The organism is Pseudoxanthomonas putridarboris (genome assembly GCF_038321125.1).
GTDB lineage: Bacteria > Pseudomonadota > Gammaproteobacteria > Xanthomonadales > Xanthomonadaceae > Pseudoxanthomonas_A > Pseudoxanthomonas_A putridarboris.
In genome coordinates, this window is the sequence record NZ_JBBWWT010000004.1 from 283,409 (window position 1) to 338,284 (window position 54,876).

The following is a 54,876-nucleotide window of genomic DNA, read 5'->3' on the forward strand; positions in this document are numbered from 1 at the left end:
TCCCCACCCACCATTCGGTTTTGACGTATTCTCTGGCATTCCATACCAATCAACCAGCGAAAACTGCCATGGAAGCATTCTCAAAGGTATCCCCCCGAAGCGTTCGCTACATAAAGCTTGGGGTCGGTGGGGAGTGGGAGAAACCGTGCATCGAACAGGGAACTCTTCGCTTCGGCACAGACAGCGGCAATCCGGAGACTATTCGATGGGCAGAAGGCGGTAAGTGGGATGAATTGGCAGCGTCCTGGCGCGCTGCGAAGTCACAGGGGACAGCCACTCGCTTCACAAACGAGACCCGACTCTATTTCGAGGCTGGACCCGAAGATCTCTGGGTAACGTTCGTCGGAGAGCGCTTTTACTGGGGCTTCCTCGAAGCAGGTAGTCCAGAGCCAGTTGAAGAAGACATGAGCTCGGTGCGCAGAATCAGGGATGGCTGGCTCTGCGTCGACCGTAATGGGAAACCCCTACTCAAGTCCAACCTCCCCGGGAGCATCACCAATCTAGCGGCTTACCGAGGCACCTCGTGCTCGGTGAAGGCCGCTGAGCACGTTGTCCGCCGCATAAACGCGGAACTGAGCAAGGAAGTCCAACGGGCCGAGCTTGGCCGAGCGGAGCTAATCGAAGCAATCATCCCGCTCATCCAACGACTCGGACCGAAAGATTTCGAAGTCCTCGTGGAGCTGGTTTTCGGCGCTAGCGGCTGGCGCCGCATCGACGCTACAGGCGGAACCAGGAAGCTCCTTGATCTAGATCTGGAGCTTCCGTCTACCGGAGAACGCGCGTTTGTCCAGGTCAAAGCCAGAACGACCCAAGCGGAGTTCAACAATTACGCTCAGGAAGGCAAGGACGGGGTCTTCAGTCGAATGTTCTACGTGTTTCATACCGGCTCAATCACCTCAGACGACGAAACGATCACCCTGATTGATGCCTCGAAGCTCGCTCGAATGACTCTCGATGCCGGACTGACCGACTGGGTCATCCGCAAGGCGGAGTAGCGGAGCACCGAGGACCCAGCGCTGGGCGCAACGACCTATTGCGCCCAACTGACACACTCTTAGCTCTAACTAGGGAGTGCGAGCCCGGCCACCCGCGGGCGCTAGTTACCCTGGAAACTTGGGGAACTTTTCACTGGGGTGCTTGGCTTTCCACTCCTTGTAGGCAGCGGTTCCCTCCCAAGCCGTAAAGGACCTCGGCGGACGACCGCGCCCACTCCAAGTCTCGTGGGTGTGGGGCAACCAATACTTCGGGGCTACCTCTTTGGTCCCTGCCTCCTTCTTGGCTTTTGCTGGGCTACTCGCACCCACGGCCGTCACGATCTCGGCCTTCTGCTTGGCACTGAAGTGCTGACCGTATTGGCCGAGCAAGTTCATGACCTCGGCGAAGGCATCGGTCGCTTGCTGTTGGCGGAGCTGAGCCTCCTGCTCTTCGAGCTTCCGGAGTTCTTCCTCCAGCTTGGCCTTGGCGGTGGCGATGGAATCCAGGGTCGGCTTACTCATGCGTTGCATTGACCTCTTTCAGAAGACGGACCTGATGGCCGGCAGCTCACGAGTTTAATTGAACCGGCCGCAAAGCGGCCTACCCAAGGCTTGGCTAGAATCAGCCCTAACGGGCCGGAGCGCCCAGCCGACTTGGGGTATCCCTTGCCAACCGTCTTCTTTTCCTACTCCCATGCCGACGAAGACCTGCGCGACCAGCTCGAGAAGCAGTTGGCCATGCTCAAGCGCCAGGGGGTGATTGAGACTTGGCACGATCGCCGTATCGGCGCGGGTCAGGAGCTCGGGCAGGTCATCGATGACCACATCAACACCGATGACATCATTCTGCTTTTGGTAAGCCCAGACTTCATCGCGTCGGATTACTGTTACGACATCGAGATGAAGCGGGCCATGGAGCGTCACGACGCTGGCGAAGCCATCGTGATTCCCGTCATCCTGCGGGCCTGCGATTGGCACCATGCGCCCTTCGGCAAGCTGCTCGGCACCCCCAAGGACGGAAAGCCTGTCACCCAGTGGCCGGACCGGGATGAGGCCCTCCTGCATGTCGCCAGAGCGGTCCGGAACGCCGCCGGACGTCTTTCAGGAAGCAAGGCTCCAGCCGCCATCGGACCTCCTCCCTCACAGGCAGCCATCACCGCAGGTGATGTCACCCCGTCGAGGCCCGGTCCCCGTTCGAGCAACCTGCGGTTGTCCAAGACCTTCACCCAACGGGACAAGGACCAATTCAAGGCCGACACGTTCGAATACATCGCGCGCTACTTTGAGAACTCCCTAGCGGAGCTCGAGGCTCGGAACCCTGGCTATCAGGGCACGTTCCGACGCGTGGATGCCAACCGTTTCTTTGCAACGATCTACAAGGACGGCAAAGACGTTGCGCGGGCGACGGTCTACCTGGGCGGCATGCTCAGCGGGATCAACTACCTCCAGGGCGAGACCACCAGCAGCAACTCATCCAATGAGTCCCTCTCAGTCGACGCCGACGACCAAATGCTCTTCCTGACCAGCATGGGCATGTCATCGTTCGGGCGCGAGCGGGAGCAGAAGTTGACCCAGGAGGGGGCGGCGGAGATCCTGTGGGGCTTGGTAATAGACCCACTTCAACAACGCCACAGCTGGTAGATGTAGCTTGCTCTCGACAAGCGAATCTACCGACAATAGGTAGCATTGGGCACCAACTCATTCTCGATCCCGGGCTGCGAGCATCGAAGCTGCCATATCGGGCAGGTCCCGAATTCTTATGACTCGGCAACGGGTTGCTGAGTCACCACCTTGCTCAACCCATACGCCATACACATACTCGTGATCTCAGACATCGACTTGCGGAACTCTTTGGCAATAAATATGGCTTGATCGTAAAAATCCTTGTCAATTCGAACCATCTTTTGCACCTTTTCTGCACCATCAAAACCTTCCAATAGCGCCGTGAGCTCCCCGAACACTCTGGCGGAAGATTCTTTATCCAGTCGCTTGTTCAAGTCGTGAACGCCTGACCGGAGCAGATTTCGATAGATCACAGAGGGCTTTTGTCCTCTCTCGGCAGCCAAGTTCTCCAAGGCCACCCACAAGCCAGACCTCGCATAGACACCCACGGTCCTGGCACGCTCCTTCGTCACAATCTTCTGCTTACTAGAACCAGACCTCACGAAGCTTTGCCGCCGCAGCTCTTCCTCAAAGTGGACAAAGACCCTAACTAGATTTACCTCCGATAGGCTTACTTCTCTGCCCGAAACGCCTTCAGCGGAAAAAAACGCTTTTCCGGGCCGGCTTTCTTTAACACGGATAGTTTTGGCAAGATGCGCCAAACGGTCTGCCCGAGCTCGCAGCTCGTCAGCTAGCGCATTCATGTTTAGGAATGTAGTCGACATAAAGCACTACCTCGGAGTTGGCGGGTGAGTTCATTGTATCAATATTGTATCACAAGTCAAGCTTTTTTGAATCAATAGCTTATGGAGCGCCACATGGAAGTAGCAATAAGGGAAGCCGTCGCCAAAGTGCTGACCGATCCCACTGCCCCAGATTGGATTGCCAAGATCGACCTGAACCCGGCGCTAGTTGGTGAGCATGTCTTGAAACAGCTCGAAGAAGTCACCAAAGCTCAGATACGAGAGGAAGCGGAGACTCATATAGCCCGAGGCTTGCTTCATCTAAAAAACGCTTTCGCCACCGATACGGAGATGCCCGACTCGCCCACGGACTTCGTGCCATTGCCGGCATGTAGGCCCGTTCATACCGCCCGTTTGACCGTTTTGGCGGTCAATGCTCTTCTAGGCCATGCTCCTGTGTCGTATGGTTCTGAGAATGATGGTCATCTCTTCGTCAATCTGGTGGCTATGCGCGGCGAAGGGCGTATAGCTGAAAAGTCCACGAAGAGTATGCGTGGACACACGGACGCTGTGAGTTTCCCATTTCCAGGCCAGCGCGATACCGCGTATCAAAGAATTGCACCCTCGCCCGATGTCGTTTGCCTTGTGGGCATGCGCAATCCCCAGAGCGTGCCCACGATGATTATAAATCTGGATGAGGCACTTGAACTTCTTAATGCGACAGACATCAGCGAGCTAGAGAAGCTCCAGTTCATTATCAAGTGCCAAGGAACATTTCGCGAAGGCACGGCGCGAGAGTTGGGCAAGGAGCACCAGATCGACGGCGTCAATGTTCTTGCTAACAGAGGCGGCGGAGTTTACTGGACCCGCTTTAGCCACAGCGGGGTAGCCCCATCCTTTTCGGCTCCCGATGCAGCTGAAAACGCTATCGCAAAGTTTGAGAAAGCCTGTTCGAAAGTGGCACAGCCGGTCATTATCGATGGCGGTGATGTTCTGATTATCGACAATAGGCGTATGCTGCATGGACGTTCTGAGGTTGGTAAGGAAGTGGGGGGCAGGGCTCGCTGGTTGTTGCGTAGCTATGGCCTGTCAGCAACCCACATACCAAATGATTCGTTTCACGATGGCAGTCTGTTCAAGTTGTGGCCTTGACACGATGTCAAAACTAATGAACAAACAGAACATCTGTCACATATCGCTATGTGGCTGGTCGTAGACGGCTAACCTGGCTCGCCCCCAAGAGGTCGTTCTTACCATGCAATGGTGTCGCAAGACAGCTTCTTTTTATCGCTAGCCTCTGCCCTGTAGGCTAGCTGCCATAGCGTTAAAGCCGCTACAATGGCGGGACACAAGACAGGACACATTCCTGGTTTGCGTCCTGTAGGAGAATCAAGGGCTTAGGATCGGGTTGACTCGATCCCCCTCTCTCCGCCAGATTCATGAATGCGTCGCAACGCGCATCAGTCCTATGGTGGCCCCGTCGGCCCCTCGCGACGCTAGGTTGAAAACCCCGCCAGGGCCGGAAGGCAGCAACGGTATCGACTGATGCGGGTGCCGAGGCCAGCCGGTGGGGCCACCGCCTTTCTGAGGCTATCCGGATTCCGTTTGGCTCTAGAAGCGGCCATTCACTATCGTCTGCCGTTGCGACGGCCTTGTTCATACCGAGTCGGCACTATCGCGGGACGCGCCGTTGCGGCGGCCTTGTTTTCACCGGGTCATGAATGAAATGTGGGAGCGACGTGAGTCGCGACGTCGGTGTTTCCGGTCGCGACTCATGTCGCTCCCACGGATGGAGTCGCGCGGCATCCGGGCATCGGCTGTTACTTGCCGGGCACGATCCCCAGCGCATCCGGTTCGCGGCCGGTCACCCAGTAGTCGACCACCTGCCAGCGATCGGTGTCGACCACCGCAATGCGGTCGCCGCCGCTGATCGCCACGTAGGCGCGTGGACGGTCCGCGGCCACGGCCACCCCGATCGGCAGCGCCGCATGGCCCAGCATCGTGGCCTGGTACTCCATGCCCTCGCGCGGCAACGACACGGTGGCCACCGGCAACTTGGTACGTGCGTCGAACACCGCCAGCGTGGCGTCGCGCGCATTGGTGACGAACGCACGCCGACCGTCCGCGTCGAACACCACCCGTATCGGGAACCCCTTGCTGCTCATGCGCCGCCGCACCGCCAGCGTCTTCGGGTCGTGCACGGTCACCGTGCCGTCCTCGCGGTTGGTCACCCAGATTTCGGCGCCGTCCGGACGCACGGCCACGCCTTCGGCGCCCTTCCCCGCCGGCCGTTCGTGCGTCTTCGCCCCGGTGGCCAGGTCGATGCGGCTGAGCGTGCCGGCGGCGATCTTGGTGACGTAGGCGAAACGCTCGTCCGGCGACAGCGCCACCATGTGGCCGGTGCCGCCGCCCACCTCGATGGCCTTTTCCACCTGCGCGGCCACGATGTCCACGACAAGCAGACTGGCCGACGCCTCGGTGGTCGCCACCACGCGGCGGCCGTCGGACAGGAAACGCAGGCCGTGCGGCGCGCTGTGCTGACCAAGGTCGATGTGCCGCGTGGGCTTGCCGTCGACCAGGTCGAGGACCGACAACGTGTTGCCGGATTGCATGCCACCGTAGTTGGCGACCACCGCGACGCGTCCATCCGGCGACACGGCGATCTCGTGCGGCGCCTCGCCGGTGCGGAATTCGCCGATGCGCCGGCCGTCCTTCAGCGACAGGCGCCAGACGGTATCGGCGGACTTGTTGCCCACCAGCAGCTCGGCCGCCTGCGCCGGAAGTCCCGTCCAGACCATCGACAACAGTAAGCCGCAAGCCAGCAGAACGGAGACACGACGCATCGGTTTCAGGACTCCTGGTATTGCGGGTGCAGCCAGTCCGCCCCGCCTTCACGGTAATGCTCGCGCTTCCAGATCGGTACGCGCCGCTTCGCTTCGTCGATGATATAGCGGCACGCGTCGAGCGCGGCGCCGCGATGGACGGCGCTGACGCCCACCCAGACCGCCAGGTCGCCGACGGCCAGCATGCCCACGCGGTGCACGCAGCATGCCGCCAGCAGGTCGAAGCGCTCGGAGGCTTCGATGACGATGCGTTCGCCTTCGCGCTCGGCCAGGGGTGCATACGCTTCGTAGTCCAGGCCGACCACTGCGCGGCCTGCCTGGTGGTCGCGCACCCAGCCCTCGAAGCTGGCATAGGCGCCCGCGCGCGGGTCCAGCAGTTGCGCACGCAACGCGCCGATGTCGAACGGGGCTTCGGCCAGGCGGAAATGCAGCATGTCAGCCTCCGCTCACCGGGGGAATGAACGCGATCTCGCTGCCGTCGCGCACCGCGTCGCGCCAGCGTGCGAATTCGCCATCCACCGCGACACGCAGATGCTCGACGGGCCAGGCAATACCGTGCCGCGCCTGCGCCTCGGCGTACACGCCCGCAAGATCGCTTGCGGCGGTCTGCGCGACTTCGCTCGGCATGCCGGCGGCCTCGCGGAGGCTGGCGAAATAGAGCAGCGTCACCGTGGCCATCACGTCGTCCCGAAGTCGTGCTTGCCGCCGCGCTTGCCCTTCAGCCTGGCCGGGCCGATGACGATGCGGTGCGACAGGGCCTTGCACATGTCGTAGACGGTCAACGCGGCGATGGTGGCGCCGGTGAGCGCTTCCATTTCCACGCCGGTGCGGTGGGTCGTGCGCACGCGGCACTCGATGGCCAAGGTGGCGTCGCCGTCCCAGTCGATGGAGATCCGGCAACCGTCGATCGGCAGCGGATGGCAGAACGGGATCAGCTCGTGCGTGCGCTTGACCGCCATCGTGCCGGCGATGACCGCCGTATCGACGATGCCGCCCTTGGCGCTGCGCAGGCCATCGCGGCGGAGCTGCCGCGCGACCTCGGCGGGGAATTTCACCCGGCAGCCGGCCACCGCCTCGCGCGGCGTCGCCACCTTGCCGGAAACATCCACCATGGCCGGGCGGCCGGCGGCATCGATATGGGTCAGTGTCTTGCGGGGCACGCTGGAGATTCCGTATGGGAGGCGGTCAGCCGCCGACAAGATACATCTCGACGTGCTTGCGCTGGCCGACCGCCGGCAGGCCGCGCAGTTCGCTGTAGCGGTCGGCACGACGCGACCACAACCCGGACACATGGTCCGCCAGCGCGTCCTCGCCCCGGGCCAGCACGGCGCGCAGGTCCGTGCCTTCGTCCGCGAACAGGCAGGTATACAGCCGCCCGTCCGCCGACACGCGGGCGCGATGGCAGTCGCCGCAGAACGGCTCGCTGACCGAACTGACGAAGCCGATCTCGCCGGCGCCGTCCTCGAACGCATAACGCGATGCCACCTCGCCGCGGTAGCCGGCTCCCAGCGCGCGCAACGGCCAGCGCGCGGCGATGCGGTCGCGCAACTCGGCCGAACTCACCGTCTGTTCGCGTCGCCAGCCGTTGCAGGTGCCCACGTCCATGTATTCGATGAAGCGCAGCACGTGGCCGGTGCCGCGGAAACGCTCGACCAGCGGCAGCACCTGGTCTTCGTTGACGCCGCGCTGGACCACGGTGTTGAACTTGATCCGCTCGAACCCGGCGGCGACCGCCGCCTCGATGCCCGCCAGCACGTCGCCGATGCGTCCACGACCGCCGGACATGGCGGAGAACACGTCCGCATCCAGCGCATCCAGGCTGATGGTGATGCGGCGCAGGCCGGCATCGCGCAGGGCCCGCGCCTGCGCGGCCAGCAGCGAGCCGTTGGTGGTCAGCGCCAGGTCTTCCAGCTGCGGGATCGCCGCCAGGCGCGCCACCAGTTCCGGCAGGCGCTTGCGCAACAGCGGCTCACCGCCGGTCAGGCGCAGCTTGCGCACGCCCAGGTGCACGAACGCGCGCGCCAGCGTCTCGATCTCGTCGAACGACATCCGCGCGTTCGAATCCATGCCGTGGCCGTCCGGGATGCGGTCGGCCGGCATGCAGTAGCCGCAGCGGAAATTGCAGGCGTCGATCACCGACAGCCGCAGGTCGTGCAGCGGCCGGCCATGCGCATCCCGTGGCGACGGCATGACAGCGCTCATGCGGTTTCCACCGCCTGCCGCCGCGGTTCGGCCAGCGGCAGGGCATCGCCGGGATGGGCCACGCGATGGCCGCGCGCGCGTAACGCATCGCCATCGGCCGCGCTGGCGTAGTGGTAGAGCACACAGCGCGACAGCAATGCCGATGGATATTCGCGCTCCAGGTCGTCGATGCCGCTGTGCGAGGGATTGCCGTGCAGCGCGCAATCGTGCGCGATCAGTTCATCGCCATCGGCGTAGCGCGCCAGCATCTCGGGGATCGGCCGCGTATCGCCGGTCCACACCACGCTGCCCGGCAGGCGCAGCCCGAATGCGGTATCCGGCCAATGATGGCGCACCGGGAACACTTCCAGCCGCACGCCGTCGTGCCAGAACGCACCGGCCACCGGCACCAGCTGGAACGCATCCCAGAAGTTCGTCCCGCCCTCGGCCAGCACGTTGGGGTATTCGCCCACGCGCTGGTGCAGCAGCGGCACCAGCGGCGCCGGCACGTACAGGCGCACGCGGCCCCGTCGCGCGTCGTCGAAGTAAGTGCCCACGAACAGGCGCTCGAAACCCGCCACATGGTCCAGGTGCGCGTGGGTGACGAACAGCGTATCCGGCAAGGCGTGGTAGTGGGACTGGAAGGCGGTCAGTCCCTCGCCGCCGCAGTCGATGGTCAGCCAGGGCCGGCCGTCGCGATCCAGCGTGGCCATCGCGGAACCGAGCTCGACCGCGCTGGCGCTGCCCACCCCGTGGAAGCGCAGTTGCCAGCCCATGTCAGTAGCCCCGCGACCAGGTGTGGTCGTAGGCCTTGCGCAATACGGCGAAATGGCGCTCCACCTCGTCCGTGCCGCGCTCGCCGCGCAGCTTCAGCAGGGAGCGCTTCAGGCGCGCCAGGTTCTCCTCGCGCCAAGCGGTGGCGGGAATGCGCAGGTTGCCGCGGTCGAAATCGATCAGCCAGCCATGGCCCTTGTCGTCGAACAGGATGTTGTGCGCGTTGAGGTCGGCATGGTCCAGGCCGGCGCGATGGAAGCGCGCGACCAGCCGGCCGGCGGATTCCCAGGGGGCGTGCGGGCCCTGCGACTGGGCCAGGTCGGCCAGCGGGCGCACGTCCAGCAACCGTTCCATCAGGATGGCGGCGCGGTAGAACATGCCATCGCGCAGGTAACTGGCCGCCACCGGCCTGGGCACCGGCAGGCCGCGCGCCAGCAACGCGCGCGTCAGGCGGAATTCGGCGAAACTGCGGGTGCGGTTCGGCCCGTGCCACAGGTAGCGGTCGCGGCTGAAGCGCGCCGCCAGCCCACCCCGGCGGTACACGCGCAACACGCACTGGCTGGAGGGCGCATCGATGAACCAGGCGCCGCCACGACCGCCGCTGTCCACCGGCCGTGCGCGATCGCCCCACTTTTCCGGCAGGAACCAGTCGGGATCCGCTTGCCGCAGGTGTTTGCGGTCGAACAGAATCGCACCGTATCCGCTGCCATCGCGGAACGGCGTCAGGGATTCCGAGGCGTCAAATCCGACCATCCAGCGAGTCTAACAATAGTTCTTCCATGATTCCCCAATCGCTCTGCCTGCTCCGACTCTCCGCCCTGGGCGACGTGACCCATGTCGTGCCCCTGGTCCGCACCCTGCAGCGCCACTGGCCGCAAACGCGCCTGCACTGGGTCGTCGACAAGGCCGGCCACAAGCTGCTGGAGGGATTGGAGGGCGTGGCCTTCCATACCTACGACAAGAAGTCCGGCATCGCCGGCATGCGCGCGCTGCGTGCGCAATTGCCGGCCGGAGGCTTCGATGCCCTACTGCAGATGCAGGTCGCGTTCCGCGCCAACCTGCTGTCGGCCTTCATCCCCGCGCGGCGGCGCATCGGCTACGACCGCAGCCGCTCCAAGGACCTGCATGGGCTCTTCGTCAACGAACGCATCCCCGACCGCCCCGGCATCCATGTGCTGGATGCGATGGGCAGCTTCTGCGAACCGCTGGGCCTGAAGCAGGACCAGGTGGCCTGGAATCTGCCCGTGCCGGCCGAAGCCCACGAATGGGCGCTGGCGCAATGGCCGGCGGACGACCAGCGCACGCTGGTCATCTCGCCCTGTTCCAGCCATGAGCGGCGCAACTGGTACGCCGACCGCTACGCCGCCGTGGCCGACCATGCCGCCGCACGCGGCTGGCGGGTGGTGCTGTGCGGCGGCCGCAGCGAGCTGGAGCGTCGCACCGCCGACGCGATCCTGGCCGCCATGCAGGCGCCGGCCCTGGACCTGGTGGGCAAGGACACGCTGAAGCAACTGCCCGCCCTGCTCGCCCGCGCCGACCTGGTGATGACGCCCGACTCCGGCCCCATGCACATCGCCAACGCGATGGGCGCGAAGGTGCTGGGCCTGCACGCGGCCAGCAATCCCGCGCGCAGCGGACCGTATTCCGACCGTCGATACTGCGTGGACCGTTACGACGACGCCGCACGCAAGTACAAGGGCAAGCCCGCTTCCGAGCTGAAGTGGGGCAGCAAGATCGAGCACGACGGCGTGATGGAACTGATCGCCGTCGAGGACGCGATCGCCGCCTTCGAGCGCTACCGTCAGGATCGTCCCGGCGCATGAAGGCACGCGCCGGCGGCCTGATGCTGTGGCTGTTCCTGGCCTCCGGTTTCGCCGGCCTGGTGTACCAGTCGCTGTGGTCGCACTACCTGGGCCTGGTGCTGGGCCATGCGGCGTACGCGCAGAGCCTGGTGCTGGCGATCTTCATGGGCGGCATGGCGCTGGGCGCGTGGGCGGCCAGCCGCGGCATGGCGCGATGGCGCCGGCTGCTGTGGATGTACGCCGTGGCCGAAGGATTGATCGGCCTGTTCGGGCTGGGCTTCCATCGCGTGTTCGAAGGCTATGCGCGGGCCTCGCAGCTCCACGTGCTGCCATGGCTGGGCGAAAGCCCGTGGGCGCATGCGTATCCCTGGCTCTCGTGCATCCTGTTGCTGTTGCCGGCATGCGTACTGCTGGGCGCGACCTTCCCCCTGCTCAGCGCCGGCTACCTGCGCGCGGCGCCAGACGATGCCGGGCGCGCGCTCGGCGGCCTGTACTTCAGCAACAGCCTGGGCGCCGCGCTGGGCGCGCTGGCGGCCACTTTCGCCCTGCTGCCCGCGCTGGGCATGCCCGGCACGCTGAAGGTCGCCGGCGCGCTGAACCTGGCGGTCGCGGCGGGCGCGTGGTGGCTCTCGCGGCGGCTCGGGGAATCCCCATCGAGCAGCGCGGACGAACGCGTCGCGCCGACGGAGACGTCCACCGCCACAGCCGCGAACGCCGGCGGCGGGATGGCGCCGTTCGCCCTGACCATGGTGGCGCTGCTGTCCAGCGCCTGCTCCTTCGTCTACGAAATCGGCTGGATCCGCCTGCTCAACCAGGCGCTCGGCACGACGCTGCACGCCTTCGAACTGATGCTGGCCGCCTTCCTGCTGGGCCTGGCCCTGGGCGGATGGTGGGTGCGCCGGCGCGCGGCGCGGCTGGCCGATCCGCTGCGCACGGCCGGGCTGGCGCAGGTGGCGATGGGCGTGGCGGCGCTGCTGTCGGTGGTGGCGTTCGCGCAGTCGTTCCGCTGGGTCGGCGCGCTGATGGGCGCGCTGGCCCGCAATGACGGCGGCTATGCGCTGTTCGCGCTGGGCAGCGCGGGCATCGCACTGCTGGTGATGCTGCCCGCGACGTTCTTCGCCGGCATGACCCTGCCGCTGTTCACGCTGGCGTGGCTGCGCGCCGGTCGCGGCGAAGCGGGCATCGGCCGGCTCTATGCCGCCAATACGGTGGGCGCCATCGTCGGCGTGATGCTGATGTTGCACCTGCTGATCCCGGCCATCGGCGTGCGCTGGGGCCTGATGCTCGCCGCCCTGGGCGACGTGCTGCTGGGTTTCTGGTTGCTGGCGCGCAGCGAACGCGAGGCATCCCCGCGCCATGTGGCCGTCGCCGCGACGGCGGCGGCCGCGGCGCTGCTGCTCGGCGTGCTGGTCGGCCGTCCGGATCCGCGCGAGCAGGCCGGCGGCGTGTTCCGCACGGGCACGGCACGGCTGGACGAAAGCAACGAAGTGGTCTTCCTGCGCGACGGCAAGACCGCGACCGTCAGCGTGGTGCGCTCGGCGCACCATCGTTCCGCCGCACTGGCCACCAACGGCAAGTCCGACGCGGCGATGACGCTGGACATGCTGACGCCGCCCACCGGCGACGAGTTGACGATGGTCGCCCTGGGCGCGCTGCCGCTGGCCGTGCATCCATCACCGCGCACGGTGGGCGTGATCGGCTGGGGCTCGGGCCTGACCACGCACACGCTGCTGGGCAGTCCGGTGGTGGAGCGGGTGGAGACCGTGGAGATCGAGCCCGCCATCCATGCCGCCGCCCGCCGCTTCGGCGCGCGCGTGGCGCGGGCCTACGACGACCCGCGCTCCAGCGTGCACTTCGACGATGCCCGCCGCTTCTTCGCCGGCAGCCAGCGCCGCTACGACGTGATCGTGTCCGAACCGTCCAACCCGTGGGTCAGCGGCGTGGCCAACCTGTTCACCCGCGAGTTCTACGCCTTCCTGCGCGGGCGCCTGGCCGAGGACGGCGTGCTGGTGCAGTGGATGCAGACCTACGAGATCGACGACGCCCTGCTGGCCAGCATGCTGGCCGCATTGCAGTCGGAGTTCCCCGAGGTGGACCTGTACCTGTCGCACGACGTGGACCTGATCGTCGTCGCGCATGCGGGCCGGCGCCACGATCCGGATGCCCGGCGCTGGGATCATCCCGCGCTGCGCGAAGAACTGGCGCGGGTGGGGCTGCACGGCGCCGACGCGCTGGCGCTGCGCCACATCGGCGACGGCCGGGTGGCGGCGCTGTTCACCCGGGCGATGGCCGCGCCCGCGCACAGCGACTACACCCAGCACGTGGCGCTGCGCGCGCCGGCCACCCGCTTCCGCCGCGATTTCTCGCAGACTCTGCAGCAGTTGGCCGACAACGGCCTGCCGGTGCTCGACCTGTTGACGGGACGGTCGCCCGTGCCAGCGGACGCGGTCGTCAAGGCGCTGCCGGAACACCGCTTCACGCTGGGCCATCGCCACGCCGGCCTGGCGGCCGCGCTGCTGCGCGGGGAATACGTCCACCCTATCGAGCGCGCGACGCTGCCCGTGGCACTGGGCATGGCGGTGGAGACGCTGCGCGGCCTGTCGGCAGACGCGCCGCAGGACGAAGCGCTGTGGATGGAAGCCGCCGCGCAGGTCGCCGAGGCCACGCTGGGTTGGCTGCCCGCCGCGGACCTGCAGGGCGTGTGGATCGCACCGGCCTGGTGGCAGGGAGACGAGGCGCCACCCGCGCTGGAGCAGGTCATGGCCCTCTACCGGGCGGCGGCGCGCCGTGACCCCGCCGCCATGCGGCAGGCCGGCGAAGCGGTGCTGCGGTCGCCGGCGGGCATCACGCCCCGCGTGCGCGAACATGCGCTGGTGATCGCGCAGCTCGGCGCCATCGGCATGCGCGATTTCGCCGCGGTGGAGCGGCTGCACCGCGACCATGGCGACCAGGTCGCGCAACAGGAACGTTTCCGCATGGCACGCCACCTGATCCGTGTGTGGGCGATGGGCGAAGGACGTTTCGGGCCCGCCGCGGTGGCGCCAGGGGACGACCGGCGTCAGGGCGCCGCGCCGGTCCCGTAATCCTGGTACGACTTCTCCTCGACGTAGCTCGAGCCGAGCGCGAGGTTGATCTCCTTCTTGATCCGCGCGCGGGCGTCGTTCTCGAAGTAGACGCTGCGGGCGAGGCGCACGAACTCGTCGTCGAACTGCTGCGCCTTCTCCTTGATGCGGATGTCGTCCTCGATCACCCACAGGCGCTCGTTGACCGCCTTCAACTGGGCGCGCAACGTGGCGATGTCGTGGCCCGCGGCCGGATGCGCCAGCCACGTCTTCTCCAGCGCCGACAGTTCGTTGCGCACGTTGGCCAGCTTGGCCTCATCGGTCATGCGCTCGGACTTGATCTGCAGGATGGCGATCTTGTCGAGCAGTTCGCCGAAGGAAACGGGGACGAGGATTTCGGACATGGGAAGCTTCCTGCGCAAAGAAGCGCATTGTAGGCGCAGGGTGCGCCCTGGCGCACCGCAGGCGCACCCGATTCGTCATCGTCCCGTGAACGCGGACGGTCGGGGCATACCCACGGCAGTTCGCTTCGAGGATGGTCGTCGGGAGACTGCCGATGGCGATGGTGCGCCAGGGCGCACCCTACGCACATCCATGTGCCTCGCCCCTCCGGGGTGGCTTCGCCGTGCAGGACGGCAATCCTGCCATCCTGTCGAACCTGGTGTTCTCTCAAGCTCCTCCCTCTCCGCCAGATACGCAAAAGCCCTTTTGCGGCACGCGGCGCGGGAACGTCCCTGGGGGGATTCACTCGGCACATCCATGTGCCTCGCCCCTCCGGGGCGGCTTCGCCGTGCAGGACGGCAATCCTGCCGTCCTGTCGAACCTGGTGTTCTCTCAAGCTCCCCCCTCTCCGCCAGATACGCAAAAGCCCCCTTGCGGGGGCCCTTGCGTATCTGGCGGAGAGGGGGGGATTCGAACCCCCGAGGCGCTATAAACGCCTGCCTGATTTCGAGTCAGGTACATTCAACCGCTCTGCCACCTCTCCGTGCGGTCCCCGGTGCGGCCGGGGGCGTGAATGATACGGGTCGGGCCGCATCGGGACAAGCCGACGATGCCGGTTCCGTGCAATCCGACGGCTTTTCCGCGCCCCCATGAACCTGCCCCGCCCGCGCGCGCGCCATGGTGCTTGTCGCATGTCCTGTCCACCCGGATCATTGCGTATGAACAGTTAGGCAAAATGCCATCCCGACCTCACAAGGCACCATGATCGAATTCGGCCACATCACCCACGTCGGCCTCAGGCGCGAGCTGAACGAGGATACCTACTACGGCGACAGCGAACTGGGGCTATGGCTGGTGGCCGATGGGATGGGCGGGCATGCCTGCGGCGAAGTGGCCAGTGCGCTGGCGCGCGAAACCATCGTGCGCGAGATCCGCGACGGCACGCCGCTGGCCCAGGCCATCCGGATAGCCGACGAAGAAATCATCCGCACCTCGCGCCGGCGCAACGACACCCTGCCCATGGGCACCACCGTGGTGGCCGCGCGCATCCAGGGCAACCGCTTCGAGGTGGCCTGGGTCGGCGACAGCCGCGCCTACCTGTGGCGAGAGGGCAACCTGGCCCAGCTCAGCCAGGACCACAGCTATGTGCAGGAACTGATCGCCCAAGGCGCGCTGACCGCCGAGCAGGCGCGCTCGCATCCGCACCGCAACGTGGTCACCCAGGCGCTGGGCGTCACCGACCCCAACCACCTGAACGTGGAAACCATGACCGGCGAGCTGAAGCCCGGCATGCAACTGCTGTTGTGCAGCGACGGCCTGACCGAGGAAGTGGACGACGGCAGCATCGCCAACACCCTGCGCCACGACGACTGCAGCGCGCAGGAATGCGTGGATACCCTGGTCGCCGCCGCGCTGGACGGCGGCGGCTCGGACAACGTCACCGCGATCCTGGTCCGCTGCCACTGACCACTCCCTCGTTGTAGGAGCGGCTTTAGCCGCGACCGTGAAACAGGAAGCCATCGGCCACGGATTGACGCGGATAAGCACGGATGAAGCTTTTTTTGCTCCATCTCATCCGCGTGATCCGTGCAGATCCGTGGCCAATGCTCGTTCTGTTCTTGCGGTCGCGGCTAAAGCCGCTCCTACAGGGGGAAAAGATCGAACGATCAGGCGCCTTCCAGCACTGGCGGGTCCCACAGGCAGCGCCCGCCGGCCTTCTTGCGAAGTTTCTCCAGGCGCGCCTCGTGCGCGGCCATCTCGTCCACGGTCGGGCGCACGCGGGGGCGTTCGCCCGACGCCGGGACGGCGAACACCGGCATCGCCACGGATTGGGACGGCGTTCCCGGCTCGTCCCCGCCGAATCCGATCTCACGCTGGCCGGCGGTCAGGTTGAGGTACACGTCGCACAGCAACTGGGCGTCGAGCAGTGCGCCGTGCAACTGGCGGTGCGTGTTGTCCACGCCCAGGCGCTTGCACAGCGCGTCCAGCGAGTTGCGCTGCCCCGGGAAGCGCTGGCGCGCCAGCAGCAGGGAATCCTCCACGGTCACGCGGTCGGCCAGGCGGCCGTAGTGCTCGCCCAGCCGCGAAAGTTCGTAGTCCAGGAAGCCGACGTCGAACGCGGCGTTGTGGATCACCAGTTCGGCGCCCTCGATGAAGGCCAGGAACTCGTCGGCGATGTCGGCGAACAGCGGCTTGTCGGCCAGGAACTCCAGGCTCAGGCCGGTGACTTCGGCCGCGCCCTGCTCGAACTCGCGCTGCGGGTTGATGTACTGGTGGTAGGTGCGGCCGGTGGGCCGGCGCTCCAGCAATTCGACGCAGCCGATTTCCACGACGCGGTTGCCCTTCTTCCATTCCAGGCCGGTGGTTTCGGTATCGAGGATGATCTGGCGCATCAGGACTGGGCTTCCACGGAACGGATGGGATAACGGAACAACTTCACCTCGCGCTCGACGCCGGGCAGTTGGGTCATTCTCTCAAAGGCGAATCTCAGCTTCTGCAGCAGGCTGATCGAGGCGGCGTTGTCGGGATTGACGATGGCGAACACCTGGTCCAGACCCAGTCGGTCGCGGGCATCCTTCAGCACGCCGCGAGCGGCTTCCAGCGCATAGCCCTGGCCGCAGAATTCGGGAAGCAGGGCATAGCCCAGGTCCGGGCCTTCCAGTCCCTCGCGGCGCACCAGTCCGCAGTTGCCCGCAAGCGCACCGGTGGCCTTCACCTGCACGGCGTACATCGCGTAGCCCTGTTCGGCATAGCCGCGCAGCGCGCCGTTGCGCAGGTACCCGCGCGCCTCTTCCAGCGTGCGGACGCCGCGATCGGCGATGTGGCGGATGAAGCCGGGATCGTTCAGCAGCCGCAGCATCATCGCCGCGTCCTGGTCGGAGGCATCCGACATGGCGAGCAGGCGCAGGCGTCCGGTTTCCACCACCGTCTGGCCGGGCGCCAGCGCGATGCTCACGCGACGGCCCCGTTGCGGAACCGGATCGCCTCGTTGCGCGCCAGCACATCGACGCGCTCGTTGTCGGGATCGCCGGCATGGCCCTTGACCCATTTCCACTCGATCCTGTGCCGGGCGGCGGCCGCATGCAGCCGTTCCCACAGGTCGCGGTTCTTCACCGGGTCGCCGCCGGCGGTCTTCCAGCCGCGCCGCACCCAGTTGGGCATCCATTCGGTGATGCCCTGGCGGACATACTGCGAATCGATGTGCAGGGTGACCTGGCAGGGCTCGGTCAATGCCTCCAGCGCCGCGATGGCGCCCATCAGCTCCATCCGGTTGTTGGTGGTCTGGGCTTCGCCGCCGGTCAGTTCGCGCTCCTTGGCCTGGTAGCGGAGCAGCGCGGCCCAGCCGCCCGGGCCGGGATTGCCCAAGCAGGAGCCATCGGTGTGGATGCTGATGTGCTTCATGGAGTCCTTGAGGGGTGGATCAGGCTGGCGCCGCGGCGCGCCAGGTACGCGCGGTAGCCGGTGCCGGGGGGATCAGGCCGGCCACCCGTTTCTCGGCCTGCAGCACGCACACGGCGCGCAGTTGCGGCGGCCAGCGGCTGGCCTGCGGCCGCGCGGTCCGCCACACCGGTCCCAGGTAGCGGGCATCCCCCAGCGGCTGCAATCCCACTTCGCGCAGGCGCAGGCGCCAGCCGGTCGCGTCCAGGGGTTGCAGGCCCGCCCGGCGCCAGCGCAGGCGGTAGGGACTGAACGGGTTCACGGTGAACAGCCAGAGGCGTCCACCGGGCTCCAGCACGCGGGCGCATTCTTCCAGCAGGTCGTCGCCCTGCCCCGCATCCAGCAGGTGCTGCACCACGATGCTGCCGATGGCCTCGGTGGGAAGGGGCAGCGGCAGACCGCAGCGGACGCTGCCGGTGAGCGATGGCGCGGCGCCCGTCGCGTGCAGGCGCAACCCGCGGGGCAGCGGGGTCATGGGCGTCGATTCGCCCGCGGCGGCGGACAGCCACAACCAGGGTTGCGGGGCGCGGCTGGCCAGGGCCTGCGCGATGAGGGCCTGTTCAGCCTCCAGCAGGGGCGCGCCCCGTTTGGTCCCGAACCACGGCAGGGCATCGGGTTGACGGGTGAACGCGAAGGCAGGCATGTTCGGGATTGTAGAGGACGCCACCCCCGCGCGTCCGTCCCCGCAGCCCGTGGAGCCCGCCGTCGATGCGCCTGCTTGCCCTGCCCGCCTTCGAGGACAACTACATCTGGGCACTGGTGGACGACGATGGCGACGCGCTGGTCATCGACCCGGGCGATGCGGCGCCCGTGCTGGCGGCCACCGGCAACGGCCTGTGGCCGGCGGCGGTCCTGGTCACCCACCACCATGCCGATCACGCCGGCGGCGTGGCCGCGCTGCGCGAGCGCTGGCCGACCCTGCCGGTGTTCGCCCCCGACGATCCGCGCATCCCCGACGCCAGCCAGCGCGTCGGCGAAGGCGACCGCATCGAGCTGAAGAACTGGCGGTTGTCGGTGATGGCGGTGCCCGGCCATACCTCCAGCCACATCGCCTTCCATGGCGGCGGCGGCGATGGACCACCGCACCTGTTCTGCGGCGATACCTTGTTCAGCCTGGGCTGTGGGCGGATGTTCGAAGGTACGCCGCCGCAGATGCTGGCCTCGCTCGACCGTCTGGCCGCCCTGCCGGCCCATACCGCGGTCTGCTGCGGCCACGAGTACACCCTGTCCAATGCGGCCTTCGCCCTGGCCGTGGACCCCGACAACCCGGCCCTGCGCCAACGCACCGAGGAAGCCCGCGCCATGCGCCATGCCGGACGCCCCACGCTGCCCAGCACGCTGGGCCAGGAAACCGCCACCAACCCCTTCCTGCGCGTGGACACGCCATCCGTACGGGCGGCGGTGGCGCGCCGCCTGGGCCGCGCGCCCGCCGACCGGGTGGAAGTCTTCGCCGAACTGCGGCGCTGGAAGAACGACTTCCGCGCATGAGGTCCCGTCGCGCCCTGCGCTGGACCGGCCTGGCGGCCGGGCTGCTGGCGACGCTGATGGTCGCGGCCGCCGACGATCCCGCCCCCATGGCCGCTCCGGAAGCCGGGGCCCTACCCGCGGCACCGGCGGCGATCCCCGCGGTGCCCCCCATCGACCCGGCCAGCCTGCCCCCCACCCAGCAGCGCAGCGGCCTGGAAATCTACCAGCGCTTCCGCGACGGGCTGGCCGATCCGACCTGCGACAGCGCCGCCACCAACGGGCGCTGGAAGCAACACTTCAGCCACGCGCCCGGCCAATTGGTCAAACCCAACGACGATCTGTTGCCGCTGTTCGGCTACGTGGTCGACGCCCTGCGGGAAGCGCACCTGCCGACCGAGTACGCGCTGATCCCCTTCGTCGAAAGCGGCTACAAGCCCGGCGCGCGCAACGCCGGTGGCCCGGCCGGGCTGTGGCAGTTCATCGGCACCACGGCGCGCAACCACGGCGTACCGATGCGCGAAGGCTACGACGGCCGCCTGTCGCCGGTGGATTCCACCCAGGCCGCGGTGCGCTATCTGAAGACCCTGCACGGCATGTTCGGCGGCGATTGGCGGCTGGCGGTGATGGGCTACAACGCCGGCGAATACCGGGTCCTGCAGTCCATGCGCCGCGCCGGCATGAACGCCGGCAACGCGCGCCCGGCCGAACTGCCCGGCCTGTCCGGCATCACCTACGCCTATGTCGAGAAACTGCACGCGCTGGCTTGCATCTTCCAGCAGGCCGACGATCGCATGGAATGGCTGCGCCGCCTCGATCGACCGGTGCCGCGACTGGCGCCGCACACCCTCCCCGCCGATGCCACGCTGGAGCAGTGGGCCGCCCGCAACGGACACAGCGCGCTCCTGTTGAAACGCCTCAATCCGGCGCTGGCCGGCACTTTCAGCCGTGGCCCGCGTCCCCTGCGGCTGCTGGCGCCCACCGAGGCCATTGACGAGGTGTTGCCCCCCATTGCGGCGGCCGATGCCGGTCCGGAGCGGAACGCGGCCGGGACCAGGGCACAGGATTCTTCCGGGTCCGGCGAAAGCGCCCGCTCGCATACCGTCCGCAGCGGCGAATCGGCCTGGACCATCGCCCGCCGCTATGGACTCAAGCCGCAGCAACTCCTGGTGCGCAATGGCCTGAAGGCCGATGCGGTGCTGAAACCCGGCATGGTGCTGCAACTGGACGAAGCGGCGCCCTGAGCCCGGCGGGAACGGCGCCGGCCGTACACGCCACTCCTTCGCCGCCATCCACGAAAAAGCCCGCCTTGCGGCGGGCTTTGCTTCACGTCGTCGAAGGGTCTACAGGCGCTCTTCGAACACATTCACCTTGAAGCGCTTGCGCATGGCGTCGACGTACGCCTGCGACGCGATGCCACCGCTCATCTGCGCGAGCTGCTGCTGCATCATCACGCGTTCCTCGGCGGGCATCGCCGTCATGTCGCCCTCGGTCACCTTGTTGACCGCGAACACGATGTAGTTGCCGTCGCCCAGCGACACCTTGCCGGCAATGGCCTTGCCTTCGGCCGGGCGCTGCGCGGCGAAGATCGCCTCGTTCGCTTCGGCCGTCGGCATCGGGATGCCGCGACGCATGCCGGGCAGATCGTTGAAGCGCAGGTTCTCCGCGGCGGCGATCGCCGACAGCGCCTCGCCCTTGTCCAGGCGCGCGACCACCGCATCGGCGGCGGCCTCGGCGGCCTTCTCGCGGCGGTCTGCGCGGATGGCGACGACGACGGCGTCGCGCACTTTTTCCAGCGGCTGCGCCTGCTCGGGCGCGTGCTGGGTCACGCGGATGACGACGCTGTGGTTCGGCGCGATCTCGATGGGATCGCTGATCGTGCCGTCCTGCACCAGCGTTTCCGAGAACGCGGCCCGCAGCACGGCCGGGTTGGCGGCGATGCCGAGCGGCGCGTTGCGCGGGAACGGTCCCACCGTCTGCAACGGCAGGCCGACCGCCTGCGCCGCCGGCGCCAGTTCCGTCGGGTTCTTCAGCGTCTCGTTGACCACGCGGCCGGCCAGGTCGTTGTAGGCACGCTCGCGTTCGTTGCCGGCCTGCTCCGCGGCCAGTTCGCCGCGCACTTCCTCGAAGCTGCGGCCCGTGCCGGGCCTGATCTCGCGCAGCTGCAACACGTGGTAACCGAAATCGCTCTTCACCGGCCCGCTGATCTCGCCGGCCTGCATCGCGAAGGCCGCGTCCTCGAACGGCTTCACCATCGAGCCGTCTTTCGCGAAAGGCGGCAGTTCGCCGCCCTCGTCCCTGGAGCCGGGATCTTCCGAATTGGCGCGGGCCAGCGCCGCGAAGTCGGCGCCTGCCCTGGCCTGCTGCGCCAGCGCGGCCGCCTTTTCCTCGGCGGCTTTCAGGGTGGCCGCATCCGCGCCGGCGTCGGCCGCGATCAGGATGTGCGCCACCACGCGCTGCTCGGGCGAAACGAAGCGCGATTTCTCGTCTTCGTAGCGCTTGCGCAGCGCGGCTTCATCGACCGGGGCATCGGTCGGCAGCGTGTTGCCGTTGATCTCGATGTACTCCAGCGCAACGCTCTCGTCCTGCTTGAAGTCGTCCTTGTGCCCGTCGTACCACGCCTTGATGTCGGCATCGTCGACCGGCGCGCTGTCTTCCGGCGGCGCCGGCAACAGCGCGAGGCCGACGTCGCGGGTCTCGCCCAGCAACTTCCACATGCGTTCCTGCTCGCCGTCGGTGAAGAAGTCGGAATCGCCGATGGCCTGCGGGATCAGCAGCATGCGCAGGCGGTCGCGCTGCTCTTCCTGGAACTTCAGCGGCGAAATCGGCGGCACCTGCGAGGACAGCAGCAACTGGTACTGCTCGGGACTGAACTTGCCGTCCACCTGGAAGGCGGGTTCGCTGCTGATCGCCTTCTGCACGGCGGCATCGCCGATGCGGATGCCCGCGCGCGTGGACGCCAGCGCCAGCACCTTCTGGTCGATGAGCTGCTCCAGCACCCTGCGCTTGTTCTCCACGCTCTCGAACTCGCGCGGATCGAACGCCTCGCCCTGCGCCTGGCGCTGCTGCTGGCGCACCTGCTCGAAGGTGGCGCGGAATTCGTCCGTGGTCACTTCCTCGCGCTGCCACAGCATCGAGACCGGCCACCATTGCGGAGCGGATTCCCACCAGGTCGGCGGCGCTTCGACCACCGCCACGTCGCCGGCGGTGCCACCGGTCATGTATTCGTTCACGCCGACGAAGGCGAACGGAATGATCAGCAAACCCAGGATCAGGCTGGCGATCCAGCCGGTGGTCTTGTCGCGGAGTTTCTGCAGCATGGGTGCATGGGGCCCGATTTCGTTTAGCCCTGCAGTTTAACGCGCCTGGGGCATGGCCGTCTCTACGCTGCGGCGCCGCCGCGACCGACGGGCGGCACGGCGCCGGGCCCGCCAGCCAGGATCGGCGGACAGCAAAAAGCCCGCCTTCGCGGGCTTTCTGGGGATGGTGGCGGAGTGCACGGGGCATTCCTGACAGGAGCCCCCGACCGCGCCGCCGCTAGTTCTCGCGCTCCAGGCACTCGCAATCACAGGTGTCCGATGAGGTTGTCCGGGACGATAGCAGGTCCCATCGGAGACTTGCTTCATTTCGATATTTATAATAATATCGAAATATGGAGAACACCAACGCCGTCCTGCTGCTTAGCGCCCTGTCCCAAGAAACGCGGCTCGCCGTGTTCCGCCTGCTGGTCCAGCAGGGTCCCAACGGATTGCCGGCCGGCCAGATAGCCGACCGGCTGGACATCAGCCCGGCCACCCTGTCCTTCCACTTGAAGGAACTCACCAATGCCGGGCTGACCCTCGCCCGTCAGGAAGGGCGCTTCGTCATCTACTCGGCCAACTACAAAACCATGGACGGGCTTATTTCGTTTCTGACCGAGAACTGCTGCGCCGGGGCGCCGTGCGAAGCGACCGCCTCCCCTTGTGCTGTATCCGACAAACAAATGAGGAACGACCCGTGAAACGCCTCCATATCCATGTCTCCGTCAAAGACCTGGCCGAAAGCATCCGCTTCTACTCGGGACTGTTCGCCACGGCGCCCACAGTGGAGAAGGCCGACTATGCCAAATGGCTGCTGGACGACCCGCGCGTCAACTTCGCTGTTTCCACGCATGCCCAAGCCACCGGCGTTAACCATCTCGGCATTCAGGCCGAGGACGCCGAGGAACTGACCGAAATCAAACAGCGCGCCCACATTGCGGGTATCGCCAGCCAACCCGAAGTCGGCGCCGACTGCTGCTATGCGCGATCGGACAAGCATTGGCTGGAGGACCCGCAAGGCATCGTGTGGGAGGCGTTCCACACGATGGGCGATATCCCTGTCTATGGCGCCAACCGCGCGCCCGGACAGGATAAGAACGCCTGCTGCGCTCCCGTTCCGTCCACGAACGCCAGCGCCCGCACTTCCTGCGGCACGGCTTCCGCCTGCGGCTAACCGCCACCATGCCACCGATCCCCACAACACGATGAACACGACGCCCTACAACATCCTGTTCCTTTGCACGGGCAACAGCGCCCGCAGCATCATGGCGGAAGGATTGGTCAATGACCTTTCCCACGGCCGGTTCAAGGGTTTCAGCGCTGGCAGCCATCCCGCCGGACAGGTCAATCCCCTCGCGCTGGAAACCTTGCAAGCACTCGGCTGCGAAACCGACGGCATGTCCAGCAAGAGTTGGGATATCTACGCCGGCCCGGACGCTCCAAAGATGGATTTCATCATCACTGTCTGCGACAACGCGGCGGGCGAAGCTTGTCCCTTCTGGCCGGGTTCGCCGATGACGGCACATTGGGGATTTCCAGACCCGGCCAAAGTCGAGGGCGACGACGAAACCAAGCGCGCCGCCTTCTCCAGGACAGCTCAAGCCATCGCCCCCCGCCTGCGCCTGTTCCTGTCGCTTCCGATAGACAAACTCGACGCCTTGTCCTTGCAGAACGAGCTGCGCTCGCTCGGCTCCGTCTGATGCCGATGCGCAGTCGCCTGCTGGCCGAGGCGCTAGGTTCCGCCTTTCTGCTCGCCGTCGTCGTGGGCTCCGGCATCATGGGCGAGCGGCTATCGGCTGGAAATATCGCCATCGCATTGCTAGCCAATGCATTGGCGACCGGCTGCGCCTTGTTCGCCCTGATACAGATGTTCGGCCCTATTTCCGGGGCACACTTCAACCCCGCCGTATCGCTGGCGATGGTGGCGCGAGGAAAACTCGTCGCGCGCGATGCCGCCGGCTACATCACTGCCCAGGTTGCAGGCGCTTTCGCCGGGGTGGCGTCGGCCCATGCCATGTTCGGCCTTCCTGCTTTCAGCGCCTCGACGCATGCCCGGCTTGGAGCGCCATTGGCGTGGAGCGAGTTCATCGCCACTTTCGGCCTGCTGCTCGTCATCCTCCTGGCCAGCCGCGGAAGAAATCATCGCCGATATCCAGCGCCCCGGCGCCTTCAAGGAGCAACTGCTAGCCAGACGCGCTCGACCAGCCGAAACGGAAGCGCCGTTTACGCCAAGGCACCGCCCCTGCGGCCCTCGGTTGTTATCGCAACCGGGGGACGCATCGTTTTGAAGTGCTATCCGGCACGGGCCGCAATCTTCGGAGGCTTGATCATTGCGCTCCCCTCGCGCAGTCCCATGAAGGTTTGAGAATAGTCGGCCGCCCACTGAACCGACATTCGGAGGGCTACTCGGGGGCAGCGGGTGCCTATGGCGCACTTTGACGACCATCCGGCCTAGCGCAGGCTCAGGTCGGCAGGCACACACAGGCGGAAGTAAAACAGGCTGGAGCGGTCTCGGATGAGGTAGTGCGCCACTCGCATGGACGTGTCCAAGCGAATGTCCAGGACCCGAAAAAACGAAACGCCCGCAAGTCACTGACTAACGGGCGCTTCGAATTTAGTGGCGGAGTGGACGGGACTCGAACCCGCGACCTCCGGCGTGACAGGCCAGCATTCTAACCGACTGAACTACCACTCCGCGCTGAGACGAACATTGTAAGGCGGTTTCGCGCGTTTCCGCTAGACCACCCGACAAATTTTCTGATTTCGCATCGCCCCGAGGTGGTGGGTGCTGAGGGTTTCGAACCCCCGACCCTCTCCGTGTAAGGGAGACGCTCTACCGCTGAGCTAAGCACCCGGGCGCTTGTGCACCCTGCCATCGGCAGCGAGTCGATTAGTTTACGGCATCCTTCAGGGCTTTGCCAGCCTTGAACGCCGGGTTCTTCGACGCATTGATCTTGATGGTGTCGCCGGTCTTCGGGTTGCGGCCCGTGCGGGCGGCGCGCTTGCGGACCTGGAAAGTGCCGAAGCCGACCAGCGTCACGGTGTCGCCCTTCTTGAGGGTCTTGGTGATGCTGGAGATGACGGCGTCGACGGCACGGCCGGCTTCGGCCTTGGACATTTCGGCTTCGTCGGCGACGGCATCGATCAATTCGGTTTTGTTCATTTAGTAACTCCCTTTGCGGCACAACCGCGGAATAAGTAACCGGGACCTCAGGCGTCACGCGCCCGCGCAGGGTCCGGCCGTTTTTTCCGCAGGCATCATCCGGTGTGGAGATGCCTGCGGGTCACGCCGTTATACCAGCGCAAAAAATGCCACGCAAGCCGAAAACCCAATAATGACGCGGGTTTTGAGGGTTTTCGGCTCGTTGTCCGACCAGCGTTCAGTGCTTGACATCGGGTTGCCGTGAAGGCTTCTCCGCTTCCGGCACGGGACGCTCCGCGCTGCCGCCGCCTGCCGCCGGCACGGGCGCGAGCGGGCGTTCCAGGGCCAGGTCGAGCACTTCGTCGATCCAGCGCACCGGCACGATCTTGATGCCATCGGTGACGTTGGCAGGAATGTCCGACAGGTCCTTGCGGTTCTCTTCCGGGATGATCACGGTGGTGATGCCGCCGCGCAGCGCGGCCAGCAGTTTTTCCTTCAGCCCGCCGATCGCCGACACGCGTCCGCGCAGCGTGATCTCGCCGGTCATCGCCACGTCGGCGCGCACCGGGTTCCTGGTCAACGCCGACACCAGGGCGGTCGCCATCGCGATGCCGGCGCTGGGGCCGTCCTTCGGCGTGGCGCCATCGGGCACGTGCAGGTGCACGTCGTGCTTCTGCAGGAAATCCGCATCCACGCCCAGGCTGGCCGCGCGGCTGCGCACGACCGACAGCGCGGCCGAACCGGATTCCTTCATCACGTCGCCCAACTGACCGGTCAACGTCATGCCGCCCTTGCCGGGCACCAGCGCCACTTCGATCTGCAGCAGGTCGCCGCCGACTTCCGTCCACGCCAGTCCGGTGACCAGGCCGATCTCGTTCTGCTCTTCCGCACGGCCGAAGTCGTAGCGGCGCACGCCGGAATACTTCTCGAGGTTCTTCGAGGTGACCTGCACGGAGGCGGTCTTCTTCTTCGTTGCCGGCCTGGGACCGGCCAGTGCGATTTCCTTCACCACCTTGCGGCAGATCTTGGCGATCTCGCGTTCAAGGTTGCGTACACCGGACTCGCGCGTGTAATAGCGCACGATGTCGCGGATCGCGCCCTCGGCGATCTTCAGTTCTTCCGGCTTCAGGCCGTTGGCCTTCAGCTGCTTGGGCACCAGGTAACGCTGGGCGATGTTGAGCTTCTCGTCCTCGGTGTAGCCGGGGATGCGGATCACTTCCATGCGGTCCAGCAACGGACCGGGAATGTTCAGCGAGTTGGACGTGGCGACGAACATCACCTCGGACAGGTCCAGGTCCACTTCCAGGTAGTGGTCGTTGAACGCGCTGTTCTGCTCGGGATCCAGCACTTCCAGCAATGCCGACGACGGGTCGCCGCGGAAATCCATCGACATCTTGTCGATCTCGTCCAGCACGAACAGCGGGTTCTTGCTGCCGGTCTTGTTGAGGTTCTGCACGATGCGGCCCGGCATCGAACCGACGTAGGTGCGGCGATGCCCGCGGATCTCGGCCTCGTCGCGCACGCCGCCCAGGCTCATGCGCACGAACTTGCGGTTGGTCGCCTTGGCGATGCTCTGCCCCAGCGAAGTCTTGCCCACGCCGGGCGGACCGACCAGGCACAGGATGGGGCCGCGCATCTTCTTCACCCGCGACTGCACGGCGAGGTATTCGAGGATGCGGTCCTTGACCTTGTCCAGGCCGTAGTGATCGGCGTCCAGCGTTTCCTGCGCCACCTTCAGGTCCTTGCGGACCTTGGTGCGCTTGTTCCACGGCACGCCCAGCAGCCAGTCCAGGTAGTTGCGCACCACCGCCGCCTCCGCGGACATCGGCGACATCTGCTTGAGCTTGTTGAGCTCGTTCTTGGCCTTGGTCTCCACCGGCTTGGGCATGCCGGCCTCGGCGATCTTGCGGGCCAGGTCCTCCAGTTCGTTGGGGGCTTCGTCCAACTCACCCAGTTCCTTCTGGATGGCCTTCATCTGTTCGTTGAGGTAGTACTCGCGCTGGCTCTTCTCCATCTGCGACTTCACGCGGCCGCGGATGCGCTTCTCCAGTTGCTGCACGTCGATCTCGCCATCGACGAAGCCGACCAGCAGTTCCAGCCGCTCGCCGACCTCGATGGTTTCCAACAGGCGCTGCTTGTCGCTCAGGCGTACCCCAAGGTGCGCGGCGATGGTGTCGGCCAGGCGGCTGGGCTCGTCGATGCCGGCCAGTGTCTGCAGCAACTCGGGCGGCAGCTTGCGGTTGGTCTTCACGTACTGCTCGAACAGGCTCATCAGCGAACGCGCGACGGCCTCGATCTCGCGCGGTTCGCGGGCGTCGGTGGTCTCGATTTCCTCGCCCTGTCCGTACAGCGAACCGTCGCGTTCGACGACGTTGGACACGTTGACGCGCGCGGTGCCTTCCACCAGCACCTTGATGGTGCCGTCGGGCAGTTTCAGCAGTTGCAGCACCTGCGCCAGCGTGCCGACGGCATAGAGGTCGGCGGCGGCCGGGTCGTCGGTCTCGGCGGACTTCTGCGCCAGCAGCAGGATGCGCTTGTCGGCTTCCATCGCCTGTTCCAGCGCGCGCATCGATTTGTCGCGGCCCACGAACAGCGGGATGACCATGTGCGGGAACACCACCACGTCGCGCAGCGGCAGGACCGGCAGGTCTAGGATTTCAGTCTGGGAACGGCGGGGCATGGGGGCTCCAGCGGATTTGCGGAATTCGGGGTGTCCAAACACCAATGGCCCCGTTATGGGGCCATCGGCGAAGGGATGCAAGAGCAATCGGAAAACCCTTTCAGAACCAGTCGTTTGCGATATCGAGCGCAAAAACTGAACAGGCGCCACACGGGCGCCTGTTGCGATGGATCACGGCCGGTCCTACTCGGCGGCGGCGACCTTGGGCGCCGGCGGATTCTGGTAGATCAGGTACGGCTCGGACTTGTGCTCGATGACCGACTCGTCCACCACCACCTTGCTGACGTTCTCCAGCGACGGCAGTTCGTACATGGTATCCAGCAGCACCGATTCAACGATGGTGCGCAGGCCGCGGGCGCCGGTCTTGCGCTTGAGCGCCTTGCGCGCGATCGCCGACAGCGCGTCGGGACGGAATTCCAGTTCCACGCCTTCCATCTCGAACAGTTTCTTGAACTGCTTGGTGATGGCGTTCTTCGGCTCGGTCAGGATCTTGACCAGCGCGGTCTCGTCCAGCTCCTCCAGCGTGGCGACCACCGGCAGGCGGCCGACGAACTCGGGGATCAGGCCGAACTTGATCAGGTCCTCCGGCTCGACGTCGGACAGCAGCTTGCCGGTCTCGGTCTTGCGGGCGGAGCTCTTGACCTTGGCGCCGAAGCCGATGCCGCTGGCCTCGGTGGAGCGCTGCTGGATGATCTTGTCCAGGCCGGCGAAGGCGCCGCCGCAGATGAACAGGATGTTCTTGGTGTCCACCTGCAGGAATTCCTGCTGCGGGTGCTTGCGGCCGCCCTGCGGCGGCACGCTGGCCACGGTGCCCTCGATCAGCTTCAACAGCGCCTGCTGCACGCCTTCGCCGGACACGTCGCGGGTGATCGACGGGTTCTCGCTCTTGCGCGAGATCTTGTCGATCTCGTCGATGTAGACGATGCCCTGCTGCGCCTTGTCGACGTCGTAGTCGCATTTCTGCAGCAGCTTCTGGATGATGTTCTCGACATCCTCGCCGACGTAGCCGGCCTCGGTCAGCGTGGTGGCGTCGGCGATGGTGAACGGCACGTTGAGCAGGCGCGCCAGCGTCTCGGCCAGCAGGGTCTTGCCCGAACCGGTCGGGCCGGCCAGCAGGATGTTGGACTTGGCCAGTTCGACCTCGTCGTTTTTGCTGCGGCTCTCGATGCGCTTGTAATGGTTGTACACCGCCACCGCCAGCGTGCGCTTGGCGCGCCTCTGGCCGATCACGTACTGGTCCAGGACTTCCAGGATCTCGCGCGGCTTGGGCAGGTGGCTGCGGGCGGACTGGGCCTTTTCTTCCAGTTCCTCGCGGATGATGTCGTTGCACAGCTCGACGCATTCATCGCAGATGAACACGCTGGGACCCGCGATCAGCTTGCGGACCTCATGCTGGCTCTTGCCGCAGAACGAGCAGTACAGGATTTTGGTGCTGTCGCCGGAACGGCCCTGACGATCTTCGCTCATGCTTCGGTTACTCGGTCACTCAAACTGCCCGTGGGGGCTTTCGGTCGGAGAATAGCACACGGCCCCGCTTTGTCAGCGGGGCCCGGGGCGGGGTGGGAAAAGGCGTGAAACAGGGCGGATACGCCTGTTCAGCCAGCCTGGATGGACTCGTCCGGACGACGCTCCAGCACCTGGTCCACCAGCCCGTAGGCCTGGGCGTCGGCGGCGCTCTTGAAGTTGTCGCGCTCGGTGTCGCGCTCGATCGTCTCCAGCGCCTGGCCGGTGTGCTTGGCCAGGATCTCGTTCAGGCGCGCGCGCAGGGTCAGGATCTCGCGGGCGTGGATGTCGATGTCCGTGGCCTGGCCCTGGAAGCCGCCCAGCGGCTGGTGGATCATCACCCGCGAGTTGGGCAGGGCGTAACGCTTGCCCGTGGCGCCCGCCGCCAGCAGCAGCGCGCCCATGCTGGCCGCCTGGCCGACGCAGATGGTGCTGACGTCCGGCTTGATGTACTGCATGGTGTCGTAGATGGCCATGCCGGCCGTCACCACGCCGCCGGGCGAGTTGATGTACAGGCTGATGTCCTTCTCGGGGTTCTCCGCTTCCAGGAACAGCATCTGCGCGACGATGACGTTGGCCACGTGGTCGTCCACGCCGCCCACCAGGAAGATCACCCGCTCCTTCAGCAGGCGCGAATAGATGTCGTAGGCGCGTTCGCCGCGGCTGGTCTGTTCGACCACCATCGGCACCAGGTTGAGGGCTCGGGTAAGGTTATCCATGGCGGGGTTCCTGTTGTTGTTTAGACCCCCGCACATGGATGTGCGGGCTCTTGCGAGGGATTCGCATTACTGGCGGATGGCTTCCTGGAAGGAAAGCGCCTGCTCGGTGTGCTGGGCGCGTTCGGCGATCCAGTCGATCACCTGCTCTTCCATCACGCGGCTCTGCAGGCTGTTCATCAACTGGGGATCGTTGCGGTACAACTCAATGACCTGTTCCGGCTCTTCGTAGGTCGAGGCGATCAGGCGCAGGGTCTCGTTCAGGCGCTTGGAGTCCAGGCGCAGCTGGTTGCGGCGGGCCACCTCGCCCACCAGCAGGCCGACCAGCACGCGCTTGCGGGCCGGGTCCATGAAGCCTTCGTGGGCGTTGTCGGGGAGCTGCACCGGCTGGCCGTTGCGGCGGGCCTGCTCGGCGGCCTGCTGCACCATCGCGCGGGCTTCGTTCTCGACCAGGCGCGGCGGCATCTCGACGTGCGCGTAGGCGGCGATCAGCTGTTCGCCCACTTCGCGGCGCAGACGGGTCATCAGCGCGCCCTTCAGCTCGCGCTCCAGGTTGCTGCGGATGTCGGCGCGGAACTGTTCGGCATCGCCGCTCTTGACGCCGAAGCTGCGGATGAACTCGCGGTCCACGTCCGGCAGGAGCGGCTCGGCCACGTCGGTGACCTTCACATGCACGTCCACCTGGCGACCGGCCAGCTGCGGCACGCGCCAGTCGGCCGGGAAGGTGACCGGCACGGCCTTCTCGTCGCCCTTGGCCAGGCCCACCAGGGCCTGCTCGATGTCGGCGAACATCACGCCGGAGCCGATCAGGGTGGCGCCCTTCTCGATGCCCTCGGCGGGCATGCGCTCGTCGCCGGCCTGCGACCAGGTTTCCAGCGCCACGCGGTCGCCTTCCTTCGCGCCGCGCTCGACGGTCTGGAAGGTACGGCGCTGCAGGCGCAGGTTCTCGACCATCTGGTCGATGTCGGCGTCGGTGACCTCGGCGGTGTGGCGGATCACGTTGAGCTTGGCCACGTCGATGTCGCCGAAGTCCGGCACCACTTCGAAGGTGGCGACGAAGTCCAGCTCGCCCTCGCCCTGCTTCTCGATGCGCGGATTGCCGGCCAGCTGCAGTTCCTGGTCGCGCACGGCGTTGTTGAAGGTTTCGCGCAGCAGGCCGTCCAGCGCCTCGGCGCGGACCTGTTCGCCATAGCGCTGTTCGATGACCTTGGCCGGCACCTTGCCCGGGCGGAAGCCCTTGATGCGCGCGGTGCGGGACAGCTCGCGCAGGCGACCGCCGATGTGGGTGTCCAGACGCTCAGCCGGCAGGCTGAAGCTCATGCGGCGTTCGAGGTTGCCGATCGATTCGACCGAAACTTGCATACTCACTGACTCCTGCTGCCACGGCCGGGCCGCAGCACTGTTGATAATCGGGGTCGCCCTGGGACGGGCGGCAACGCCAGCCCCGGCGGAACTTGATAGTTTCGCCGATTCTGGGGCGCGCTGCCAGCATCATGCCCTCTGGAAGGCCCCGGCCGGCCGGCCTCGGGCGACCGGGCCGTCTGTAGGAGGGGCTTCAGCCCCGACCGTATCCCAGGCGGGCAAGGAAAGGCATCGGGGCTGAAGCCCCTCCTACAGGGGAAGCCGGAGGCCTGGTGCGAAAGGAGGGACTCGAACCCTCACGGGGGTTACCCGCTGGAACCTAAATCCAGTGCGTCTACCAATTCCGCCACTTTCGCAGGTGCCCGGCATTCTACCCGCCTGGCCACCGGGACCGGCAAAAAAGCGCCCGGGGTGACCGGGCACTTTCGGGTTTGGTAGGCCGTCAAGGATTCGAACCCTGGACCGCGCCGCGACCCGCTCCGGGCCACCCATGATCCGTAACGCGCCGCAGCGCGCCCGCGCACTTTGACCGCCGTAAAAGAAAACGCCCGGCATTGCCGGGCGTCTCGGGTTTGGTGGGCCGTCAAGGATTCGAACCTTGGACCTATTGATTAAGAGTCAACTGCTCTACCAACTGAGCTAACGGCCCCGAAAACTGGCTGCGTAGTGTAACCGCATCTTCTTTTGCTGGAAACCCCCGCGACCGCGGAAGCCTTGCGGACAATGGGGTGCGGTACCCGGCGCGCTATTAACCGTCACGCTCAATGTACCCCTACCCCTGCAGGCGATACCCCGCCGGCTGAGGAGTCAAATGCTAAGGCAAGCGACCTGAACGAGCAACCCTTACACGCAACGCGTCACGCGCCCGCGCCCGAACCAACTGCCGCCCCAGCGGCGGCGGCCTCAGCCCTCAGTCTGGCGATCCGGGAGAGGAACAGCGAATAGGAAGACCGACCACGCGGCCGCTTCCTAGGCTTCGCCACCTTGGCTCTACCCGTCATGTCCTCTACGAATCTCTGGAGTCGAGACGCTGCAACCTTGAAGCCTGGGTTGATCCGACTGCTCTCTCGGTACTGCCCCAGCAAGGCCTTACCGAGGATGACTTTGTCTTCCGACTTCGCCGTCTTCAAGGCTCTTTCGTAGAGCCTCATCTTCAAGCGCCTCTTGTGCGGCACATCCACCTTGGAGGGCCATACAACCGCCCCCGTGATCACCTTTGGCCGCTTCGCTTTGTAGAAGCGGACTTTGTGACCCGCGTACCCCTCTCGGTTGAGTTCATTGAACACGAGGGCCAAAAAGTCATCGTCCAGCCCTGCCCCGGAGAAGACCATATCGTCCACATAGATGGTGAATTTCAGCCCTCTTGCGCCTGCCAACGCAGCGATCCGCGCAAACATGGGTGCGCAGGAAAAGTACGACAAGACAGGACTAAGAGCACTGCCAGTTGGCAGCTTCCCCTCATGGCAACAAAGCTCGGAAAGGACATGCGCCACATCTTCTGCGCACTTCATCTGCTCTACAAAGAAGGACTTGACCGCCTTCCGCTTAACTGACGGATAGAAGGATCTGATATCTACCTTCAAAGCCGGCTGGGAGTGCCTGTGCACCAGAGCATTGTCTAGGTATGAGCGCCTCTTGGTTGCCGAATACACATAGTCGGGCTTCTCTAACGCACCAAGCAACTTCGCTAGCCTTCGTTGAAAAGCATCTAGCGTTGGCTTGGGTTGCTGCACCATACGAACCTTGTCGCTGACCGGCATGCCCGCCAGGACGTCTTGGTGCTTCTGCTTCAGCGGCCAAACTCGATAGTTGCTATCGAGCTGCCTTAAGAACTTGATGTCGGCAACCTTGACGCCGAAGAGCGCAGCAAGCTTCTTTTTACTAGTGAGTCTGTAGAGAGGGGACTCGTGAAGCTTCAAGGTTCTTGCCATGGAACTTTAGGCCGCCTTACCCAAGCTCGCCTTATTCTCAATCCAACGCAATATCGCTAACGCCTTCTCGCCTAGCATCGTCCGAACCTTCAGCTCGGCGGGACTTTCGTCAGAGTTCTCGGCGAACAGCACAAGCGAAGAAAGCGGCATATCGAAATGCGCGGCGTATCGCTGCAGCAAATCTAGACTCGGCACTTTTTTCCCGGACTCAATCTCAGAGAGATACGACCGAGAAATGCCGAGCGTTTCAGCCAACTCGGATTGGTTGACATCGTGAAATGTCCTAACCAAGCGGAGCGCTTCACCAAACATGGGTTTTCCTCCATTGGGGAAATTGAAATGAGAGGTTAGTCCATAAAGAACTCAGTCACTTTGAGCCACACCCTGTACAGGTAGAGGCCTACTTTGACTGCCCAAAAGACACCCTTAAGAACCTTCTCCCAAGGGAAGCGAGCTTTTGGCTTGGACAACGCGGAACTGCGATTGGTACTACTATCTTCGTGTTTCATGAAACCTCCTGAGGTAAGTGACGAACCGGATCAGAAAAACTTGGTTCGCCTCTCGGCACTGCGCCTCAGGCCAAAAACACTTTCGAAGGTAGTTTCGCGCTAGGTCCCTCTCACACAACCCGTCTTCCTCTCGGAGACGTCTAAGTCACAAGAAAGATCACCATGAAACGACCGGATCCGTGAATCCGTGCGGCCATGCCGACTTTGTGAGGGTTAGAGGCCGAAACCTCCACAGGCTTACGCCCCCTTCTACAACCACACCGTGCCAACTCTTCGTTTACCCAACCGCGATGCCATGGTAGCACCATGTTCGCTGAGAGTCAACATTGTGCAGCCCAGGAGCGAACATACTCACCCCTTCAAGGGTTGCCAGCCCCCTTCTTCTTTCTCCGCTTCCGCGGCTCATCCACATCCGCTTCGCGCGTGATGGCGCCAGATCTCGCGCTGAGCCTCTGAATTAGCTCTTCTTTAAATAGGAGTGCCAGCAATCGCCCGGCATTGGGGACTACCCAGTTCATGGGAAGCGGCTCTTTTACGTCCCAAACCTCCAGGACGTACTTCAAACAGCGTCGCTTGGTGGTTTCTGATTCAAACGTATGGAGCTTGTACCAGCGGGCCATGAGAGTGCACCTCAACTACCAACGTTGAGCTGAGGAGACTCGAACCATAGATCCCAGTCAAATCAAATATTTGCGTTCGCCGCAAATAAGAAGGGCCCCGATACGCAAATATCGGAACCCTTATTAATCAACTACTTACATATAGTTGGGGTGGATGAGGGGACTCGAACCCCCGACAACCGGAATCACAATCCGGTACTCTAACCAACTGAGCTACACCCACCATTGAAACCTGCCGCCCGGCCGATCGCACCGGAATGGCGCGCCCGACAGGACTCGAACCTGTAACCGCCGGCTTAGAAGGCCGGTGCTCTATCCGGTTGAGCTACGGGCGCATGACGCTTGCCTGTACCGCAGCCGGATTGTCGCACCCTGCACCGCCTGACAACATCAGACTGGTCGGGGTAGAGGGATTCGAACCCCCGACCCTCTGCTCCCAAAGCAGATGCGCTACCAGACTGCGCTATACCCCGACGAGGGTCCCGGCGTGGCGTCTGGACGCCAACGAGGCCGCGTATTGTCGGAAGCCACGGCCCCGCTGTCAAACGAAACATGCCGGACTGCGGCATGGGATATGCTCACGGACTGGGGACAGAAGTCCGACATCCATATGAGGGAACCATGATACGCAGTGGCAATCCAGCGCTGAAAGAATCCACCTTCCTGGACCTGGGCAGCGGCACCGTCGTTTCCCGCGACGCGGACGCGATGACCCTGAACGGCACCGTCAACAAGACCGGCATCCTGCTGTTGCTGGCCGTGCTGACCGCCGCATTCGCCTGGAGCCAGACACTGACGCCGACCGGCGAGGTCGCCCCGGGCGCTTCGCTGTACCTGTGGGGCGGCCTGATCGGCGGCTTCATCCTGGCCATGATCACCGTGTTCAAGAAGACCTGGGCCCCGGTCACCGCGCCGCTGTACGCGCTGGTGGAAGGCTTCTTCCTGGGCTCCATCTCGGCCATCTACAGCCACCTGTACCAAGGCATCGTGATGCAGGCGGTGATGCTGACCTTCGGCACCCTGTTCGCCCTGCTGCTCGCCTACCGCAGCGGACTGATCAAGGCCACCGAGAACTTCAAGCTGGGCGTGGTCGCGGCCACCGGCGGCATCGCGCTGGTCTACCTGGCGACCATCGTGCTGGGCTTCTTCAACATCAACATCCCGCTGATCCACGAATCCGGCCTGATCGGCATCGGCTTCAGCCTGTTCGTGATCGTCATCGCCGCGCTGAACCTGGTGCTGGACTTCGACTTCATCGAAACCGGCGTCGAGCAGGGCGCGCCGAAGTACATGGAGTGGTACGGCGGGTTCGGCCTGATGGTCACCCTGGTGTGGCTGTACATCGAGTTCCTGCGCCTGCTGGCCAAGCTGCAGTCGCGCGACTGACTAGGGAGCAGGGGCCGGAGGTGCGACGCTCCGCTGGCCCCCGGTCTCTGGCCTCTGATTATCTCCGCCGTCAGACGCGGCTGGCGATGGCCTTGGCGAACGACATCGTGGTGCCGGTGCCGCCCAGGTCCGGGGTCAGCGAATCCTTGGCTTCCAGCGTGGCGATGATGGCCGCGCGCAGGCGCTCGGCCTTCTCGGGCTGGCCCAGGTGGTCCAGCATCTGCGCCGCGCCCAGCAGCAGCGCGCAGGGATTGGCCACGCCCTTGCCGGCGATGTCCGGGGCCGAGCCGTGCACGGCCTCGAAGATCGCCGCGTCGACGCCGATGTTGGCGCCCGGGGCCAGGCCCAGGCCGCCGACCAGGCCGGCGCACAGGTCGGAGATGATGTCGCCGAACAGGTTGGTGGTGACGATGATGTCGAACTGTTCCGGACGCATCACCAGCTGCATGCAGGTGTTGTCCACGATCATCTCGTTGCACTCGATCTCCGGGTACAGCGCGGCCACTTCGCGCGCCACCTTCAGGAACAGGCCCGAGGTGGTCTTCAGGATGTTGGCCTTGTGCACCACCGTAATCTTCTTGCGACCGGTCTTGCGGGCCAGTTCGAAGGCGTAGCGGACGATGCGCTCGGAGCCCTTGCGGGTGACCTTCTGGGTCAGCAGCGCGGTTTCGCCGTCCTCGGAGATGGACTGGCCCTCGCCGATGTAGGCGCCTTCGGTGTTCTCGCGCACCGTGATCAGGTCCACGCCGTCCGGGAAGCGCGACTTGGTGTTGGGGAACGACTTGGCCGGGCGCACGTTGGCGTACAGGTCGAAATGGCGGCGCAGCGCCACGTTGATCGAGCTGAAGCCCTCGCCCACCGGCGTGGTCAGCGGGCTCTTCAGCGCCACGCCGTTCCTGCGGATGGAATCCAGCGTGGCCTGCGGCAGCAGGTCGCCGTGCTTCTCCAGCGCCACCATGCCGGCGTCGGCTTCTTCGTACGTCAGGCCGACCTTCAGCGCGTCCAGCACGTGCAGGGTGGCATCCATGATCTCCGGGCCGATACCGTCGCCGCGGATGACCGTAATCGTCTGGGTCATTGCTTGATTCCGAACAGGGGCGCGCGCCGGCCGGGGCCGGAACAGGGCGCTAGGGGAAGAGTTGTGCCCCCTATTATGCCCGAGCGGCGGTGACGGCCCCAAATCGACCTTGGTCCTACGTCTTGCGGCACGGGCTGTAGGAGGGGCTTCAGCCCCGACCTCGGCAAGGATCCGAGCTTCGGGGCTGAAGCCCCTCCTACAGGGCTTTCAGGCGTGGTCGTGCGCGGCCGGCGCGGCGGCTTCGCCGCCTTCCAACTGGTCCAGGAAATCCACCGCCCGGCGCAGGTGCGGGATGACGATGGAGCCGCCCACCACCAGGCCGACCGAGAAGGTCTCGAAGAACTCCTCGCGGGTCACGCCGGCCTCCTTGCACTGGGCCACGTGGTAGCTGATGCAGTCGTCGCAGCGCAGGACCAGCGAAGCCACCAGGCCCAGCAGTTCCTTGGTCTTCACGTCCAGCGCGCCGGCCTGGTAGGTCTGCGTGTCCAGCGCGAAGAAGCGGCGGACGACCTGGTTGGGTTCGTCCAGGATGCGCTTGTTCATCCGCTGGCGGAATTCGGTGAAGGCCTTCACGCGGTCCAGGCCGTCGTCGGTGGCGCTCACGCGGACGCTCCGGCCAGCAGGGGTTCGAGCTTGCCGGCGCGGTGCAGCGCGATCATGTCGTCGTAGCCGCCCACGTGGGTATCGCCCACGAAGATCTGCGGCACGCTGGTGCGCCTGGCCTTGCCGATCATCTTCTCGCGCTCGGCCGGGTCCAGGTCGATGCGTACTTCCGTCCAGGCCTGGCCCTTGCTCTTCAGGAAGTTCTTGGCCGCCACGCAGTACGGGCAGATGGCGGTGGTGTACATCGTGATCACCGGCGCGGCGGTTTGCGGGGTGTCGGTCAAGGCGGTTCTCCGGAACGAAAATGTCGTGGTGCGGTCCAAGCCAATATCGGGTGGCATGGGGCCGGCTTCCAGCCGGCCGGGTGGAACAGTGCGGACCGGTACTGGTCCGGTTAACCACGTATTCACTCGCCCGATACGCCGACCCGTCATCCTGCTGCCGATCGCAGGCCATTATCCGCCAGGGAGTTCCTGTTTGCGCCCTCTGCTGCTCGCCACTGCCCTGACCCTGGCCCTTGCCGCCCCGCTGGCGGCTTCGCAGGACAGCCGGCTGCCCGACATCGGCTCCTCCGCGGGCGAACTGCTCACCCCCGCCCGCCAGGCCGAGTACGGCGGCATGATGCTGCGCGAACTGCGCAACTACGGCTACCTGCTGGAAGACCCGCTGGTCACCGACTGGCTGCAGACCATGGGCAGCCGGCTGGGCGCCGACAGCGACAACCCGCAGCAGTCGTATACGTTCTTCATGATGCGCGACCGGCAGATCAACGCCTTCGCCACGCTGGGCGGCTACATCGGCATGAACGCCGGCCTGGTGCTGACCGCCGAGCGCGAGGACGAAGTGGCGGCGGTGCTGTCGCACGAAATCGCCCACGTCACCCAGCAGCACGTGCTGCGCGGCGTGGAACGCGCGCAGCGCGACCAGGTGCCCATCCTGCTGGGCATGCTGGCGGCCATCGTGGCCGCGCAGGCGGCGGGCGGCAACTCCAGCGGCGACGCCTCGCAGGCGGCCATCGCCTCGGCGATGGGGCTGATGGCCCAGCGCCAGATCGACTACACGCGCTCCAACGAATCCGAGGCCGACCGCATCGGCATCCGCACGCTGGCCCGCGCCGGCTACGACGTGGACGCCATGGCCGGCTTCTTCGCCCGCATGGCCCAGGCGACCCGCGCCAGCCGTGGCAACGAACGCGACCGCGCGCCCGATTACCTGCAGACCCACCCGGTCACCACCACCCGCATCAGCGAAGCCCAGCAGCGCGCCGAGCAGATGCGCAAGGACAACGTGACCCTGGTGACCACCGTGCCCGGCGGGCAACGGACGGAGTCGTTCAATCCACGCACCATCGTCCTGCCGGAAACCCGCAGCGACAACCCGCTGCTGCCGATCCCGGTCACCCTGCCCTCGCCGGTGTTCGACCGGGGCGACAGCGGCCAGTTCGGCTGGGCGCGCGAACGCCTGCGCGCGCTCAGCGCCAGCACCCCGTCGATGGCGGCGCGCGAATACGAGGCCATCCGCCGCGAAACCGGCAAGTTGACCGACGCCCAGCGCTACGGCCTGGCCGTTGCCCACCTGCAGGCCGGCAACGGCAGTGCGGCCCGCACCGAGCTTCAGCAACTGCTGGCCGACCATCCGGACAACCTGTGGATCGAGCTGAGCCTGGGCGAGGCCGAGTCGCGCGCCGGCGACCATGCCGCCGCCAACCGCCGTTTCGATGCCCTGCTGCAACGGCTGCCGTACAACCGCGCGGTGGCCCTGACCTACGCCAAGGTACTGAACGAACAGGGCGGCCGCGAGGCCGGCCTGCGCGCCCAGGCCGTGCTGCGCCCGATGCTGGGCCGGGCCGGAAACGACCCGGTCTTCCAGCAGCGCTTCGCCCGCGCCAACGAGCTGGCCGGCGATACCGCCCGGGCCGGCGAGGCCTATGCAGAGGCCGCCTACCTGAACGGACGGCCCGAGCAAGCGCTCATCCAGCTGCAGAATCTCAAGCGCCAGAGCGACCTGGACTATTACGCCCGCGCCCGCATCGACGCCCGCATCGCCGCCATCACCCCCGAAGTGCTGGAACTGCGGCGCCAGGGCATCCGCGACCCGGACATGGAGCGGCGTTGACATGGCGCCGGCCGGGCCAGATGACAGTCCGGCGCCATGTCATGGAACCGTCATAAAATTGTCGTCTACTGGCGCCATCCCCCATCGCCACCGGATTTCCCGTGCAGAAGCACATCCTGATCGTTGACGACGAGCCGGCCATCCGCGACATGGTCGCCTTCGCCCTGCGCAAGGGCGAATACGAACCCATCCACGCGGGCGACGCCCGCGAGGCGCAGAACGCCATCGCCGACCGTGTGCCCGACCTGATCCTGCTGGACTGGATGCTGCCCGGCACCAGCGGGCTGGAACTGGCCCGCCGCTGGCGCAAGGACGCCATGACCCGCGATGTGCCCATCATCATGCTGACCGCCCGCGGCGAGGAGAACGACCGCGTCGGCGGCCTGGAAGCCGGCGTGGACGACTACGTGGTCAAGCCCTTCTCCGCCCGCGAACTGCTGGCCCGCATCCGCGCGGTGATGCGGCGCTCGCGCGACGACGACGAGGACGGCAGCGTCGCCGTGGGCAGCCTGCGCATCGACGGTGCGGCGCACCGCGTGTTCGCCGGCGACAGCCCGGTGCCGATCGGCCCCACCGAATACCGCCTGCTGCACTTCTTCATGACCCACCCCGAACGCGTCTACAGCCGTACCCAGCTGCTGGACCATGTATGGGGCGGCAGCGTGTACGTGGAGGAGCGCACCGTGGACGTGCACATCCGCCGCCTGCGCAAGACGCTGGAACCGCACGGCCTGGAGAACATGGTGCAGACCGTGCGCGGCTCCGGCTACCGTTTCTCCGCGGCGATGTGACACAGGGTTGCTGGTCCCCGGCCACCCTACATCTGTCACTTCCCGTAACACACATCTGCCACAATCGGTCCATGCCCCAACACATCCGTTCCGCGTGGTTCAAGACGCTGGGCCAACTGGCGCTGATCCTGGTGCTGGCCGCGGTGGTCGGGCTGGTCGTCGGCCATCCCTGGCCGGTGGTCACGCTGGCGGCGCTGGGCGTGGTGGCCTGGCATTACTGGCGGCTGCGCAAGGTGCTGCTGCGGCTGACCGCGCGCCAGCGGCTGGAACCGGCGCGCGGCGACGGGGTGTGGAACGAACTGGACCGCCTGCTCTACCGCGGCCAGGCCGAGATGCGCACCCGCAAGCGCCGCCTGCTGGCCATGCTGCGCGCCTACCGCGCCGCCGCCGCCGCGCTGCCCGACGCGGTGGTGGTGGTGGAACGCAACAGCCAGCGCGTGCAATGGTTCAACAAGGCCGCCACGTCGCTGTTGGGCCTGGAGTATCCCCACGACATCGGCGCCGCCATCGGCGAACGCCTGCAGCCGCTGCCGATGTCGCACTGGCTGGCCGCCGGCCGCAATGCCGAACCGATGCTGGACGCGGCTTCGCCCATCGACGCGAACCTGCGCCTCAACCTGCGCCTGATCCCCTATTCGGACCAGCACTGGCTGCTGGTGGCGCGCGACGTCAGCAAGATGCTGCGGCTGGAACAGATGCGCCGCGACTTCGTCGCCAACGTCTCGCACGAGCTGCGCACGCCGCTGACCGTGGTGCACGGCTACCTGGACATGCTGGAACCCGGCGAATTCCCCGACTGGGCGCCGATGCTGGCCGAGATGCAGAAGCAGTCCCAGCGCATGACCCAGCTCGTCGAGGACCTGCTGACGCTGTCGCGGCTGGAAGCGCAGGACAGCCTGCCCGACGAGTCCATCGCGATGGCGCCGATGCTGGCCACGCTGCGCCGCGAGGCCGAAGCGCTCAGCCAGCGCCGCCACACGATCGTGGTGCAGGACGAGGCAGGCGTGGACCTGTCCGGCTCCAACAAGGAACTGCACAGCGCGTTCTCCAACCTGGTCAGCAACGCGGTGCGCTACACGCCCGCCGGCGGCACCATCACCGTGCGCTTCGCGCGCGAAGCCGATGGCGGCGCGGTGCTGTCGGTGCGCGACACCGGCTACGGCATCCCGGCCGCGCACCTGCCGCGCATCACCGAACGCTTCTACCGCGTCTCGACCAGCCGCTCGCGCGAGAGCGGCGGCACCGGGCTGGGCCTGTCCATCGTCAAGCACGTGCTCAACCTGCACCAGGCGCGGCTGGAGATCGAAAGCGAAGTCGGCCACGGCAGCACCTTCTCCGTCCACTTCAACGCCGAACGCCTGCAACCGCGCCTCGATGCGTCCACCCTTCCCTTGCCGGACAGCCAGACCGCATGAACGCCGCCATCGACACCACGCCCGGGGCCCACAACGGCGAAGACGCGCTGCGCGATCCTTCGATGTACCTGAACCGCGAACTGTCGCAGCTGGACTTCAATTTCCGCGTGCTGGCGCAGGCGCAGGACCCCAGCGTGCCGTTGCTGGAACGGCTGCGCTTCCTGTGCATCTCCTGCACCAACCTGGACGAGTTCTTCGAGATCCGCGCCGCCACCGTGCGCCACGCGCAGGACTTCGGCCTGCCGCCCGGCGCCGACGGCATGAGCCCGGCCACCGTGCTCAACAGGATCCACGACCGCGCCGCCGAACTGGTGGACGCGCAGTACAAGTGCTGGAACGAGGTGCTGCGCCCCGGCCTGGCCGAGGCGGGCGTGCGCGTGTTCGGCCGCGACAGCTGGAACGCGCGGCAGACGCGCTGGCTGCGCGCCTACTTCCGCAACGAGATCATGCCGGTGCTGTCGCCGCTGGGGCTGGACCCGGCCCACCCGTTCCCGAAGATCCTCAACAAGTCGCTGAACATCGTGGTGGTGCTGAAGGGCAAGGACGCGTTCGGCCGCGCCGGCCACCTGGCCATCGTGCGCGCCCCGCGCTCGCTGCCGCGCATCATCCACCTGCCGCAACGGGTGTCCGGCGGCGAGAACGACTTCGTGCTGCTGTCGTCGGTGCTGTCGGTGTTCGTGGACGAACTGTTCCCGGGCATGGAGGTCAAGGGCTCCTACCAGTTCCGCGTGACCCGCAACTCCGAACTCGTGGTGGACGAGGAGGAAGTGGAGAACCTGGCGCTGGCGCTGCGCGACGAACTGGTCGGCCGCGGCTACCGGCCCGCCGTGCGGCTGGAGATCGCCCACGACTGCCCCAAGCCCATCGTGCGCACGCTGTTGCAGAACTTCGCCCTGCCCGAGAACGCGGTGTACCCGATCAACGGGCCGGTCAACCTCAACCGCGTGATCCAGGTGTACGACCTGGTGCAGAAGCCGGAATTGAAGTATCCGCCCTTCACCCCGCGCACGCTGCGCGACAGCGACGCGATCTTCGAGAGGGCCGCCGAGGACGACATCCTGCTGCACCACCCGTTCGATTCGTTCGCCAGCGTGCTGGAACTGATCAAGCAGGCCGCGGTGGACCCGGACGTGCTGGCGATCAAGCAGACCCTGTACCGCACGGGCAAGGACTCGGCCATCGTCGATGCGCTGGTGCAGGCCGCGCGCAACGGCAAGGACGTCACCGTGGTGGTGGAACTGCGCGCGCGCTTCGACGAGGACGCCAACCTGGGCGTGGCCGACAAACTGCAGGAGGCCGGCGCGCAGGTGGTGTACGGCGTGGTCGGCTACAAGACCCACGCCAAGATGCTGCTGATCGTGCGCCGCGAGGGCCGCAAGCTGCGCCGCTACGTGCACCTGGGCACCGGCAACTACCACAGCGGCACCGCGCGCGCCTATACCGACATCGGCCTGATCACCTCCGACCCGGACATCGGCAACGACGTGCACCTGCTGTTCCAGCAACTCTCCGGCCTGGCGCCGACCACCAGGCTCAAGCGCCTGCTGCAATCGCCCTTCACCCTGCACTCGGGCATGCTGAAGAAGATCGAACGCGAAGCCAAGCTGGCGCGCGCGGGCAAGCCGGCGCACATCATCGTCAAGATCAACGCCATCAACGAGCCGCGCATCATCCGCGCGCTGTACGCGGCCTCGCAGGCCGGCGTGCGGATCGACCTGATCGTGCGCGGCGCCTGCGCGCTGCGGCCCGGCGTGCCGGGCATCTCGGACAACATCCGCGTGCGTTCCATCGTCGGGCGCTTCCTGGAACACAGCCGCATCTACTGGTTCGGCAACGACGGCTCGCCGGAACTGTACTGCGCCAGCGCCGACTGGCTGGAACGCAACCTGCTGCACCGCGTGGAAACCTGTTTCCCGATACTCGACAAGGAACTGGCCCAGCGCGTGTTCCGCGATGGCCTGCAGAACTACCTGGACGACAACACCAACGCATGGGAACTGCAGGCCGACGGCACCTATCGCAAGCTTTCGCCGGCCCCCGGCGAAGCCCCGCATTCGGCGCAGGGCACGCTGCTGGCGAAGGTGTGACGACCCATCCCCTGTAGGAGCGCCCTTGGGCGCGATGCCTTTCCCGTCCAGGCACGGAAGACGCATCGCGGGCATGTACCCTGAAGGGCATGAAGCCCGCTCCTACGGCGGCCGGCAAATCGCTAAACTGCACACCATGGCGCCCCACTCCCCCCCGACATCTCCGCAGCTCCACGACGGAGACCAGCTTGCCGCGATCGATCTGGGTTCCAACAGTTTCCACATGATCGTGGCCCGCTACACCCTGGGCCAGCTGCGCGTGGTCGACCGCCTGCGCGAAACCGTGCGCATGGCCGACGGCCTGGATGGCAAGGGCGGCCTGTCCGGCGCCGCGCGCCAGCGCGCGCTGGACTGCCTGGCCCGCTTCGGCCAGCGCATCCGCGACGTGCCCGCCGTGCGCGTGCGCGCCCTGGCCACCAACACCGTGCGCCAGCTCAAGGACCCGCAGGCATTCCTGGTGCCGGCCGAAGCCGCACTGGACAAGCCGATCGAAGTGGTGTCGGGCCGCGAGGAAGCGCGCCTGATCTACCTGGGCGTGGCGCACGCGCAGCCGCCCAAGCCGGGACAACGGCGGCTGGTGATCGACATCGGCGGCGGCTCCACCGAGTTCATCATCGGCCGCGGGCTGGAAACCCTGGAACGCGAAAGCCTGCAGGCCGGCTGCATCGCCAGTACGCGCCGTTTCTTTCCCGGCGGCAAGCTGTCCAAGAAACGCTGGAAGGATGCGTTGACCGAGATCGGCGCCGAGTTCCAGCAGTTCGCCGGCCTGTACCGCAACCTGGGCTGGCAGGAAGCCATCGGCTCTTCGGGCACGCACAAGGCCATCGGCGAGATCTGCGCGGCGATGAAGCTGACCAAGGGCGCGATCACCGCCGAGGCGCTGCCGCAGCTGCGCGACCGCCTGCTGCAGGCGGACCGCATCGAGGACATCGACCTGCCCGGCCTGTCCAACGACCGTCGCCCGATCATCGCCGGCGGCGTGCTGGTGCTGGAAGCCGCGTTCGAGGCACTGGGCCTGCAACGACTGATGGTCAGCAAGGCGGCGATGCGCGAAGGCATCCTGTACGACATGCTGGGCCGCGGCAGCGACAACGACCCGCGCGACCTGTCCGTCGCCGCGCTGACGCAGCGCTACGGCATCGACGAGTTCCAGGCCGCGCGGGTGGAAGCCACCGCGATGCGGCTGTTCGAGCAGGTCGAGGAAAGCTGGGACCTGGACGACGACGACGCCCGCATGCTGGGCTGGGCCGCGCGCCTGCACGAGATCGGCCTGGTCATCGCGCACAGCCAGTACCATGCGCACGGCGCGTACGTGCTGGAGCATTCGGACATCTCCGGCTTCTCGCGGCAGGAGCAGCAGGTACTGGCCGCGCTGGTGCGCACGCACCGCCGCAGCATCCCCAAGAACGCCTTCGATGCCCTGCCCGACCGCCTGCTGCTGAGCGCCAAGCGCAAGGCCGCGCTGTTGCGGCTGGCCGTGCTGCTGCACCGCTCGCACGATTCCGAAACGATCCCGCGCCTGGACCTGTCCGCCAGCGACGAGCGGCTGGACCTGATCGTCGACAAGAAGTGGATCGACTCGCGCCCCCTGCTGCGCTCCGATCTCGTCGGCGAAGCCGAAGACATGCAGGGCCTGGGCATGGCGTTCAAACCCTTCGTGGCCTGAGCGCCCGGCCGGGCGTGGCCGGTCGGCAGGCGGCACGCTCTGGCATGATGCGCTTTAGCCCACACGCGCACGCTCCATGAAGACCTACCCGCTCGGCGACGCTGGCCCATCGGCCTCCCGCATCGGCTACGGCTGCATGCACCTGAGCCGCGCGTGGGACGACACCCCGCTCACCGCCGCGGAACGCCGCAACACGCAGTTGCTGGTGGAAACGGCGCTGGAGCATGGCATCACCCTGTTCGACCATGCCGACATCTATGCGCGCGGCAAATCCGAGCGTCTGTTCGGCGACGCGCTGCGGCAGTCGCCCGCGCTGCGCGACCGCATGCTGCTGCAATCCAAGTGCGGCATCCGTTTCGCCGACGATCCGCCAGGCGCGCCGCAGCGCTACGACTTCAGCCATGCGCACATCATCGGCTCGGTGGACGGCATCCTGTCCCGGCTGGGCGTGGACCACATCGACATCCTGCTGCTGCACCGCCCCGACCCACTGGTGGAACCCGCGGAAGTCGCCCGTGCCTTCGACGACCTGCACACGTCCGGCAAGGTGAGCCACTTCGGCGTCAGCAACCACACGACCGGACAGATCGCGCTGCTGCAACGCTTCGTCCGTCAGCCTCTGGTCGTCAACCAGCTGGAAGTCAGCCTGCTGCATCACCACCTGATCAGCGAGGGCGTGATCGCCAACCAGACCGGCCACGCTTATGCAGCGGCGGCCGGCACGCTGGACTTCTGCCGCCTGCACGATATCCGCGTGCAGGCGTGGTCGCCACTGGCCGGCGGCAAGTTCGCCACCACCTCGGAATTCGCCGATCCCGTGGTGCGCGGCACGGCCAAGCTGCTGCGGGAACTGGCCGGGGCCAGGGGCGTGGCGCCGGAAGCCATCCAGCTGGCCTGGCTGCTGCGCCATCCCGCCGGCATCCAGCCCATCGTCGGCACCACCGATCCCGTGCGGCTGGCGGACTGCTGTGCCGCGGATAGGGTCGAGCTGAGCCGCGAAGAGTGGTATGCATTGTTTGTGGCGGCGCGGGGCGCCAGGATGCCGTGATCGTGAGACAGGCAACAGGCATTGCCGCACCGCCGGGTTAAGCCCTTATTATCCGATCTCAGGGCGAATTCGCCGGATAACTCTAGTTAGGCGCACGCTCGCATGAACATCCAACTCGCTGTCTATTTCATTGGAGTATTTGTGCTCGGCCTGTTTTACAACCAGCTCAAGTTAGCCACTGGCGGAGGCTTTTGGTTTGTCCTTACGGCAATAGGCTACTTGCTCGTTCTGCGCCTAATTGGCTATGGCATCACTAGACTCATTCAGGCACGTGCCGCTTCTGACAAACAGTAGGCATCTCTCTTTCTGGCGTCGGGGCTCCGGTTACCCTGCGCGCCTAACAATTCATTCAAGCCGACACCGCTTCGCGAGTCGGCTTAACTCCGGCGTTAGGCTGCTATCCACCCGATCCGCAATGGAAACATTTATGCACTCTGACATCGCACAGCTAGAAGAACGTCTTCGTACTGCCATGTTAACGAGTGACGTCTCAGAACTTGACGCGCTCATTGACGACAGACTTTGTTTCATAGGACCAGATGGTGGTCTGTACGGCAAAGCGGATGATCTTGAATCATATCGCTCGGGTACACAGCGGATCACGCACATAGGCATTGAGGATTTGCTGATTGAGCAGCATGGGTCAACCGCTATTACGGTAGTGTTGGCCAATCTGGCTGGGACCCTGAGTGGTCAGGCCTTCGAGGGACGTTTCCGATACACGCGAACATGGGTGCGCAGCGAGCTTGATTGGAAGATTGTGTCCGGAAGTGTTTGCGGCGTAGGTGCGCCAGGCCTTTGAATACGCGGCCCAACAATTCATCCAAGCCGCCGCCGCTTCGCGGCGCAGTTTGACTCGGGCATTAGGCCCCAGTGGAGAGCATCATGAGGTATCGAATAGCCCTGCTGTTTCTGCTCTCTCTAGCGATGGTTCCAGTCGGCGCAGCCGAACCTGGCGTTGACATAGTAGCGACCGTTACTCGTTACTCAGAGTTCGAACTGACCAAAAGACAGACTACGATACTTGACGAGGCGACTAAGGTATCGGCAGCCGCTCGTGTTTTTCATGGTTTGTACGGCCGCTGGCCAAATGACGTACAAGAACTAGCGGCGCGGACTGTGGGGATTGACTTCACACTTTTCGACGGAAAGATATTGATTGACGCTGTTCCTGAAGGACTAGCAGTGACTATTTTCGACAGTATAGATGTACGTCGCCTGCTTGCCACAGCCGATTCGCCCGTTTCGTCAGAGATGAAAAAACTCGCGCAAGACCCAACCTTTCGGATTCGCGTTAGTTTGCAGTCGACGCCGCCGGGTGGGACCTAGCAATTCGTTCAAACTGACGCCGCTTCGCGGCGCGGCTGAATTCAGGCGCCAGACCGCAGCGAGAGATTTCCGAACATCTGAGTGGCCTACCCATACCAAGGTGGTGGCGAGATGAACGAGACTTCGATTAGTAGCGCTCAGCGCATGTATGCCAGACTCGCTGGCTTCGTCTATCTCTTCAACTACGCGGCCAATGTGTTCGGGGTGCTAGTCCCATCCAGGATCAAGGGCACCGGAACTTTCGCGGAAAGCGCAGAGAGAGTGCTTGCCTCCGAGCACCTCTATCGCACTGCGCTGACGAGCATGACGATCGCCTGGGCAAGCCTTGTAGTCCTGTCATTTGCGCTTTACGTCGCCCTTGAGCCGGTAAACAAGCGGCTCGCTCGACTCGCACTCTTCTTCAGGCTTGGGGAAGCGTTCGTCGGTGGCGTCACTGTCATGTGGAGCTTCGCGACGCTACGGCTATACACGATAAGCCAGGACGTTGGATCGGCCCTCCAGGACGAGCAGTTGCAGGCGCTGGCCTCGGTCACGGGCAGCGCCACCGACAGCGGCTTTTTCATTGCCTGGATGTTCTTCGGCCCTGGTTCCTTTCTCTTCTTCTATCTGTTCTACAAATCCGGATACATCCCGAGAGTTCTCGCCGCACTGGGCATGCTTGGCTCGGTCGTGATGCTTCTCGGTAATCTGGTCGCTCTGGTTTTTCCTGAGTACATCAGCATGGTCCAATACGGCTGGGCTCCCATCGGCATTGCAGAGATCACGACCGCCTTCTGGCTCATGATCGTCGGGCTCCGATCGGTCGGGGGTTCCAAGCGCAACGCGGCCTGACAATTCATCCAAGCCGAACCCGCTTCGCGGGTCGGCTTGATTCTGGCGCAAGGCGCCAATGCACGGATCAAGGATGCATGACGATGATCGAAGGCCTCGGATTCTGTGTCATCTATCGCGCCCGCGTTCATCCCGACAAGGAGGCTAAGTACGTCGCCGCCTGGTCGAGGCTGACGTCGCTTATCCGTTCCGAGCGGGGCGGTCTCGGCTCGCGACTTCATCGCGGCAACGATGGTCTCTGGTATGCCTACGCCCAGTGGGCCAGCGCCGAGGCGCGTGCCGCTGCCTTCAAGCTGCCCTCTGTCGATCCGGTGGCGCAAGCGGATGTCGCCGACTCGATCATCGAGTACTTCCCCGAGATACTTCTTGATCCGGTCGAGGATCAACTGGTGCCGGTGTCAGCCTTGGCAGGCGCCAGATGAAACCACATCGGCGCATCAAACTCAGCACCATCGGCCTGGTTCTCGGAGCCGCCGCGCTGCTTGTCGCCATCGTGCATTTCTGGATCGGCGCTTCCGCGCCTTCCGTTCCCATCGAAGACCGTATCGCGGACAAGGTCGTCGCCATCCGCGACACGACCGTCGACCGACTGCTGGGCAGGTCGGCTCCCGAACGGGTTCCCGAGCCACCCGTCGACATGGACCGCCTGGTGATCGCCGCGACGTCCGTCCTGGGCGGATTGGCGTTCGTCCTTGCCATGTTCGGCTTCGCCCGCAGGGAACCCAGGCGGGCATGCGTCGGAGCGGCGGTTCTTGGGGCCGCCGCCATCCTGTTCCCCTTCGTCATCGGCGCGATCGGCGCCGTCATCGTCATGTTGGCACTGGCGGCCCTGCTCAGTGTGTTCTTCGGCTAGCGGTACGTGGCCCCTTCAGGTCGAACCCATTTCGGGCGTAGACCCCAGTCCTGCAAACGGACCGGCGTCATCCCACGGTCACCATTCCGCAACAAGCGCTACACATCCCTGCCCCAGCATACGCAAAACGTGGAGCTGTGCATGCGCTACGCCATCGTCACCGAAACCTATCCGCCCGAGGTCAACGGCGTCGCACTGACCGTGCAGGGGCTGGAGACCGGGCTGCGCCAGCGCGGCCATGCGGTATCGGTGGTCCGTCCGCGCCAGCCCACGGATGCGATGCAGGTGGACGACACGCTGCTGGTGCGCGGCGCAAGCCTGCCGCGCTATCCCGGCCTGAAGTTCGGCCTGCCGGCCACCCGTCGCCTCATCTCGGAATGGAAGGAATCGCCGCCGGACGCGATCTACGTGGCCACGGAAGGTCCGCTGGGCTGGTCGGCATCGCGTGCGGCGCGGCGGCTGGGCATCCCGGTGGCCACCGGCTTTCACACCCGCTTCGACGAATACATGCGCGACTACGGCATGCGCTTCCTTCAACACACCGCACTGCGCTGGATGCGCCGCTTCCACAATGGCGCCGACGCCACGCTGGTGCCGACGCGCGAGCTGGCGGAATTCCTGCGGTCGCAGGGCTTCGATCACGTGGTGCGGCTGGCACGGGCGGTGGATGCCAGCCACTTCAGCCCGCTCAGGCGCGACGACGATCTCCGCGCCCAGTGGGGGGTCGGCGCCGATGGCCTGGTCGCGATCTACGTGGGCCGCATCGCCGCCGAGAAGAACCTGGAACTGGCGGTGAAGGCTTTCCGCGCGCTGAAGCAGCAGCATCCGGATGCCCGCTTCGTCTGGGTGGGCGATGGCCCGTCCCGCGCGAAGCTGGCGCAGGACAACCCGGACTTCGTTTTCTGCGGCGTCCAGCGCGGCGACGCGCTGGCGCGGCATTTCGCCAGCGGGGACCTGTTCCTGTTTCCCAGCCACAGCGAGACTTTCGGCAACGTCACCCTGGAAGCCATGGCCAGCGGCGTGCCCACGGTGGCCTTCAACTATGGTGCCGTGCGCGAACACCTTCTGGATGGCGTGCACGGGGCCGCGGTGCAGGACGATGCCGGCTTCGTCGATGCCACGCTGCGGCTGGCCGCCGATCCGGCGCGCCGCCGCGCCATGGGCCAGGCCGCCAGCGACGCGATGCGCGCCCTGCGGCCAGAGCAGGTGGCCACCGATTTCGATGCCTTGCTGACCGAACTCGCCCAGACACGGGGAAGCCATCATGCGTCCATCGCCACCGCGTAATGCCATCCAGGGCCGGGATGCCGGCTGGTGCCTGCGCGCCAACCGCTGGGGCGAATGGAGCGGCGTGCGCCGCTTCTTCGCCATCGTCAGCCGGTTGGGCGACGGGGTGTTCTGGTACGTGCTGATGGCGGCGTTGATCGTCGTCGATGGGCTGGACGGCCTGGCCGCCTCCGCGCACCTGGCCGGCACCGGCGTGGTGGCGCTGACGCTGTACAAGCTGCTGAAGCGCTGGACGCGGCGGCCGCGCCCGTTTGCGTCGGACGTGCGCATCCGCGCGTGGATCGCGCCGCTGGACGAGTTCAGCTTCCCGTCCGGCCACACGCTGCATGCGGTGGCGTTCACCATCGTGGCGCTGGCGCACTACCCGATGCTGGCGCCGCTGCTGATCCCCTTCGCCGCCTGCGTGGCGGTGTCGCGCGTGGTGCTGGGGCTGCACTACCCCAGCGACGTGCTGGCGGCCACGGCCATCGGCTCGGCACTGGCCGGGCTGTCGATCTGGATGGTGCCGGGCGTCAGCCTGCTGGATTGAGCGCACAGGGGGCAGCCGGTGCCAAACCGGGCGAACTCTGAGTTACATTTATATTCCTTCATGTTATATATTATTGACATTAGGTAAAACGACATCTACATTCCTCCCCGTCCATCCACCAACGGGGAGATCACCATGCTGCCGCGGGAACGTTTCGCCTGGATCTGGCTCGGCGCACTGGCCGTCGTGTTCGGCGCCTATTTCACCTATCTGTCGGTCAACGCCGACGCCGTCGCGGCCATGCACATGGGGCAACGGATCGGCCTGCTCGCCCTGGCCCTCGGGTCGCTGGGGGTGATCGCCGCGCTCACCGCCCTGCTCGTGCGCAATCGGGAGGAAGGCGGGGGACTCGCGCCGACCGACGAGCGCGACCGGCTGATCGCGTACCGCGCATCGTCGTTCGCGTACTACACGCTGATGGCCGGCATCATCATCGTCGGCTGCGTGATGCCCTTCACCACCAGCGGCTGGGACATCGTGCACGCCGCGCTGCTCGCCATCGCCGTCTCCGAGTCCGTCCACACCGGGCTGATCCTGCATGCCTATCGCCGGGGCCTGCGTGTCTGAGGGCCGGGTCGCCAACCAGGTCCGCACGCTGCGCTTCCTGGCCGGCGAGATGACGCAGGCCGACCTGGGCGAGCGCGTCGGCGTGACCCGGCAGACCATCGCGGCGATCGAGGCGGGCAAGTACTCGCCCACGCTGGAATGCGCCTTCCGCATCGCCGAGGTGTTCGGCAAGCCGCTGGAAGACGTGTTCCGCTGGGAGCGTTGAGCAAGAGCATCGCGGGCATGGCCCGCTCCTACAAACCATTGCGTGTCCGACACCTGTAGGAGCGCCCCATGGGCGCGATACCCTTCATTCCGCTCTTCACCTTCGCAAGAGCATCGCGGGCATGGCCCGCTCCTACGATGCGTCGAACGTCTCCACCCTCGCGTGGACGATGGCAGGCTGCAACTGACCGGGCCAGTCGCGGTCGTTCGCCACCTGGGCTTCGGCGCGGCTGCGTTCCAGCGCGTCGAGGTCGAGGTCGGCGATAGCCCACAGCTGGTCGCCCGCGGTCTGCGCGACGATGCCGTCCGCGGGCAGGCCACGATCCATCGGCGCATAGATCGCCGCCTCGCCGGTGTTGACGTCCAGCGCCGGGCTCCACGGCACTTCGCCGGCGGTCACCGACTGCGCCACGAACATGCGGTTCTCCAGCGCACGCGCCAGGCACCCTACCCGCACGCGGGTGGCGCCGGCGTCGGTATCGGTGCAACTGGGCACCAGCAGCAGGCGCGCGCCGGCTTCGGCCTGCGCGCGCACCGGCAACGGGAACTCGCTGTCGTAGCAGACCGCGATGCCCGCGCGCGCCTCCCCGGCGTCGAACACCTTCAGCGCATCGCCGCCGTCGATCACGCCGGTATCTTTCTCGAAGCCGGTCAACTGCAGCTTGTCCTGCCAGCCATGCCTGCCTTGCGGCGTGAACCAGTCGCTGCGGTTGCGGTAGCGGCCCCCGCTGTGCGCCAGCAGGAAAGTGCCGGCGACGATGTGCAATTCCAGTTCCGCCGCCAGCCGTGCGTACAGCGCCAGCCAGTCGCCGCGATACGCCTGGATGGCCGCCAGCGAGGCGTGCAGGTCGCCGCGGACGGCATCGTCGAAGGTCGCGGCCAGTTCCAGCGACAGGTATTCCGGCAGCACGGCGATGCGCGCGCCCTGCCCGGCGGCTTCTCCCAGCACGCGCGCCTGCCGCTCGGCGAAGGCGGCGAAATCGGCCGGCGCCTGGATCGGGTACTTCGCCACGGCCACTTTCATCGCACCGCCTCCAATGGCCGCAGCCAGAACGTCAAGGTGTGGTCGATCCTGCCCCGGCCGATCTCGTCCCACGCCAGCCGCATGCTCATGCCCGGTTGCCGCTGGTAGCCGCGCTTGCCCCAGAACGCATCATTGGAACGGAAGCCGGTAGGTTGGCGCGCGTCGTCGGCATCGCGGTCCACCGCGCAGAACGCCGTCCAGCGGAAGCGCCCCAGTGCGCGCGCGTGCGCCTCGCGATGATCGAAGAAGGCATGGCCGATGCCGCGTCCGCGATAGTCCGGCAACAGCACCGACTCGCCGAAGTAGAAGACCTCGTCGGGATCGATGGCCGAATCGAGGAACGGCTGGCGGAAGGCCTCGGTGTCGTCGGCCAGCGGCAGGCCCGTCGAAGCGCCCACCACCTCGCCACGGTCCACCGCCAGCACGAAGACGCTCTCGGCCGACTTCGCGTACGCGTCCAGGTAGTCGCGTTCGTAGTCGAAATCGCCTTCGTACAGATACGGCCAGTCGCGGAACACCGCCACGCGCAGGCGCGCCACGTCGTCCAGCCAGGGGGTGATCTCCGGCCCGCGGAAGAGGCCGATGGTGTGCGCGGCGGTCATGCGGCTAGTCTAGCGGCGGCGACCGTCCGCGCGCAGCCGCCACGGCCGCCGCTTCAGGGATCGGCGTGCGCCAGGTGCCGGTGCGAGCGTTCGCCTTCCAGCGCCAGCAATCGATAGTGGATGCGATCGCTTTCCGTCAACGCCATGCCGCGCGGACGCGCGGCACCGACGTCCGTGGCGAAGTCCAGCACGGCACCGACACCGGCGTAGAGATAGCGCTCGCCGTAGGCGGCCAGCAGCGCGGCGAAGGTCGGTTCGCCCGTGCAATGGCCCGGCGCGATGTACTGGATATCGTGGGACTCCAGCGCGTCCACCAGCGTGGCGATGGCGGCATCGTCGGCGTTGACGAAGTGGAATCCGCCCACGACCAGATGG

58 protein-coding genes, 8 tRNA genes and 1 other RNA gene (1 of these 67 running past the window's edge) are annotated in these 54,876 nt (G+C 65.9%); 30 read left to right on the forward strand and 37 right to left on the reverse strand.

The features are described 5' to 3' along the window. The first annotated feature begins 68 nt into the window (after positions 1-68). Complete coding sequence (locus tag AAD027_RS11200) at positions 69-995, forward strand: hypothetical protein (RefSeq protein ID WP_341726110.1); 927 nt, start codon at positions 69-71, stop codon at positions 993-995. A gap of 105 nt (positions 996-1,100) precedes the next feature. Here AAD027_RS11200 and AAD027_RS11205 read toward each other — a convergent pair whose 3' ends face one another. Then, the gene (locus AAD027_RS11205) at positions 1,101-1,496 is read right to left on the reverse strand and encodes an H-NS histone family protein (RefSeq protein WP_341726111.1); all 396 of its coding nucleotides are present in this window, start codon (positions 1,494-1,496) and stop codon (positions 1,101-1,103) included. Positions 1,497-1,640: 144 nt separating this feature from the next. Between AAD027_RS11205 and AAD027_RS11210 the strand changes: the two genes are divergently transcribed. Further along, positions 1,641-2,615, forward strand: a complete 975-nt coding sequence (locus AAD027_RS11210; protein ID WP_341726112.1) for a TIR domain-containing protein — start codon at positions 1,641-1,643, stop codon at positions 2,613-2,615. Positions 2,616-2,731: 116 nt separating this feature from the next. Here the strand turns inward: AAD027_RS11210 and AAD027_RS11215 are convergent, their stop codons facing one another. Beyond that, on the reverse strand, positions 2,732-3,340 hold the full coding sequence (locus AAD027_RS11215) for a hypothetical protein (protein ID WP_341726113.1): 609 nt from the start codon (positions 3,338-3,340) through the stop codon (positions 2,732-2,734). Between the two features lie 114 nt (positions 3,341-3,454). Between AAD027_RS11215 and AAD027_RS11220 the strand changes: the two genes are divergently transcribed. Continuing rightward, positions 3,455-4,471: a TauD/TfdA family dioxygenase gene (locus AAD027_RS11220; protein WP_341726114.1), complete on the forward strand. Its 1,017-nt coding sequence runs from the start codon at positions 3,455-3,457 to the stop codon at positions 4,469-4,471. Between the two features lie 325 nt (positions 4,472-4,796). Further along, positions 4,797-4,893: signal recognition particle sRNA small type (ffs, locus tag AAD027_RS11225), an RNA gene on the forward strand. 246 nt (positions 4,894-5,139) lie between these two features. Here ffs and AAD027_RS11230 read toward each other — a convergent pair. From AAD027_RS11230 to AAD027_RS11260, 7 genes are all read right to left on the reverse strand, one after another. After that, the gene (locus tag AAD027_RS11230; RefSeq protein ID WP_341726115.1) at positions 5,140-6,162 is read right to left on the reverse strand and encodes a YncE family protein; all 1,023 of its coding nucleotides are present in this window, start codon (positions 6,160-6,162) and stop codon (positions 5,140-5,142) included. 5 nt (positions 6,163-6,167) lie between these two features. Further along, the gene (locus AAD027_RS11235) at positions 6,168-6,596 is read right to left on the reverse strand and encodes a molybdenum cofactor biosynthesis protein MoaE (protein ID WP_341726116.1); all 429 of its coding nucleotides are present in this window, start codon (positions 6,594-6,596) and stop codon (positions 6,168-6,170) included. A 1-nt stretch (position 6,597) separates the two neighbouring features. Continuing rightward, a complete protein-coding gene (locus AAD027_RS11240; RefSeq protein WP_341726117.1) occupies positions 6,598-6,843 on the reverse strand; it encodes a MoaD/ThiS family protein in 246 nt (81 codons plus the stop codon). After that, the gene (moaC, locus tag AAD027_RS11245; protein ID WP_341726197.1) at positions 6,840-7,274 is read right to left on the reverse strand and encodes a cyclic pyranopterin monophosphate synthase MoaC; all 435 of its coding nucleotides are present in this window, start codon (positions 7,272-7,274) and stop codon (positions 6,840-6,842) included. Before moaC ends, AAD027_RS11240 begins: the two co-directional genes overlap by 4 nt. A 73-nt stretch (positions 7,275-7,347) precedes the next feature. Then, complete coding sequence (gene moaA / locus AAD027_RS11250; RefSeq protein WP_341726118.1) at positions 7,348-8,364, reverse strand: GTP 3',8-cyclase MoaA; 1,017 nt, start codon at positions 8,362-8,364, stop codon at positions 7,348-7,350. Further along, a complete protein-coding gene (locus tag AAD027_RS11255) occupies positions 8,361-9,119 on the reverse strand; it encodes an MBL fold metallo-hydrolase (RefSeq protein ID WP_341726119.1) in 759 nt (252 codons plus the stop codon). Before AAD027_RS11255 ends, moaA begins: the two co-directional genes overlap by 4 nt. A gap of 1 nt (position 9,120) precedes the next feature. Then, positions 9,121-9,870, reverse strand: a complete 750-nt coding sequence (locus AAD027_RS11260) for a 3-deoxy-D-manno-octulosonic acid kinase (protein ID WP_341726120.1) — start codon at positions 9,868-9,870, stop codon at positions 9,121-9,123. A gap of 26 nt (positions 9,871-9,896) precedes the next feature. On the opposite strand from AAD027_RS11260, the gene AAD027_RS11265 reads away from it, so the two are divergent. Together AAD027_RS11265 and AAD027_RS11270 are read left to right on the forward strand one after the other, a co-directional pair. Beyond that, positions 9,897-10,940, forward strand: a complete 1,044-nt coding sequence (locus tag AAD027_RS11265) for a glycosyltransferase family 9 protein (RefSeq protein ID WP_341726121.1) — start codon at positions 9,897-9,899, stop codon at positions 10,938-10,940. Continuing rightward, the gene (locus AAD027_RS11270; RefSeq protein ID WP_341726122.1) at positions 10,937-14,002 is read left to right on the forward strand and encodes a fused MFS/spermidine synthase; all 3,066 of its coding nucleotides are present in this window, start codon (positions 10,937-10,939) and stop codon (positions 14,000-14,002) included. Before AAD027_RS11265 ends, AAD027_RS11270 begins: the two co-directional genes overlap by 4 nt. On the opposite strand, the gene AAD027_RS11275 is transcribed toward AAD027_RS11270, so the two are convergent. Continuing rightward, entirely contained in the window at positions 13,978-14,385 is a 408-nt protein-coding gene (locus AAD027_RS11275) for a DUF6165 family protein (protein WP_341726123.1), read from the reverse strand. The genes AAD027_RS11270 and AAD027_RS11275 overlap by 25 nt on opposite strands. Positions 14,386-14,875: 490 nt before the next feature. Continuing rightward, positions 14,876-14,966 (reverse strand) — tRNA-Ser (locus AAD027_RS11280). 218 nt (positions 14,967-15,184) lie between these two features. On the opposite strand from AAD027_RS11280, the gene AAD027_RS11285 reads away from it, so the two are divergent. After that, complete coding sequence (locus AAD027_RS11285; RefSeq protein ID WP_341726124.1) at positions 15,185-15,889, forward strand: PP2C family protein-serine/threonine phosphatase; 705 nt, start codon at positions 15,185-15,187, stop codon at positions 15,887-15,889. Positions 15,890-16,089: 200 nt separating this feature from the next. Here AAD027_RS11285 and dnaQ read toward each other — a convergent pair whose 3' ends face one another. The 4 genes from dnaQ to AAD027_RS11305 are packed head-to-tail and all read right to left on the reverse strand — an operon-like array spanning position 16,090 to position 18,503. Further along, the gene (gene dnaQ / locus AAD027_RS11290) at positions 16,090-16,815 is read right to left on the reverse strand and encodes a DNA polymerase III subunit epsilon (protein WP_341726125.1); all 726 of its coding nucleotides are present in this window, start codon (positions 16,813-16,815) and stop codon (positions 16,090-16,092) included. Next, complete coding sequence (locus tag AAD027_RS11295) at positions 16,815-17,378, reverse strand: GNAT family N-acetyltransferase (protein ID WP_341726126.1); 564 nt, start codon at positions 17,376-17,378, stop codon at positions 16,815-16,817. Before AAD027_RS11295 ends, dnaQ begins: the two co-directional genes overlap by 1 nt. Further along, entirely contained in the window at positions 17,375-17,824 is a 450-nt protein-coding gene (rnhA, locus tag AAD027_RS11300; protein ID WP_341726127.1) for a ribonuclease HI, read from the reverse strand. Before rnhA ends, AAD027_RS11295 begins: the two co-directional genes overlap by 4 nt. Positions 17,825-17,843: 19 nt before the next feature. Next, entirely contained in the window at positions 17,844-18,503 is a 660-nt protein-coding gene (locus AAD027_RS11305) for a class I SAM-dependent methyltransferase (protein WP_341726128.1), read from the reverse strand. Between the two features lie 65 nt (positions 18,504-18,568). Here AAD027_RS11305 and gloB point away from each other — a divergent pair, with 65 nt between their 5' ends. Further along, entirely contained in the window at positions 18,569-19,348 is a 780-nt protein-coding gene (gloB, locus tag AAD027_RS11310) for a hydroxyacylglutathione hydrolase (protein WP_341726129.1), read from the forward strand. Then, positions 19,345-20,568, forward strand: a complete 1,224-nt coding sequence (locus AAD027_RS11315; protein ID WP_425605440.1) for a lytic transglycosylase domain-containing protein — start codon at positions 19,345-19,347, stop codon at positions 20,566-20,568. Before gloB ends, AAD027_RS11315 begins: the two co-directional genes overlap by 4 nt. Before the next feature lie 99 nt (positions 20,569-20,667). Here AAD027_RS11315 and AAD027_RS11320 read toward each other — a convergent pair whose 3' ends face one another. Next, complete coding sequence (locus tag AAD027_RS11320; protein WP_341726130.1) at positions 20,668-22,644, reverse strand: peptidyl-prolyl cis-trans isomerase; 1,977 nt, start codon at positions 22,642-22,644, stop codon at positions 20,668-20,670. Between the two features lie 332 nt (positions 22,645-22,976). Between AAD027_RS11320 and AAD027_RS11325 the strand changes: the two genes are divergently transcribed. From AAD027_RS11325 to AAD027_RS11340, 4 genes are read left to right on the forward strand one after another with little or no spacing between them, the layout of a single operon-like run. Next, a complete protein-coding gene (locus tag AAD027_RS11325; protein WP_341726131.1) occupies positions 22,977-23,324 on the forward strand; it encodes an ArsR/SmtB family transcription factor in 348 nt (115 codons plus the stop codon). After that, positions 23,321-23,797 (forward strand): ArsI/CadI family heavy metal resistance metalloenzyme, encoded by a 477-nt coding sequence (locus AAD027_RS11330; RefSeq protein WP_341726132.1) that lies wholly within the window; start codon positions 23,321-23,323, stop codon positions 23,795-23,797. Before AAD027_RS11325 ends, AAD027_RS11330 begins: the two co-directional genes overlap by 4 nt. 31 nt (positions 23,798-23,828) lie before the next feature. After that, positions 23,829-24,323 (forward strand): arsenate reductase ArsC, encoded by a 495-nt coding sequence (locus AAD027_RS11335; protein ID WP_341726133.1) that lies wholly within the window; start codon positions 23,829-23,831, stop codon positions 24,321-24,323. Beyond that, positions 24,323-24,988 (forward strand): aquaporin, encoded by a 666-nt coding sequence (locus AAD027_RS11340; protein ID WP_341726134.1) that lies wholly within the window; start codon positions 24,323-24,325, stop codon positions 24,986-24,988. Before AAD027_RS11335 ends, AAD027_RS11340 begins: the two co-directional genes overlap by 1 nt. A 253-nt stretch (positions 24,989-25,241) precedes the next feature. Here the strand turns inward: AAD027_RS11340 and AAD027_RS11345 are convergent. The 15 genes from AAD027_RS11345 to AAD027_RS11415 all read right to left on the reverse strand — a co-directional run bounded on the left by AAD027_RS11345 (position 25,242) and on the right by AAD027_RS11415 (position 35,559). Next, positions 25,242-25,318: transfer RNA gene (locus AAD027_RS11345), tRNA-Asp, on the reverse strand. Positions 25,319-25,402: 84 nt separating this feature from the next. Then, positions 25,403-25,477 (reverse strand) — tRNA-Val (locus tag AAD027_RS11350). A gap of 36 nt (positions 25,478-25,513) precedes the next feature. Further along, on the reverse strand, positions 25,514-25,786 hold the full coding sequence (locus tag AAD027_RS11355) for an HU family DNA-binding protein (RefSeq protein ID WP_341726135.1): 273 nt from the start codon (positions 25,784-25,786) through the stop codon (positions 25,514-25,516). A 217-nt stretch (positions 25,787-26,003) separates the two neighbouring features. Continuing rightward, positions 26,004-28,445: an endopeptidase La gene (lon, locus tag AAD027_RS11360; RefSeq protein ID WP_341726136.1), complete on the reverse strand. Its 2,442-nt coding sequence runs from the start codon at positions 28,443-28,445 to the stop codon at positions 26,004-26,006. 183 nt (positions 28,446-28,628) lie between these two features. Beyond that, positions 28,629-29,912 carry an ATP-dependent Clp protease ATP-binding subunit ClpX gene (clpX, locus tag AAD027_RS11365; protein ID WP_341726137.1) on the reverse strand — a complete coding sequence of 428 codons (1,284 nt, stop codon included), beginning with the start codon at positions 29,910-29,912 and terminating at the stop codon, positions 28,629-28,631. A gap of 128 nt (positions 29,913-30,040) precedes the next feature. After that, the gene (clpP, locus tag AAD027_RS11370) at positions 30,041-30,667 is read right to left on the reverse strand and encodes an ATP-dependent Clp endopeptidase proteolytic subunit ClpP (RefSeq protein ID WP_341726138.1); all 627 of its coding nucleotides are present in this window, start codon (positions 30,665-30,667) and stop codon (positions 30,041-30,043) included. A gap of 66 nt (positions 30,668-30,733) precedes the next feature. After that, the gene (gene tig, locus AAD027_RS11375; protein ID WP_341726139.1) at positions 30,734-32,026 is read right to left on the reverse strand and encodes a trigger factor; all 1,293 of its coding nucleotides are present in this window, start codon (positions 32,024-32,026) and stop codon (positions 30,734-30,736) included. Positions 32,027-32,296: 270 nt separating this feature from the next. Next, positions 32,297-32,382, reverse strand: a tRNA-Leu gene (locus AAD027_RS11380). Positions 32,383-32,599: 217 nt separating this feature from the next. Then, a tRNA-Lys gene (locus AAD027_RS11385) sits at positions 32,600-32,675 on the reverse strand. A gap of 208 nt (positions 32,676-32,883) precedes the next feature. Beyond that, positions 32,884-33,957, reverse strand: a complete 1,074-nt coding sequence (locus tag AAD027_RS11390) for a reverse transcriptase family protein (RefSeq protein WP_341726140.1) — start codon at positions 33,955-33,957, stop codon at positions 32,884-32,886. Positions 33,958-33,963: 6 nt separating this feature from the next. Further along, complete coding sequence (locus AAD027_RS11395) at positions 33,964-34,269, reverse strand: helix-turn-helix domain-containing protein (protein WP_341726141.1); 306 nt, start codon at positions 34,267-34,269, stop codon at positions 33,964-33,966. Positions 34,270-34,825: 556 nt separating this feature from the next. Then, entirely contained in the window at positions 34,826-35,086 is a 261-nt protein-coding gene (locus AAD027_RS11400; RefSeq protein ID WP_341726142.1) for a hypothetical protein, read from the reverse strand. Between the two features lie 146 nt (positions 35,087-35,232). Beyond that, a tRNA-His gene (locus AAD027_RS11405) sits at positions 35,233-35,309 on the reverse strand. 35 nt (positions 35,310-35,344) lie between these two features. Beyond that, a tRNA-Arg gene (locus tag AAD027_RS11410) sits at positions 35,345-35,421 on the reverse strand. A 61-nt stretch (positions 35,422-35,482) separates the two neighbouring features. After that, positions 35,483-35,559 (reverse strand) — tRNA-Pro (locus tag AAD027_RS11415). 148 nt (positions 35,560-35,707) lie between these two features. Between AAD027_RS11415 and AAD027_RS11420 the strand changes: the two genes are divergently transcribed. After that, the gene (locus AAD027_RS11420; RefSeq protein WP_341726143.1) at positions 35,708-36,472 is read left to right on the forward strand and encodes a Bax inhibitor-1/YccA family protein; all 765 of its coding nucleotides are present in this window, start codon (positions 35,708-35,710) and stop codon (positions 36,470-36,472) included. Positions 36,473-36,542: 70 nt separating this feature from the next. Here AAD027_RS11420 and AAD027_RS11425 read toward each other — a convergent pair whose 3' ends face one another. The 3 genes from AAD027_RS11425 to grxC all read right to left on the reverse strand — a co-directional run bounded on the left by AAD027_RS11425 (position 36,543) and on the right by grxC (position 38,398). Continuing rightward, on the reverse strand, positions 36,543-37,550 hold the full coding sequence (locus AAD027_RS11425; RefSeq protein WP_341726144.1) for an isocitrate dehydrogenase: 1,008 nt from the start codon (positions 37,548-37,550) through the stop codon (positions 36,543-36,545). Between the two features lie 207 nt (positions 37,551-37,757). Continuing rightward, positions 37,758-38,093 (reverse strand): carboxymuconolactone decarboxylase family protein, encoded by a 336-nt coding sequence (locus AAD027_RS11430; protein WP_425605449.1) that lies wholly within the window; start codon positions 38,091-38,093, stop codon positions 37,758-37,760. A gap of 56 nt (positions 38,094-38,149) precedes the next feature. Next, positions 38,150-38,398, reverse strand: coding sequence for a glutaredoxin 3 (gene grxC / locus AAD027_RS11435; protein ID WP_341726199.1), 249 nt, complete (start codon positions 38,396-38,398; stop codon positions 38,150-38,152). 232 nt (positions 38,399-38,630) lie between these two features. Between grxC and AAD027_RS11440 the strand changes: the two genes are divergently transcribed. From AAD027_RS11440 to AAD027_RS11510, 16 genes are all read left to right on the forward strand, one after another. Further along, a complete protein-coding gene (locus AAD027_RS11440; protein ID WP_341726146.1) occupies positions 38,631-40,268 on the forward strand; it encodes a M48 family metalloprotease in 1,638 nt (545 codons plus the stop codon). 101 nt (positions 40,269-40,369) lie between these two features. Continuing rightward, positions 40,370-41,059 carry a phosphate regulon transcriptional regulator PhoB gene (phoB, locus tag AAD027_RS11445; RefSeq protein ID WP_341726147.1) on the forward strand — a complete coding sequence of 230 codons (690 nt, stop codon included), beginning with the start codon at positions 40,370-40,372 and terminating at the stop codon, positions 41,057-41,059. A 71-nt stretch (positions 41,060-41,130) separates the two neighbouring features. Then, positions 41,131-42,474 (forward strand): phosphate regulon sensor histidine kinase PhoR, encoded by a 1,344-nt coding sequence (gene phoR / locus AAD027_RS11450; RefSeq protein WP_341726148.1) that lies wholly within the window; start codon positions 41,131-41,133, stop codon positions 42,472-42,474. Beyond that, positions 42,471-44,561, forward strand: a complete 2,091-nt coding sequence (gene ppk1 / locus AAD027_RS11455; protein ID WP_341726149.1) for a polyphosphate kinase 1 — start codon at positions 42,471-42,473, stop codon at positions 44,559-44,561. The genes phoR and ppk1 overlap by 4 nt, the downstream gene beginning before the upstream one ends. A 136-nt stretch (positions 44,562-44,697) precedes the next feature. Continuing rightward, positions 44,698-46,227 carry an exopolyphosphatase gene (ppx, locus tag AAD027_RS11460; protein WP_341726150.1) on the forward strand — a complete coding sequence of 510 codons (1,530 nt, stop codon included), beginning with the start codon at positions 44,698-44,700 and terminating at the stop codon, positions 46,225-46,227. A 76-nt stretch (positions 46,228-46,303) separates the two neighbouring features. Further along, complete coding sequence (locus tag AAD027_RS11465) at positions 46,304-47,275, forward strand: aldo/keto reductase (RefSeq protein WP_341726151.1); 972 nt, start codon at positions 46,304-46,306, stop codon at positions 47,273-47,275. A gap of 102 nt (positions 47,276-47,377) precedes the next feature. After that, positions 47,378-47,569, forward strand: a complete 192-nt coding sequence (locus AAD027_RS11470; protein WP_341726152.1) for a hypothetical protein — start codon at positions 47,378-47,380, stop codon at positions 47,567-47,569. 133 nt (positions 47,570-47,702) lie between these two features. Further along, complete coding sequence (locus AAD027_RS19055; protein WP_425605441.1) at positions 47,703-48,077, forward strand: nuclear transport factor 2 family protein; 375 nt, start codon at positions 47,703-47,705, stop codon at positions 48,075-48,077. A gap of 83 nt (positions 48,078-48,160) precedes the next feature. Further along, positions 48,161-48,604, forward strand: a complete 444-nt coding sequence (locus AAD027_RS11475; protein WP_341726153.1) for a hypothetical protein — start codon at positions 48,161-48,163, stop codon at positions 48,602-48,604. Positions 48,605-48,715: 111 nt separating this feature from the next. Continuing rightward, positions 48,716-49,435 (forward strand): DUF4386 domain-containing protein, encoded by a 720-nt coding sequence (locus tag AAD027_RS11480; protein WP_341726154.1) that lies wholly within the window; start codon positions 48,716-48,718, stop codon positions 49,433-49,435. Between the two features lie 77 nt (positions 49,436-49,512). Continuing rightward, complete coding sequence (locus tag AAD027_RS11485; protein WP_341726155.1) at positions 49,513-49,857, forward strand: antibiotic biosynthesis monooxygenase family protein; 345 nt, start codon at positions 49,513-49,515, stop codon at positions 49,855-49,857. 71 nt (positions 49,858-49,928) lie between these two features. Continuing rightward, positions 49,929-50,288, forward strand: coding sequence for a hypothetical protein (locus AAD027_RS11490; RefSeq protein WP_341726156.1), 360 nt, complete (start codon positions 49,929-49,931; stop codon positions 50,286-50,288). A gap of 141 nt (positions 50,289-50,429) precedes the next feature. Further along, positions 50,430-51,575 carry a glycosyltransferase family 4 protein gene (locus AAD027_RS11495; RefSeq protein WP_341726157.1) on the forward strand — a complete coding sequence of 382 codons (1,146 nt, stop codon included), beginning with the start codon at positions 50,430-50,432 and terminating at the stop codon, positions 51,573-51,575. Next, a complete protein-coding gene (locus tag AAD027_RS11500) occupies positions 51,553-52,104 on the forward strand; it encodes a phosphatase PAP2 family protein (RefSeq protein WP_341726158.1) in 552 nt (183 codons plus the stop codon). The genes AAD027_RS11495 and AAD027_RS11500 overlap by 23 nt, the downstream gene beginning before the upstream one ends. A gap of 135 nt (positions 52,105-52,239) precedes the next feature. Continuing rightward, complete coding sequence (locus AAD027_RS11505) at positions 52,240-52,671, forward strand: hypothetical protein (protein WP_341726159.1); 432 nt, start codon at positions 52,240-52,242, stop codon at positions 52,669-52,671. Then, entirely contained in the window at positions 52,664-52,876 is a 213-nt protein-coding gene (locus tag AAD027_RS11510) for a helix-turn-helix transcriptional regulator (protein WP_425605442.1), read from the forward strand. The genes AAD027_RS11505 and AAD027_RS11510 overlap by 8 nt, the downstream gene beginning before the upstream one ends. A 132-nt stretch (positions 52,877-53,008) precedes the next feature. Here the strand turns inward: AAD027_RS11510 and AAD027_RS11515 are convergent, their stop codons facing one another. The 3 genes in view from AAD027_RS11515 to AAD027_RS11525 are tightly spaced (at most 53 nt apart) and all read right to left on the reverse strand, a layout consistent with a single transcriptional unit that may run on beyond the window. Then, a complete protein-coding gene (locus AAD027_RS11515; protein ID WP_341726161.1) occupies positions 53,009-53,899 on the reverse strand; it encodes a carbon-nitrogen hydrolase family protein in 891 nt (296 codons plus the stop codon). After that, positions 53,896-54,501 (reverse strand): GNAT family N-acetyltransferase, encoded by a 606-nt coding sequence (locus AAD027_RS11520; RefSeq protein WP_341726162.1) that lies wholly within the window; start codon positions 54,499-54,501, stop codon positions 53,896-53,898. Before AAD027_RS11520 ends, AAD027_RS11515 begins: the two co-directional genes overlap by 4 nt. Positions 54,502-54,554: 53 nt before the next feature. Then, a protein-coding gene (locus AAD027_RS11525) for an MBL fold metallo-hydrolase (RefSeq protein WP_341726163.1) crosses the window boundary here: on the reverse strand, positions 54,555-54,876 show its end. Its footprint extends 689 nt past the window's final position; the window shows 322 of its 1,011 coding nt (coding positions 690-1,011); the start codon falls outside the window, past its right edge — the gene reads right to left on this strand; the stop codon is at positions 54,555-54,557.

Bases quoted from the DNA above. Each gene is read 5' to 3' on its own strand.
- tig (WP_341726139.1), bottom strand. From the start codon at position 32,026: ATGCAAGTTTCGGTCGAATCGATCGGCAACCTCGAACGCCGCATGAGC.
- AAD027_RS11515 (WP_341726161.1), bottom strand. From the start codon at position 53,899: ATGAAAGTGGCCGTGGCGAAGTACCCGATCCAGGCGCCGGCCGATTTC.
- AAD027_RS11335 (WP_341726133.1), top strand. From the start codon at position 23,829: ATGAACACGACGCCCTACAACATCCTGTTCCTTTGCACGGGCAACAGC.
- AAD027_RS11275 (WP_341726123.1), bottom strand. From the start codon at position 14,385: ATGTCCGAAATCCTCGTCCCCGTTTCCTTCGGCGAACTGCTCGACAAG.
- moaC (WP_341726197.1), bottom strand. From the start codon at position 7,274: ATGGTGGATGTTTCCGGCAAGGTGGCGACGCCGCGCGAGGCGGTGGCC.
- AAD027_RS11390 (WP_341726140.1), bottom strand. From the start codon at position 33,957: ATGGCAAGAACCTTGAAGCTTCACGAGTCCCCTCTCTACAGACTCACT.
- AAD027_RS11400 (WP_341726142.1), bottom strand. From the start codon at position 35,086: ATGGCCCGCTGGTACAAGCTCCATACGTTTGAATCAGAAACCACCAAG.
- AAD027_RS11475 (WP_341726153.1), top strand. From the start codon at position 48,161: ATGAGGTATCGAATAGCCCTGCTGTTTCTGCTCTCTCTAGCGATGGTT.
- AAD027_RS11485 (WP_341726155.1), top strand. From the start codon at position 49,513: ATGACGATGATCGAAGGCCTCGGATTCTGTGTCATCTATCGCGCCCGC.
- lon (WP_341726136.1), bottom strand. From the start codon at position 28,445: ATGCCCCGCCGTTCCCAGACTGAAATCCTAGACCTGCCGGTCCTGCCG.
- AAD027_RS11505 (WP_341726159.1), top strand. From the start codon at position 52,240: ATGCTGCCGCGGGAACGTTTCGCCTGGATCTGGCTCGGCGCACTGGCC.
- AAD027_RS11220 (WP_341726114.1), top strand. From the start codon at position 3,455: ATGGAAGTAGCAATAAGGGAAGCCGTCGCCAAAGTGCTGACCGATCCC.
- AAD027_RS11305 (WP_341726128.1), bottom strand. From the start codon at position 18,503: ATGCCTGCCTTCGCGTTCACCCGTCAACCCGATGCCCTGCCGTGGTTC.
- AAD027_RS11470 (WP_341726152.1), top strand. From the start codon at position 47,378: ATGAACATCCAACTCGCTGTCTATTTCATTGGAGTATTTGTGCTCGGC.
- AAD027_RS11395 (WP_341726141.1), bottom strand. From the start codon at position 34,269: ATGTTTGGTGAAGCGCTCCGCTTGGTTAGGACATTTCACGATGTCAAC.
- AAD027_RS11495 (WP_341726157.1), top strand. From the start codon at position 50,430: ATGCGCTACGCCATCGTCACCGAAACCTATCCGCCCGAGGTCAACGGC.
- AAD027_RS11355 (WP_341726135.1), bottom strand. From the start codon at position 25,786: ATGAACAAAACCGAATTGATCGATGCCGTCGCCGACGAAGCCGAAATG.
- grxC (WP_341726199.1), bottom strand. From the start codon at position 38,398: ATGTACACCACCGCCATCTGCCCGTACTGCGTGGCGGCCAAGAACTTC.
- AAD027_RS11270 (WP_341726122.1), top strand. From the start codon at position 10,937: ATGAAGGCACGCGCCGGCGGCCTGATGCTGTGGCTGTTCCTGGCCTCC.
- AAD027_RS11420 (WP_341726143.1), top strand. From the start codon at position 35,708: ATGATACGCAGTGGCAATCCAGCGCTGAAAGAATCCACCTTCCTGGAC.
- AAD027_RS11260 (WP_341726120.1), bottom strand. From the start codon at position 9,870: ATGGTCGGATTTGACGCCTCGGAATCCCTGACGCCGTTCCGCGATGGC.
- AAD027_RS11200 (WP_341726110.1), top strand. From the start codon at position 69: ATGGAAGCATTCTCAAAGGTATCCCCCCGAAGCGTTCGCTACATAAAG.
- AAD027_RS11320 (WP_341726130.1), bottom strand. From the start codon at position 22,644: ATGCTGCAGAAACTCCGCGACAAGACCACCGGCTGGATCGCCAGCCTG.
- dnaQ (WP_341726125.1), bottom strand. From the start codon at position 16,815: ATGCGCCAGATCATCCTCGATACCGAAACCACCGGCCTGGAATGGAAG.
- AAD027_RS11480 (WP_341726154.1), top strand. From the start codon at position 48,716: ATGAACGAGACTTCGATTAGTAGCGCTCAGCGCATGTATGCCAGACTC.
- AAD027_RS11465 (WP_341726151.1), top strand. From the start codon at position 46,304: ATGAAGACCTACCCGCTCGGCGACGCTGGCCCATCGGCCTCCCGCATC.
- gloB (WP_341726129.1), top strand. From the start codon at position 18,569: ATGCGCCTGCTTGCCCTGCCCGCCTTCGAGGACAACTACATCTGGGCA.
- moaA (WP_341726118.1), bottom strand. From the start codon at position 8,364: ATGAGCGCTGTCATGCCGTCGCCACGGGATGCGCATGGCCGGCCGCTG.
- AAD027_RS11215 (WP_341726113.1), bottom strand. From the start codon at position 3,340: ATGAATGCGCTAGCTGACGAGCTGCGAGCTCGGGCAGACCGTTTGGCG.
- AAD027_RS11235 (WP_341726116.1), bottom strand. From the start codon at position 6,596: ATGCTGCATTTCCGCCTGGCCGAAGCCCCGTTCGACATCGGCGCGTTG.
- AAD027_RS11265 (WP_341726121.1), top strand. From the start codon at position 9,897: ATGATTCCCCAATCGCTCTGCCTGCTCCGACTCTCCGCCCTGGGCGAC.
- clpX (WP_341726137.1), bottom strand. From the start codon at position 29,912: ATGAGCGAAGATCGTCAGGGCCGTTCCGGCGACAGCACCAAAATCCTG.
- AAD027_RS11255 (WP_341726119.1), bottom strand. From the start codon at position 9,119: ATGGGCTGGCAACTGCGCTTCCACGGGGTGGGCAGCGCCAGCGCGGTC.
- AAD027_RS11205 (WP_341726111.1), bottom strand. From the start codon at position 1,496: ATGAGTAAGCCGACCCTGGATTCCATCGCCACCGCCAAGGCCAAGCTG.
- AAD027_RS19055 (WP_425605441.1), top strand. From the start codon at position 47,703: ATGCACTCTGACATCGCACAGCTAGAAGAACGTCTTCGTACTGCCATG.
- AAD027_RS11430 (WP_425605449.1), bottom strand. From the start codon at position 38,093: ATGAACAAGCGCATCCTGGACGAACCCAACCAGGTCGTCCGCCGCTTC.
- clpP (WP_341726138.1), bottom strand. From the start codon at position 30,667: ATGGATAACCTTACCCGAGCCCTCAACCTGGTGCCGATGGTGGTCGAA.
- ppx (WP_341726150.1), top strand. From the start codon at position 44,698: ATGGCGCCCCACTCCCCCCCGACATCTCCGCAGCTCCACGACGGAGAC.
- AAD027_RS11340 (WP_341726134.1), top strand. From the start codon at position 24,323: ATGCCGATGCGCAGTCGCCTGCTGGCCGAGGCGCTAGGTTCCGCCTTT.
- phoR (WP_341726148.1), top strand. From the start codon at position 41,131: ATGCCCCAACACATCCGTTCCGCGTGGTTCAAGACGCTGGGCCAACTG.
- AAD027_RS11325 (WP_341726131.1), top strand. From the start codon at position 22,977: ATGGAGAACACCAACGCCGTCCTGCTGCTTAGCGCCCTGTCCCAAGAA.
- AAD027_RS11315 (WP_425605440.1), top strand. From the start codon at position 19,345: ATGAGGTCCCGTCGCGCCCTGCGCTGGACCGGCCTGGCGGCCGGGCTG.
- ppk1 (WP_341726149.1), top strand. From the start codon at position 42,471: ATGAACGCCGCCATCGACACCACGCCCGGGGCCCACAACGGCGAAGAC.
- AAD027_RS11500 (WP_341726158.1), top strand. From the start codon at position 51,553: ATGCGTCCATCGCCACCGCGTAATGCCATCCAGGGCCGGGATGCCGGC.
- AAD027_RS11425 (WP_341726144.1), bottom strand. From the start codon at position 37,550: ATGACCCAGACGATTACGGTCATCCGCGGCGACGGTATCGGCCCGGAG.
- rnhA (WP_341726127.1), bottom strand. From the start codon at position 17,824: ATGAAGCACATCAGCATCCACACCGATGGCTCCTGCTTGGGCAATCCC.
- AAD027_RS11230 (WP_341726115.1), bottom strand. From the start codon at position 6,162: ATGCGTCGTGTCTCCGTTCTGCTGGCTTGCGGCTTACTGTTGTCGATG.
- AAD027_RS11520 (WP_341726162.1), bottom strand. From the start codon at position 54,501: ATGACCGCCGCGCACACCATCGGCCTCTTCCGCGGGCCGGAGATCACC.
- AAD027_RS11285 (WP_341726124.1), top strand. From the start codon at position 15,185: ATGATCGAATTCGGCCACATCACCCACGTCGGCCTCAGGCGCGAGCTG.